Source organism: Pseudomonas sp. ML2-2023-3 (genome assembly GCF_037055275.1).
In the GTDB taxonomy this organism is placed as follows: Bacteria; Pseudomonadota; Gammaproteobacteria; order Pseudomonadales; family Pseudomonadaceae; genus Aquipseudomonas.
The window spans coordinates 4,571,843-4,628,178 of the sequence record NZ_CP146343.1 but is presented as its reverse complement, the minus strand read 5'-3'; the positions used below and the strand labels follow the sequence as shown (position 1 = coordinate 4,628,178).

At 59.4% G+C, this 56,336-nt stretch carries 53 protein-coding genes (2 of these 53 running past the window's edge); 24 read left to right on the top strand and 29 right to left on the bottom strand.

Annotation, left to right across the window (positions count from 1 at the left end; translation table 11 throughout):
- The 6 genes from V6P94_RS21350 to V6P94_RS21325 all read right to left on the bottom strand — a co-directional run.
- Nucleotides 1-790 carry the start of an IlvD/Edd family dehydratase gene (locus V6P94_RS21350; RefSeq protein WP_326397507.1) on the bottom strand. 995 nt of this gene lie to the left of the window's left edge, so only the first 790 of its 1,785 coding nucleotides appear in the window; the start codon lies at nucleotides 788-790; its stop codon lies off the left edge, out of view.
- Nucleotides 791-806: 16 nt separating this feature from the next.
- Nucleotides 807-1,691: an NAD(P)-dependent oxidoreductase gene (locus V6P94_RS21345; RefSeq protein ID WP_133077328.1), complete on the bottom strand. Its 885-nt coding sequence runs from the start codon at nucleotides 1,689-1,691 to the stop codon at nucleotides 807-809.
- Nucleotides 1,688-3,058, bottom strand: a complete 1,371-nt coding sequence (locus tag V6P94_RS21340) for an MFS transporter (protein ID WP_133077329.1) — start codon at nucleotides 3,056-3,058, stop codon at nucleotides 1,688-1,690. The genes V6P94_RS21345 and V6P94_RS21340 overlap by 4 nt, the downstream gene beginning before the upstream one ends.
- A 151-nt stretch (nucleotides 3,059-3,209) precedes the next feature.
- A complete protein-coding gene (denD, locus tag V6P94_RS21335; protein ID WP_133077330.1) occupies nucleotides 3,210-4,184 on the bottom strand; it encodes a D-erythronate dehydrogenase in 975 nt (324 codons plus the stop codon).
- A 38-nt stretch (nucleotides 4,185-4,222) separates the two neighbouring features.
- Nucleotides 4,223-5,071: an ureidoglycolate lyase gene (locus V6P94_RS21330; protein ID WP_133077331.1), complete on the bottom strand. Its 849-nt coding sequence runs from the start codon at nucleotides 5,069-5,071 to the stop codon at nucleotides 4,223-4,225.
- Between the two features lie 126 nt (nucleotides 5,072-5,197).
- The gene (locus V6P94_RS21325; protein ID WP_133077332.1) at nucleotides 5,198-5,938 is read right to left on the bottom strand and encodes an SDR family oxidoreductase; all 741 of its coding nucleotides are present in this window, start codon (nucleotides 5,936-5,938) and stop codon (nucleotides 5,198-5,200) included.
- Nucleotides 5,939-6,044: 106 nt separating this feature from the next.
- On the opposite strand from V6P94_RS21325, the gene V6P94_RS21320 reads away from it, so the two are divergent.
- Together V6P94_RS21320 and V6P94_RS21315 are read left to right on the top strand one after the other, a co-directional pair.
- Nucleotides 6,045-7,001, top strand: a complete 957-nt coding sequence (locus V6P94_RS21320; protein ID WP_133077333.1) for a LysR family transcriptional regulator — start codon at nucleotides 6,045-6,047, stop codon at nucleotides 6,999-7,001.
- Nucleotides 7,002-7,117: 116 nt separating this feature from the next.
- Nucleotides 7,118-8,386 (top strand): MFS transporter, encoded by a 1,269-nt coding sequence (locus tag V6P94_RS21315; RefSeq protein WP_326397509.1) that lies wholly within the window; start codon nucleotides 7,118-7,120, stop codon nucleotides 8,384-8,386.
- 121 nt (nucleotides 8,387-8,507) lie between these two features.
- On the opposite strand, the gene V6P94_RS21310 is transcribed toward V6P94_RS21315, so the two are convergent.
- From V6P94_RS21310 to V6P94_RS21270, 9 genes are all read right to left on the bottom strand, one after another.
- Entirely contained in the window at nucleotides 8,508-8,759 is a 252-nt protein-coding gene (locus V6P94_RS21310) for a hypothetical protein (RefSeq protein ID WP_133077335.1), read from the bottom strand.
- Between the two features lie 95 nt (nucleotides 8,760-8,854).
- Nucleotides 8,855-10,177, bottom strand: a complete 1,323-nt coding sequence (locus V6P94_RS21305; protein WP_219262045.1) for an MFS transporter — start codon at nucleotides 10,175-10,177, stop codon at nucleotides 8,855-8,857.
- Nucleotides 10,178-10,217: 40 nt separating this feature from the next.
- Nucleotides 10,218-11,453, bottom strand: a complete 1,236-nt coding sequence (gene fucP, locus V6P94_RS21300; protein ID WP_133077337.1) for an L-fucose:H+ symporter permease — start codon at nucleotides 11,451-11,453, stop codon at nucleotides 10,218-10,220.
- A gap of 56 nt (nucleotides 11,454-11,509) precedes the next feature.
- Nucleotides 11,510-11,851 (bottom strand): L-rhamnose mutarotase, encoded by a 342-nt coding sequence (locus V6P94_RS21295; protein ID WP_133077338.1) that lies wholly within the window; start codon nucleotides 11,849-11,851, stop codon nucleotides 11,510-11,512.
- The gene (locus tag V6P94_RS21290) at nucleotides 11,848-12,624 is read right to left on the bottom strand and encodes an SDR family oxidoreductase (RefSeq protein ID WP_338648665.1); all 777 of its coding nucleotides are present in this window, start codon (nucleotides 12,622-12,624) and stop codon (nucleotides 11,848-11,850) included. Before V6P94_RS21290 ends, V6P94_RS21295 begins: the two co-directional genes overlap by 4 nt.
- Nucleotides 12,621-13,466, bottom strand: a complete 846-nt coding sequence (locus tag V6P94_RS21285; protein WP_133077340.1) for an amidohydrolase — start codon at nucleotides 13,464-13,466, stop codon at nucleotides 12,621-12,623. The genes V6P94_RS21290 and V6P94_RS21285 overlap by 4 nt, the downstream gene beginning before the upstream one ends.
- A 24-nt stretch (nucleotides 13,467-13,490) precedes the next feature.
- The gene (locus V6P94_RS21280) at nucleotides 13,491-14,768 is read right to left on the bottom strand and encodes an L-fuconate dehydratase (protein WP_133077341.1); all 1,278 of its coding nucleotides are present in this window, start codon (nucleotides 14,766-14,768) and stop codon (nucleotides 13,491-13,493) included.
- 14 nt (nucleotides 14,769-14,782) lie between these two features.
- On the bottom strand, nucleotides 14,783-15,631 hold the full coding sequence (locus V6P94_RS21275; RefSeq protein ID WP_133077342.1) for a fumarylacetoacetate hydrolase family protein: 849 nt from the start codon (nucleotides 15,629-15,631) through the stop codon (nucleotides 14,783-14,785).
- Between the two features lie 82 nt (nucleotides 15,632-15,713).
- Nucleotides 15,714-16,454, bottom strand: a complete 741-nt coding sequence (locus V6P94_RS21270) for an SDR family oxidoreductase (RefSeq protein WP_133077343.1) — start codon at nucleotides 16,452-16,454, stop codon at nucleotides 15,714-15,716.
- Between the two features lie 241 nt (nucleotides 16,455-16,695).
- On the opposite strand from V6P94_RS21270, the gene V6P94_RS21265 reads away from it, so the two are divergent.
- Both V6P94_RS21265 and V6P94_RS21260 read left to right on the top strand, forming a co-directional pair.
- A complete protein-coding gene (locus tag V6P94_RS21265) occupies nucleotides 16,696-17,457 on the top strand; it encodes a FadR/GntR family transcriptional regulator (RefSeq protein WP_326427268.1) in 762 nt (253 codons plus the stop codon).
- A gap of 121 nt (nucleotides 17,458-17,578) precedes the next feature.
- Nucleotides 17,579-18,844: an EAL domain-containing response regulator gene (locus V6P94_RS21260; protein WP_338648664.1), complete on the top strand. Its 1,266-nt coding sequence runs from the start codon at nucleotides 17,579-17,581 to the stop codon at nucleotides 18,842-18,844.
- Here V6P94_RS21260 and V6P94_RS21255 read toward each other — a convergent pair.
- A complete protein-coding gene (locus V6P94_RS21255; protein WP_338648663.1) occupies nucleotides 18,799-20,097 on the bottom strand; it encodes a histidine-type phosphatase in 1,299 nt (432 codons plus the stop codon). The genes V6P94_RS21260 and V6P94_RS21255 overlap by 46 nt on opposite strands.
- Before the next feature lie 374 nt (nucleotides 20,098-20,471).
- Between V6P94_RS21255 and V6P94_RS21250 the strand changes: the two genes are divergently transcribed.
- Together V6P94_RS21250 and V6P94_RS21245 are read left to right on the top strand one after the other, a co-directional pair.
- Entirely contained in the window at nucleotides 20,472-21,713 is a 1,242-nt protein-coding gene (locus V6P94_RS21250; RefSeq protein WP_338649463.1) for a glutamine synthetase family protein, read from the top strand.
- A gap of 64 nt (nucleotides 21,714-21,777) precedes the next feature.
- Entirely contained in the window at nucleotides 21,778-23,094 is a 1,317-nt protein-coding gene (locus V6P94_RS21245) for an MFS transporter (protein WP_338648662.1), read from the top strand.
- Nucleotides 23,095-23,164: 70 nt separating this feature from the next.
- On the opposite strand, the gene V6P94_RS21240 is transcribed toward V6P94_RS21245, so the two are convergent.
- From V6P94_RS21240 to flgA, 4 genes are all read right to left on the bottom strand, one after another.
- Nucleotides 23,165-23,905 (bottom strand): flagellar regulator YcgR PilZN domain-containing protein, encoded by a 741-nt coding sequence (locus V6P94_RS21240; protein WP_338648661.1) that lies wholly within the window; start codon nucleotides 23,903-23,905, stop codon nucleotides 23,165-23,167.
- A gap of 96 nt (nucleotides 23,906-24,001) precedes the next feature.
- Nucleotides 24,002-24,469 (bottom strand): flagella synthesis protein FlgN, encoded by a 468-nt coding sequence (locus V6P94_RS21235; protein ID WP_133077350.1) that lies wholly within the window; start codon nucleotides 24,467-24,469, stop codon nucleotides 24,002-24,004.
- A gap of 51 nt (nucleotides 24,470-24,520) precedes the next feature.
- Nucleotides 24,521-24,847 carry a flagellar biosynthesis anti-sigma factor FlgM gene (flgM, locus tag V6P94_RS21230; RefSeq protein ID WP_326397514.1) on the bottom strand — a complete coding sequence of 109 codons (327 nt, stop codon included), beginning with the start codon at nucleotides 24,845-24,847 and terminating at the stop codon, nucleotides 24,521-24,523.
- 151 nt (nucleotides 24,848-24,998) lie between these two features.
- Nucleotides 24,999-25,769, bottom strand: coding sequence for a flagellar basal body P-ring formation chaperone FlgA (flgA, locus tag V6P94_RS21225; RefSeq protein ID WP_326427264.1), 771 nt, complete (start codon nucleotides 25,767-25,769; stop codon nucleotides 24,999-25,001).
- 78 nt (nucleotides 25,770-25,847) lie between these two features.
- Here flgA and V6P94_RS21220 point away from each other — a divergent pair, with 78 nt between their 5' ends.
- From V6P94_RS21220 to flgE, 6 genes are all read left to right on the top strand, one after another.
- Complete coding sequence (locus V6P94_RS21220) at nucleotides 25,848-26,810, top strand: chemotaxis protein CheV (protein ID WP_133077352.1); 963 nt, start codon at nucleotides 25,848-25,850, stop codon at nucleotides 26,808-26,810.
- A 12-nt stretch (nucleotides 26,811-26,822) separates the two neighbouring features.
- A complete protein-coding gene (gene cheR, locus V6P94_RS21215; RefSeq protein WP_219262053.1) occupies nucleotides 26,823-27,650 on the top strand; it encodes a protein-glutamate O-methyltransferase CheR in 828 nt (275 codons plus the stop codon).
- A 314-nt stretch (nucleotides 27,651-27,964) separates the two neighbouring features.
- Nucleotides 27,965-28,372 (top strand): flagellar basal body rod protein FlgB, encoded by a 408-nt coding sequence (flgB, locus tag V6P94_RS21210; protein ID WP_133077354.1) that lies wholly within the window; start codon nucleotides 27,965-27,967, stop codon nucleotides 28,370-28,372.
- A 3-nt stretch (nucleotides 28,373-28,375) separates the two neighbouring features.
- Nucleotides 28,376-28,819, top strand: a complete 444-nt coding sequence (gene flgC, locus V6P94_RS21205; protein WP_133077355.1) for a flagellar basal body rod protein FlgC — start codon at nucleotides 28,376-28,378, stop codon at nucleotides 28,817-28,819.
- Nucleotides 28,820-28,834: 15 nt separating this feature from the next.
- Nucleotides 28,835-29,560: a flagellar hook assembly protein FlgD gene (locus V6P94_RS21200; RefSeq protein WP_219262054.1), complete on the top strand. Its 726-nt coding sequence runs from the start codon at nucleotides 28,835-28,837 to the stop codon at nucleotides 29,558-29,560.
- A 29-nt stretch (nucleotides 29,561-29,589) separates the two neighbouring features.
- The gene (flgE, locus tag V6P94_RS21195; protein ID WP_133077357.1) at nucleotides 29,590-30,909 is read left to right on the top strand and encodes a flagellar hook protein FlgE; all 1,320 of its coding nucleotides are present in this window, start codon (nucleotides 29,590-29,592) and stop codon (nucleotides 30,907-30,909) included.
- A gap of 133 nt (nucleotides 30,910-31,042) precedes the next feature.
- On the opposite strand, the gene codA is transcribed toward flgE, so the two are convergent.
- From codA to bglX, 3 genes are all read right to left on the bottom strand, one after another.
- Nucleotides 31,043-32,278: a cytosine deaminase gene (gene codA / locus V6P94_RS21190; protein WP_338648660.1), complete on the bottom strand. Its 1,236-nt coding sequence runs from the start codon at nucleotides 32,276-32,278 to the stop codon at nucleotides 31,043-31,045.
- Nucleotides 32,279-32,448: 170 nt separating this feature from the next.
- Nucleotides 32,449-35,322 (bottom strand): ribonucleoside-diphosphate reductase subunit alpha, encoded by a 2,874-nt coding sequence (locus V6P94_RS21185; protein WP_133077359.1) that lies wholly within the window; start codon nucleotides 35,320-35,322, stop codon nucleotides 32,449-32,451.
- 693 nt (nucleotides 35,323-36,015) lie between these two features.
- Nucleotides 36,016-38,307, bottom strand: coding sequence for a beta-glucosidase BglX (bglX, locus tag V6P94_RS21180; RefSeq protein ID WP_338648659.1), 2,292 nt, complete (start codon nucleotides 38,305-38,307; stop codon nucleotides 36,016-36,018).
- A gap of 242 nt (nucleotides 38,308-38,549) precedes the next feature.
- Between bglX and V6P94_RS21175 the strand changes: the two genes are divergently transcribed.
- The 6 genes from V6P94_RS21175 (at nucleotide 38,550) to V6P94_RS21150 (ending at nucleotide 43,036) form a co-directional block, all read left to right on the top strand.
- Nucleotides 38,550-39,158: a LemA family protein gene (locus tag V6P94_RS21175; protein ID WP_133077361.1), complete on the top strand. Its 609-nt coding sequence runs from the start codon at nucleotides 38,550-38,552 to the stop codon at nucleotides 39,156-39,158.
- A gap of 137 nt (nucleotides 39,159-39,295) precedes the next feature.
- Nucleotides 39,296-40,036 carry a YgcG family protein gene (locus V6P94_RS21170; RefSeq protein WP_133077362.1) on the top strand — a complete coding sequence of 247 codons (741 nt, stop codon included), beginning with the start codon at nucleotides 39,296-39,298 and terminating at the stop codon, nucleotides 40,034-40,036.
- A 27-nt stretch (nucleotides 40,037-40,063) separates the two neighbouring features.
- Complete coding sequence (locus V6P94_RS21165; RefSeq protein ID WP_133077363.1) at nucleotides 40,064-40,678, top strand: TPM domain-containing protein; 615 nt, start codon at nucleotides 40,064-40,066, stop codon at nucleotides 40,676-40,678.
- Nucleotides 40,679-40,784: 106 nt separating this feature from the next.
- Nucleotides 40,785-42,002, top strand: coding sequence for an SAM-dependent methyltransferase (locus tag V6P94_RS21160; RefSeq protein WP_133077364.1), 1,218 nt, complete (start codon nucleotides 40,785-40,787; stop codon nucleotides 42,000-42,002).
- Nucleotides 42,003-42,118: 116 nt separating this feature from the next.
- Nucleotides 42,119-42,700 (top strand): DJ-1/PfpI family protein, encoded by a 582-nt coding sequence (locus V6P94_RS21155; RefSeq protein WP_133077365.1) that lies wholly within the window; start codon nucleotides 42,119-42,121, stop codon nucleotides 42,698-42,700.
- 15 nt (nucleotides 42,701-42,715) lie between these two features.
- Nucleotides 42,716-43,036, top strand: coding sequence for a ribbon-helix-helix domain-containing protein (locus tag V6P94_RS21150; RefSeq protein WP_133077366.1), 321 nt, complete (start codon nucleotides 42,716-42,718; stop codon nucleotides 43,034-43,036).
- 138 nt (nucleotides 43,037-43,174) lie between these two features.
- Here the strand turns inward: V6P94_RS21150 and V6P94_RS21145 are convergent, their stop codons facing one another.
- From V6P94_RS21145 to V6P94_RS21135, 3 genes are all read right to left on the bottom strand, one after another.
- A complete protein-coding gene (locus V6P94_RS21145) occupies nucleotides 43,175-45,721 on the bottom strand; it encodes a TonB-dependent hemoglobin/transferrin/lactoferrin family receptor (protein WP_338648658.1) in 2,547 nt (848 codons plus the stop codon).
- Nucleotides 45,722-45,841: 120 nt separating this feature from the next.
- Nucleotides 45,842-46,783: a FecR domain-containing protein gene (locus V6P94_RS21140; RefSeq protein WP_338648657.1), complete on the bottom strand. Its 942-nt coding sequence runs from the start codon at nucleotides 46,781-46,783 to the stop codon at nucleotides 45,842-45,844.
- A complete protein-coding gene (locus tag V6P94_RS21135; protein WP_133077369.1) occupies nucleotides 46,780-47,319 on the bottom strand; it encodes an RNA polymerase sigma factor in 540 nt (179 codons plus the stop codon). The genes V6P94_RS21140 and V6P94_RS21135 overlap by 4 nt, the downstream gene beginning before the upstream one ends.
- Before the next feature lie 172 nt (nucleotides 47,320-47,491).
- Here V6P94_RS21135 and V6P94_RS21130 point away from each other — a divergent pair, with 172 nt between their 5' ends.
- Nucleotides 47,492-47,824, top strand: coding sequence for a YegP family protein (locus V6P94_RS21130; RefSeq protein WP_133077370.1), 333 nt, complete (start codon nucleotides 47,492-47,494; stop codon nucleotides 47,822-47,824).
- Between the two features lie 15 nt (nucleotides 47,825-47,839).
- On the opposite strand, the gene V6P94_RS21125 is transcribed toward V6P94_RS21130, so the two are convergent.
- Entirely contained in the window at nucleotides 47,840-48,865 is a 1,026-nt protein-coding gene (locus V6P94_RS21125) for a DUF4917 family protein (protein ID WP_326427255.1), read from the bottom strand.
- Nucleotides 48,866-49,003: 138 nt separating this feature from the next.
- On the opposite strand from V6P94_RS21125, the gene yiaY reads away from it, so the two are divergent.
- Nucleotides 49,004-50,152, top strand: a complete 1,149-nt coding sequence (gene yiaY / locus V6P94_RS21120) for an L-threonine dehydrogenase (RefSeq protein WP_133077372.1) — start codon at nucleotides 49,004-49,006, stop codon at nucleotides 50,150-50,152.
- Nucleotides 50,153-50,227: 75 nt separating this feature from the next.
- Here yiaY and V6P94_RS21115 read toward each other — a convergent pair whose 3' ends face one another.
- On the bottom strand, nucleotides 50,228-51,751 hold the full coding sequence (locus tag V6P94_RS21115; RefSeq protein ID WP_133077373.1) for a fumarate hydratase: 1,524 nt from the start codon (nucleotides 51,749-51,751) through the stop codon (nucleotides 50,228-50,230).
- A gap of 333 nt (nucleotides 51,752-52,084) precedes the next feature.
- Between V6P94_RS21115 and V6P94_RS21110 the strand changes: the two genes are divergently transcribed.
- A complete protein-coding gene (locus V6P94_RS21110; RefSeq protein ID WP_133077374.1) occupies nucleotides 52,085-53,023 on the top strand; it encodes an iron-sulfur-binding ferredoxin reductase in 939 nt (312 codons plus the stop codon).
- A gap of 68 nt (nucleotides 53,024-53,091) precedes the next feature.
- Here V6P94_RS21110 and pyk read toward each other — a convergent pair whose 3' ends face one another.
- A complete protein-coding gene (pyk, locus tag V6P94_RS21105; protein WP_133077375.1) occupies nucleotides 53,092-54,543 on the bottom strand; it encodes a pyruvate kinase in 1,452 nt (483 codons plus the stop codon).
- A 161-nt stretch (nucleotides 54,544-54,704) separates the two neighbouring features.
- Between pyk and V6P94_RS21100 the strand changes: the two genes are divergently transcribed.
- The 3 genes from V6P94_RS21100 to sbcB all read left to right on the top strand — a co-directional run.
- Nucleotides 54,705-55,085 carry a tetratricopeptide repeat protein gene (locus tag V6P94_RS21100; protein WP_133077376.1) on the top strand — a complete coding sequence of 127 codons (381 nt, stop codon included), beginning with the start codon at nucleotides 54,705-54,707 and terminating at the stop codon, nucleotides 55,083-55,085.
- Between the two features lie 180 nt (nucleotides 55,086-55,265).
- A complete protein-coding gene (locus V6P94_RS21095; RefSeq protein ID WP_133077377.1) occupies nucleotides 55,266-55,625 on the top strand; it encodes a PilZ domain-containing protein in 360 nt (119 codons plus the stop codon).
- A gap of 67 nt (nucleotides 55,626-55,692) precedes the next feature.
- On the top strand, nucleotides 55,693-56,336 hold the start of the coding sequence (gene sbcB / locus V6P94_RS21090; protein ID WP_133077378.1) for an exodeoxyribonuclease I. 808 nt of this gene lie beyond the right edge of the window; only the first 644 of its 1,452 coding nucleotides appear in the window; it begins with the start codon at nucleotides 55,693-55,695; its stop codon lies off the right edge, out of view.

Here is a 56,336-nt window from a genome sequence, read left to right as displayed (position 1 = left end):
AGGCGGCGTGGGTCATGATGTGCGATGGGCGCACGTCTTCGCGCACCAGGTCGACGATGCGCATGCCGGTGGCATAGGCCATTTGACCGCGCTCGCGGTACGGTGCCGGAATGCTCGCGCAACCAGGCAGCGACATGCCCAGTGCCTCGGCCAGTGCGTTCATGGAAAGCGCGGTGCCCATCGTGTTGCAGTGGCCCACGGACGGCGATGAAGCCGTGGTCAGGGTCATGAACCCTTCGTAGTCGATCTCCCCTGCGCTGAGCAGGTTGCGCGCATGCCACAGGACGGTGCCGGAGCCGATGCGCTGGCCTTTGTGCCAGCCGTCGAGCATTGGCCCGCCGGACAACACGATAGAGGGCAAGTCAGTGGTGGCCGCCGCCATCAGGCAGGCCGGGGTGGTCTTGTCGCAGCCGGTGGTCAGCACGACGCCGTCCAGCGGGTAGCCGTGAAGCACTTCCACCAGGCCCAGATAGGCGAGGTTGCGATCCAGCGCCGCGGTTGGGCGACGTGACTGTTCGGCGATCGGGTGCACCGGGAATTCCATCGGAATGCCCCCCGCGTCGCGAATACCGTCCTTGACCCGCTTGGCCAGTTCGATGTGGTGGCGGTTGCAGGGCGTGAGGTCGCTGCCGGTCTGGGCAATACCGATGATGGGCCGTCCCGATTGCAGTTCGGCCCGGGTCAGGCCCTGGTTCATGTAGCGCTCAACGTACAGCGCAGTAAGGTCGGCGTGGCTTGGATCGTCGAACCACAGCTGGCTGCGCAGGCGGCGTGGGGTTGAATCGGTCATGGCAGGCTCCAGCAGATTATTCGGGCAAAGGGTTGTTGCGGCGCACTTGGCGGATCAGTCCGGCGTGGTCGAGTTCGCCGTCACCGGCCTCGACCATCGCTGCAAACAGACTGTCCACCAGGGTGCCCACGGGCAGGTTCAGGCCCAGCTTTTGCGCTTGGGCGAGGGCGGTCCGGGTGTCCTTGAGTTGCCACTTGGCCGGGCCGCCGGGGGTGAAGTCGTTGTTAAGCATGCGTTGGCCGTGTTGACGCCAGATCGGCGAATCGATGAAGCCCCCCATCAACGCTTCGTGGACTTTTGACGGGTCGGCGCCGCCGCGCTCGGCCAGCAGCAGGCCTTCGGCGACGGTGGCGATGGTGCTGGCGACAATCAACTGGTTGACCAGTTTGGACAGTTCGCCAGTGCCCGCCGGGCCGACGTGTACCGGGCGGCCCATGGCGGCCAGCACCTCGCGGCCTTGCTCGAAGGCCACGGTTTCACCACCGACCATGATCGCCAGGCTGGCTTCCCGCGCCCCACGCTCGCCCCCCGACACCGGGGCGTCGAGGTAGCGCAGGCCCCGTTCGGCACATAGCCGTGCCTGTGCGGCGGCGGTGTCGACCGGGATCGAACTCATCACAATCACCAGCGCACCCGGCGCCAAGGCCAGGGCAGCGCCGTTCTCGCCAAACAGCACCTCGTCGCAGGTCGGGCCATCGCTGAGCATGCAGATCAGCACCTGGGCGCCGTTTGCGGCATGCGCCGGGGCCTGAAAAGCCTCGGCACCTTGTGCCGCGAGTGCCTGCGCCCTGGCGGAAGAACGGTTCCATGCCCGCACCGGGAAGCCTGCGTGCAGCAGGTTGCGGGCCATGGGCTGGCCCATGATCCCGGTACCGATGAAGGCTACGGTTGGCAGGCTCATGCTTTGCCTCCAGCCGCCGGGACCATTTGCTCGCCAATCTGCGACACCTTGTTGCGTGGCATCAGCACCATGCCCAGGCCACCCAGGCCGACCAGTGCAGCAATCACCATGAAGCCTGGGGTGTAGCTGCCGGTGACGGTGAACAGATAGCCGGTCAGGTAAGGGCCGATAAAGCCGCTGAGGTTACCGATGGAGTTGATCAGGCCAATCCCCACGGCGGCCCCGACGCCCGTCAGTACTTGCCCCGGGACGGCCCAGAACACGTTGATCGCGCTGTAAACACCCATCGCCAGAAGGATGAAACCGACGACGATGATCCACGGCTGGTTGAGCCACAGCGCCACGGCAATGGACACGGCCGCGAGCATGGCGGCGCCGCCGGCATGCCAGTGACGTTCTTGCAGGCGATCAGAGCGACGGCTCCACCAGATCATCGCCACAGCGGCGACGGCGTACGGGATGGCGGTGATCAAGCCGTTCTGCATCAGGCCGATCTCCAGCCCGAACGAGCCACGGAACGAGGCCAGTACGGTGGGCATGAAGAAGTTCATCGCGTTGGAGCCCGACGTGATGCCGAAATACACCAGCGCCAGCAGCCATACCTGACGGTTGCACAGTGCCTTGCGGATCATCTGGCCTTTGGTCGGTTGAATGCCCACCACCAGCGGTTTGTTGCGCTCTTCCTGGGCCAGGGTGTTGATCAGCCAGTTGCGCTGTTTGTCGGTCAGCCAGTGAGCATCCGCCGGGTGGTCGGTGAGGTAGAAGTAGCACACCACACCGAGGATCACGGCCGGTACGGCCTCAACGATGTACATCAGGCGCCAGCCGACCAAGCCCCAGGCATCGCCCAGTTCCATCAGGCCTACCGACAGGGGCGCGCCGATGATTTGTGCAATGGGAACGCCCAGGTAAAAGGTAGCGATCATGCGGGCGCGGTAACGGCTCGGGAACCACAGCGACAGCAGGTAAATGACCCCCGGAAAGAACCCGGCCTCAGCGATACCCAGCAGTACGCGCAGGGAGACGAAGTGCACGGGCGTCTGCAAAAAGCCCATGGCCCCTGCGATGATGCCCCAGGTCACCATGATCCGTGCAATCCAGACACGGGCGCCGTAGCGGTGCAGCAGAATGTTGCTCGGCACTTCGAACATGAAGTAGCCGAGGAAGAAAATACCCGCGCCCAGGCCATAAATGGTCTGGCTGATGCCGATGTCTTCGTTCATCCGCAGTGCGGCGAACCCGACGTTGTTGCGGTCCAGGAAGGCGACCACAAACAGCAGGATAAGAAAGGGGATCATGCGTTTGGTAACGCGCTTGATCGTCTGTTGTTCGATGTCGGAGACATCGGGAAGTGGCGTTGTGGTCATATCGCACGGCCTCAGTTTTTATTGTTGTGTGTAACGCGAGCTTTTTTGCTTTTTGTGGGAGCGGGCTTGCTCGCGATAAAGGCGACGCGGTGTCACTGAACAACCGCATCGATCCCGTCGCGAGCAAGCCCGCACCCACAGAGGTGTGGGGTTATTTGGGGGCCGTATCCTCGATATGGGCGCGCACGATGGCGTCGAAGTCCGGGTCGGCGGTAAAGCCCAGTGCCCGGGCGCGAGGGGCCTGGACCTTGCTCGGCCAGCTTTCGACGATGCGCTGGATGGTGGCGTCCGGCTCCCAGCGAATCAGTTGGGTGACGTCCTCACCGGCGACCCGTTGCAGCGCCGAGACCATGTCCGCCACGGTGGTGGTCACACCCGGCAGCGGGATGATGCGTTCGTTGCCCAGGGTTTGCGGCGACAGGGTCATGCCCAGCAACATCGATTCGATAATGCGACGCGGCGAGGTCAGGTACACCTGGGTGTCCGGGCGCACCGGGCAGACGGCAGGCAGGCCTGCCAGCGGTTCGCGGATGATCGAGCTGAAGAAGGTCGATGCCGCTTTGTTCGGCTTGCCGGGGCGCACGGCCACCGTTGGCAGGCGCAGCACGCGGCCATCGACAAAGCCCTTGCGCGCATAGTCGGCCACCAGCAGTTCGCCCACGGCTTTTTGCATGCCGTAGGAGGACTGAGGGGTGAGTACGGTGTTGTCATCGACCACAGGCGGCAGCGTGCCGCCAAATACGGCGAAGCCGCTGGCATACACAAAGCGCGGTGCGTTGCCCTGTTTGCGCAGGGTTTCGAGCAGCAACATCAGGCCGTGAAGGTTGACCTGCATGCCGAGGTCGAAATCCGCCTCGGCAGCCGAGCTGACCACCGCTGCCAGGTGCCATACCAGATCCACGCCGTCAGTCACCCGGGCGATGACTTCAGGGTCAGCCACATCACCGGTCACCAGTTCGATGCGCGGATCACTGGGCAGGTCTTCGCCCGCAAAGGCATCAAACAGCACGATGCGTTCAATGGCACGAGGTGCCTGGCCTTCGAGGGTCAGGGTGTTCAGGTCAAGCAGACGCTGAGCCAGTTGCTTGCCGATAAAGCCGGTACCGCCGGTGATTAGAATTCTCATGTACAGCCCCTGTTTCTTATAGTTGTTTGAGCGGTGAATCAGTCGGCCTGCACGGTGCGCTGGCGCTGTTCGCCCAGGCCGCTGATGCCCAGGCGCATTTCCTGACCCGGGCGCAGATAGACCGGCGACGGCTTGACGCCCAGGCCCACACCCGGTGGCGTACCGGTGGAAATCACATCGCCTGGTTGCAGCGACATGCAGCGGCTCAGGTAGGCAATCAATGCCGGGATCTGGAACACCATCGTGCGGGTATTGCCGTTCTGGTAGCGCTGTCCATCTACCTCTAGCCACAGGTCGAGCTGGTGTGGATCGGTGATTTCATCACGGGTCACCAGCCACGGGCCGAGGGGGCCGAAGGTGTCGAACCCCTTGCCCTTGTCCCAGGTGCCGCCACGCTCCAGCTGCCATTCGCGTTCGGACACATCGTTGATCACGCAGTAACCGGCCACGTGTTCCAGTGCGTTGTGTTCGTTGATATTGCGGCCGCCCTTGCCGATCACCACGCCCAACTCGACTTCCCAGTCGGTCTTGGTCGAGTCGCGGGGAATTTCTACGTTATCGTTCGGGCCGCAGATGGCGCTGGTCCATTTACTGAACACCACCGGTTCCGACGGCACGGCCAGACCGGACTCTGCGGCGTGGTCCGCATAGTTGAGACCGATGCAGATGAACTTGCCGACCTGGCCGACACAGGCGCCGATACGGGGCGAACCACTGACCAGCGGCAGGGTGGCGGGGTCGATCTTGCTGAGTGCGGCCAGGCTTTCGGGGTTGAGCGCGGAGCCTGCGACATCGGCGATGTGCGCCGACACATCACGGATATTGCCTTGAGCATCCAGCAGACCGGGTTTTTCCTGACCTTTATCGCCGTAGCGCAGCAGTTTCATAAAAGCTCCTTTATCCAAATAAGAAGAGTGCAGCCATTTCCTGTAGCCGCTGCCGCAGGCCCTTCAAAAGCGGGGTAGCTGCGCTACCCATCGCAGCCTTCGGCAGCGACTACAGTGAGTCTGGTTTCAGTTGCTCATCCCGCCATCAATCACCTGGGTCGTGCCGGTGGTGTAACTGCTGGCATCGCTGGCCAGGTACAGCGCCAACCGGGCGATTTCTTCAGCGTTGCCAATGCGGCCCATGGGCTGGCGGTCGACGAAAGCCTGGTACACCTCGGCTTCGGAGCGCCCTTGCTCAAGTGCCTGCTGGGCGATGCGCTGGCGCAGCGACGGGGAGTCCACCGTGCCGGGGCAAATGGCGTTGCAGCGAATGCCCTGGCCTACGTAGTCGGCGGCCACCGATTTGGTCAGGCCGATCACGGCGGCTTTGCTGGCGGTGTAGGCAAAGCGGTTGGGCACACCTTTGACGCTGGAGGCCACCGAAGCCATGTTGATGATCGAGCCACCACCGTTGCTCAACATGCCTGGCAAGAAGGCACGGATCATCCGGTACATGGCCGTTACGTTGAGGTCGAAAGAGAATTGCCAGGCCTGTTCGTCGCACTCAAGGACGGCACCGCTGTGCACGTAACCGGCGCAGTTGAACAGCACGTCCACGTTGCCCACCTGTTGGCAGATCGCGTCAATGTCCGAGGCACGGGTCACGTCCAGAGACAGGGTTTGAATGCCGGGAATGTCGTGCAATGCTTCGATATGCAGGTCGGTGGCGATGACCTGAGCGCCGGCATCCCGAAAGGCCAGTACCGATGCGCGGCCTATGCCCTGCGCTGCAGCGGTGATCAGAACGCGTTTGTTGGCTAGGTTCATGACAAGAGTCCGTTGTTATTATTTGGCGCAACCCCTTCACACTAAAGTTGCTTTGCGATAATCGCCAATGAGATATTCTCAGGACTTAATAACCGGAGGTTATCGGATGGCGGATGTCGGGTTTAACCAACTGTGCAACTGGCTGCGGTTTCGCCATTTGGTGCTTATCGACACGCTGGCGCGCACGCAAAACATGCATGCCACCGCGCAGGAAATGAGCATCAGCCAGCCAGCAGTCAGCAAGATGCTGCGTGAGATCGAGCACCAATTGGGTTTCGACGTCTTTGCCCGTTTGCCGCGCAGCATGACGCTTACCGATCTGGGTACCCACGTGGCCCGGTTCGCCCAGATCGCGTTGAACGATACCGGCCAGTTCGTCAGCCAGATCAATCATCTGCGCCAGGGCGGGCATGGCCTGCTGAAGGTCGGCACTATCTATGCGGCAACGGCTCTGGCGGTGCCCGCGGCGATTGTGAGGGTCAAGCAGCAGTGGCCGTTGCTCACCGTGCAAGTGCTTGAAGGCACCAGTGCCAACATGCTGACCCTGCTTGAACACAAGGAACTGGACCTGGTGGTGGCCCGGTTTACCCTCGACCGTCACCGTGAACTGTTCGAGTTCCAGGCGCTGGCACCGGAGCCGTTGTGTCTGGTCACCGGCAGTCAGCATCCGTTGGCGGGGGCCAGCGAAGTCCCCCTGGCCGAACTCGGCAGTTGGCCCTGGGTGATTTACCCCACGGGCACACCGATGCGGGCGCGGGTAGAAAAAGCCTTTGTCGAGGCGGGTATGCAAACCCCTGAAAACACCGTGGAAACCGTGTCCCTGCAAACCACGATGCAACTGCTGCAAACAACGCCTGCGGTGGCCATGCTGGCGGAGTCGATGGTCGAGCCGGAAATCCAGGCCGGGCGCTTGACCCGTCTGGCGTTGCCGTTTCCCCTGGTACTGGCGGATTACGGCGTGATTACCCGGCGCAACGAAGTGCCTCAGTGGTCTGCCAAAGCCTTTATCGATGCCCTGTTAAGTGGTCCCGATGCCCTGCGCGGTGCTCGCCAGACATCTTGATAACCCTCAGTTATTAACTGATCCAATCATGTGATTGGGCACAGGCCAGATCGCCCTCTAAAGTGAGCGTCGCCCCACCTGCCGGGTAGGGGCGAAACCGCTCATGAGAGGCGCGAATGAGAACAATAAAAAGCTACAAGACGCTGACAATCTTCTTCCTGTTCCTGATTGGCGTGGTCAACTACCTGGACCGCAGTGCGCTGTCCATCGCCAACACCACTATCCAGAAAGACCTGGCCATCAGCCCGATGCAAATGGGCGTGATGCTCTCTGCATTTTCCATTGCCTACGCCTTCTCCCAACTCCCCCTCGGTGCCTTGATCGACAAGCTGGGCAGCAAGCTGGCACTGGGTGGCTCGCTGGTGGTGTGGTCGGTAGCGCAGGCGGCTTTCGGGCTATTCAGCAGCTACGGCCATCTGGTCGGGCTGAGGGTATTGCTGGGGATTGGCGAGGCACCGGTCTTTCCTTCGGCGGCCAAGGCCTTGTCGGAGTGGTTCGACACCCAGGAGCGGGGCACGGCAACCGGCTGGGTGTGGTCCTCGACCTGCATCGGGCCGTGCCTGGCGCCGCCTTTGTTGACCGTATTCATGGTGCATCTGGGCTGGCGCGGGATGTTCATCCTGACCGGTGTGATGGGCCTGTTACTGGCGGTGTGCTGGTTCAAGTTCTACAAAAGCAAAGCGCAATACATGGCCGAAACAGGCCGCGCAGAACCGGTACCGGTGCAGCAGGCCAAGGCGCCGAAAGTGCGCTGGACCTCGCTGTTCAAGGACCGCAATACATGGGGTGCATTCCTCGGGTTCATGGGCGTGATCTACATGATCTGGCTCAATCTCACCTGGCTGCCCGGCTACTTTGAGCGCGAGCATGGCCTGGACCTGTACCGCACGGCCTGGGTGATATCTCTGGCTTATCTGTTCGGCGCCTTGGGCACCATCGTCGCCGGCAAATGCTGCGACCGCCTGGTGGCGAGGGGCATGCGGGTACTGGCCAGCCGAAAACTGATGGTGATTCTGGGCCTGCTGGGCGGGGCGCTGTTTACCCTGATCGTGGCGTTTACCACCAACGTGGTGGCGTGCGTGATCCTGCTGTGCCTGACCATGTTCTTCATCAACATCTCCAGCGCCACGGCGTGGATGATCGTCAACACCATCGTGCCGTCGGAGCGTGTCGCTTCGTTTGGTTCGATCCAGAACTTTGGCGGTTATCTGGCGGGCTCCATAGCCCCGATCCTGACGGGGTTCAGCGTTCAGCAGAGCGGCTCGTTTTCTTCGGCATTCGTGATCAGTGCGGTGGTGGCTGCGTGTTCGGCTTTCGCCTACTTTGCGCTGCTCAAGGAGCCGAAAGCCCCGCAGGCACCGCAGGCTGCGTTTGTCCCCGCCTGACTGAGAGAGGGTTTGTTGGGAGCGGGCTTGCTCGCAATTCGGGCGACACGGTGTATCTGAACTACCGCGTCGATATCATCGCGAGCAAGCCCGCTCCCACGGGGGGGATAGGTGTTTACCGTTACAACCACGACTCGGTAATGCGTCGGTCCAGCTCTTCCCAGTCAGCCATGCCCAGCACCCGGGTGGTGTTCAGGCCGCGCAGGTAGCCCCGCAGTTGATGGGCGCTGGCGTGTCTATCGGCAGTGCGGGTGCTTTCGCTTTGGAGCGCCTCTTCATAAAGGCTCAGGTACTCGTTCACCCGGTCGCGGTACTCGGGCAGTACCGCTTCGCGAATCAGGTCGAAAGTTCTCAGTTTTTGATTGGTATTCACGGGTCACCCTTTGTGAGATTTCGGGCTGTTGTTTTGATTCCAACTGTTTCCCAATGTAGCTCACATGTGACCCGTGTTAATACCCGCCGCTGCGGTCAGCGTGTCGCAGGTGCTGTCACGGACGGTGAATCAACCTGGATGCCGGGTTCTTGTCCGGTTCTTGCACAGCGGATCAACATCAGCGCGCCCAGCAACGCCGTCCCGGCCAAAAAGTACATGCCTGCATGGGGGTTGTTGAAGTAGCCCTCGGCCCAGGTTTTGACCGTGGGTGCCAGGAAACCACCAAGGTTGCCCAGCGCACCAATCACCGCAATCCCGCTGGCCGCCGCCGCGCCGCCCAAAAAGCGGGTAGGCAGTGTCCAGAACAACGGTTGCACGGTAATAAAACCGGCGGCTGCCACGCAGAACGCCAAAATCACCAGTGGCAGGCTGCCACTCAATGTCGATCCCACCATGCCCACTGCCGCCAATGCCAGCATCAGCGCGGCGAAGCGGGTTTGCTGACCTGTGCGGTCGGCATGGCGAGTCACGATGTACAGCATGCACACGGTGGCAATCCACGGAATTGAAGTCAGTGCGCCGACTTTCAAGCCAATGCCGGTGCCCAGCAACTCGGCGATCCGCGTCGGCAGGTAGAACAGCACCCCATAGACGCTGACCTGTATCGTGAAATAGATCAGGGTGAAGTACAGCACCACCGGGTTGATCAGTGCCGCGCGCCACGACGAAGGGCCCTTGTTGGCCTTGAGCAGGTGTTCTTTTTCCAGTTCGTGTTCGATGACTGCCTTTTCTTCAGGGCTCAGCCACTTGGCGTCGCGGGGTTTGTCGGTCAGGTAGAAGAACGCAAACACGCCGATGATCGAAGCCGCGAGGCCTTCGGTCACAAACATCCATTGCCAGCCGGTGAGGCCGAATTGCGCGGTTTCCAGCAACCAGCCCGACACGGGCCCGCCCACCATCAGCGACACCGGTACGCCGAAATAGTAGATGCCGTAGGCCGAGCCGCGCTGGTTCTGCGGGAACCAGTAGGTCAGGTACAGCACCACCCCCGGCGACAGACCCGCTTCGGCCACGCCCAGCAAAAAACGCAGGATGTAAAAGCTGGTTTCGTCGTGGGCAAACATCATCGCCGCCGACACCAGCCCCCAGGTGACCATGATCCGGCTCAGCCAGATGCGGGCGCCGATCTTGTGCAGCATCAGGTTGCTGGGGACTTCGAACACCGCGTAGCCGATAAAGAAAATCCCCGCGCCTAACGCAAACGCTGCGTTGCTCAGGCCGGTGTCCGCCTGAAAGGCGTGTTTGGCAAAGCCGATGTTGGAACGGTCGATGATGGCCATCGCGAACATCAACGCGACAAAGGGCAGGATGCGCCAGCGAATTTTACTCAGCGCCTGTTGCAGGACGGGGTTGGACATGAGGTGCTCCGATTATTTTTTTTGTGGAGTACAACGGCATTTAAAGGGCTGGCTTGCCTCTGAGAGCACCACGGGCATAAGCCGCAACGATCACAAAGCAACCCATCGGCAGCAGGTAGGCCACGGCCGTGGAGGTGTGGTCGGCCACCAGGCCCATCACGTAGGGCAGCAGCGCGCCGCCGACAATGGCCATGATCATGAATGAGCTGCCGCGCTTGGTATGCGGCCCGAGGTTTTTCACGCCCATGGCAAACAGCGTCGGGAACATGATCGACATGAAGAAGAACGTCGCCACCAGCGCCACCACCGACAGGCCTTCAATCCCCGTTACCACCACCGCGCACAGCCCGACGTTGATCAATGCGTAGATCAGCAGCAGACGCTGGGCGTTGACGCGGCCCATCAGCCAGGTGCTGAAGAACCGGCCAAACATGAAGCTGAGCATCGCCACCGAGAGCAAATACGCGGCTTGCTGGCTGCTCATGTGTGCCCAGTGTTCGGTGACGTAGTTGATGAAAAAAGCACCCACGCCGACCTGGGCGCCCACATAGAAAAACTGGGTGATCACCCCTGTGACGAACTCGCGGTGCTGCCACAGGGTTTTGTGGTCGTGCTGCCCGGCTTGCACTTCCTGCTCGCGCAAGTCGGGCAACGGGGTGCGGGCGATCAGCACCGCCACCAGCAACACCAGCGCGGCAATCACCAGGTAGGTCATTTGCAGCGATTGGGTGGTGTCGGTGCTGTTGGCTCCACTGAAGAACAGTGCGCCGCCAATCAACGGTCCGAAGAACTGCCCCAGGCCGTTGAATGACTGTGCCAGGTTCAAGCGTCGCTCGGCACCGGCGGGCTCACCCAATACCGTGGCATACGGGTTGGCGGCGGTTTCCAGGCAACCCAGGCCGCAGGCGATTACAAACAGGGCGAACAGAAAGAACTGAAAGCTCTGTGCGGCAGCGGCTGGCATGAACAGCAGGGCGCCGGTGGCGTAGAGGCACAGGCCCAGCAAAATACCGGCCTTGTAGCCGTATCGGTCCATGATGAAGCCGGCAGGCAGGGCGATCAGAAAGTACGCCCCGAAGTACGCGCTTTGCAGCAGGCCCGACTGGGCCTTGCTGACGTGCAGGGTTTCCTGAAAGTGTTTGTTCAGTACATCGAGCAGGCCATAGGACAGCCCCCACAGGAAAAACAGGCAGGTCACCAGAATCAGTGCCCAGCGATAGGACGTAACCGCCCGGGTAAAGGACGGCTCTGCGACGTTCGAGTGCTTGAGTGACATGACGCATCTCCTTTTTATTGTTGTGTGCGACTTGCATGGTTCTGTGTGGAAGCGGGTCAGGATGAGTGTTTCAAACTGAATATCCGGCTCATTGGCGCCCATTTTTCATGGGGCAAGGTCCAGGGTGTGGGCTGTTGGAAGCGCCACATCAGTGCCTCCCATTCCTGCACCCTGGGGTCGCTGGCGCTGGCCCGTTCAAAAGCTTCAGTGCTGAAGCCGGGGGCGGTGTCCATGACCATGAACAACCGGGTGCCCAGGCGCCAGATCTGCATGTCCAGTACGCCGTGCTGGCGCAGGTGGGCGCTGATCTGCGGCCAGATGTGCCGGTGCAGGCGCTCGTACTCGGCGATCAATGCCGGGTCGTCCTTGAGGTCCAGCGCCAGGCACTGGCGAGTCATGTCAGCGCCCGGTCCAGGTGGGTGTAGCCACCGTCCACCACCAGCCATTGCCCGGTGGTGTGGGAGGCACGCGAGGACAGCAGAAACAGCACGCTGTCGGCGATCTCCGAGGCCGTGGTCATGCGTTGGCCGAAGGGGATTTTTTCGACGATGCTCGAAAGCTTGGCCTTCGGGTCGGCGAACGTGTCGATCCAGCGCTCATACAGTGGGGTCATGACTTCTGCCGGGATCACCGCATTGACCCGAATCCCGTCGGCCAGCAACGAAGTGGCCCATTCGCGGGTCAACGACAGTTGCGCGCCCTTGGCCGCGGTATAACCGCTGGTGCCGCCTTGCCCGGTGAGGGCCGTCTTGGAGCTGATGTTGACGATGGCCCCGCGAGTGGCCTTGAGCGCGTCGACACACAAGTGGGTCATCACGTAGTAATGGATGAGGTTCTTTTCCAGGGAATCGACAAAGGCCGAGCGCCCGGCCTCAAGGCCTACGCTGTCGTTGACCCCGGCGTTGTTGACCAGCCCGTCGATGCGTCCAAAGCGTTGCAGCACCGTCGCGACCGCTGCGCGGCAGGCGTCTTCGTCACGCAGTTCGACCTGGATGAACAGGCTCTGCGTACCGCGTAGATCCAGTTGCCGTGCCAGTTCATCGGACAGTGGGCTGTGACCGAAAATCACCGGTATCGCGCCTTCGTCGGCCAGCCCCAGGGAGATGGCCGCGCCAATCCCCGAACCGCCGCCAGTGACGATAAAAACCTTGTCTTGCAGATACAGATTCATGGAGTCGATCCCTCTATGTTGTAGACGCGGCACGCCGTGCCACCCCAAATGGCCGCGTCTTGCGACACGCTGGCGAGCACGTCGCAGGTGTGTGCGTATTCGCTGGCCAGCAGGCACACCGGCCAGTCGGAGCCGAACATCAAGCGGTCGGGGCCGAACAGTTCCAGTGCGGTGTGCAAATAAGGCGTCAGTTGCCCGCTGTGCCAGTCTTGCCAATGGGCTTCGGTGATCAGCCCCGACAGCTTGCAACTGACGTGGGGCAAGGCAGCCAGCGGCGCGAGCTGTTTGGCCCAGGCCTTTAAATGGTTGGCCTGCACATCGGGTTTGCCCAGGTGGTCGAGCACCAGATGATGCTGATCGTGTTGTCGGCACAGTGCCGTTGCCGCCCCCAGATCCTGGGCCTTGATCAGCACTTCATAGACCAGGCCCTGGCGCTGCAAGGTGCTCAGCCCCCGGTTGAACGCCGGGTTCTGCATGAACCCGGCCGGTGAGTCTTCGTCTTGCAGTTGATGCCGAAAACCACGCAATGCCGGTGCCTGCGCCCAGCGCTCCAGGGACTGTTCAAGATCCCCCGCGCACAGGTCGACCCAACCCACCACGGCGCGAATCCACGGGTAACGCTCAGCCAACAGCAACAATTGATCGGTTTCGCCGGTACAGGCCCGGGCCTGCACGGCAATGCAGCCGTCAAGCCCGGCCGCATCCAGCAGCGGGCGCAGGTCTTCAGGCTCAAAGTTGCGGCGCAAAGCGTCCATGCCGTGACCTATCCAGGGATAGCTGGCCGGGTCATAGCGCCAGAAGTGCTGGTGGGCATCGAGCCGTAGTGAGTGTAAGGACGACATTATTATTGTGCTCCGCCCGTGGGTTCAGCCCCGGTACCGATACTGCTCGCGGGACGCTGCTTTCATCTGGATCGAGAAGCCCGGCGCCTGGGGTGGCATATAGGCCGCGTTGCGAATCACGCACGGGTCTTCAAAGTGCTCATGCAGATGGTCGACAAACTCCACCACCCGGCCTTCGTGAGTCCCGGCGATGCACAGGTAATCGATCATCGACAGGTGCTGCACGTATTCGCACAAACCTACGCCACCCGCATGGGGGCACACGGGCAGGTTGTATTTGGCGGCCATCAGCATCACGGCCAGCACTTCATTGACCCCGCCGAGACGGCAGGCGTCGATCTGCACCACATCAATGGCTTCGCGCATGATCAGTTGCTTGAACACGATACGGTTCTGGCACATCTCACCGGTTGCGACCTTGACCGGGGTAACGCCCAGGCGGATCTTGCGATGACCTTCCACGTCGTCCGGGCTGGTGGGTTCTTCGATAAACCACGGGTTGGCAAATGACAGCTCGCGCACCCAGTCAATGGCCTCGTCCACTTCCCATACCTGATTGGCGTCGATCATCAACTGGCGATCCGGCCCCAACACCTCGCGTGCGATACGCACGCGGCGGATGTCGTCCTGCAGGTCATGGCCGACCTTCAGTTTGACGTGGCTGAAGCCTGCATCCACCGCCTCCTGGCACAGCCTGCGCAGTTTGTCATCGGCATAACCGAGCCACCCGGCCGAGGTGGTGTAGCAGGGGTAGCCGTCAGCTTCGAGCGAAGCCAGGCGCTCGGCCTTGCCCTGGGCGCGTTCGCGCAACAACGTGAGGGCTTGTGCCGGGGTTATGCAGTCGGTGATGTAGCGAAAATCAATGCAGCGCACCAGTTCTTCGGGGCTCATGTCGGCCACCAGGCGCCACACGGGTTTGCCTTCTGCCTTGGCCCACAGGTCCCAGGCGGCATTGACCACCGCGCCAGTGGCCAGGTGAATGGCGCCCTTGTCCGGGCCGATCCAGCGCAGTTGGCTATCGCTGGTGACGTGGCGCCAGAAGCGGCCCATGTCTTCGGCGATCCATTCCAGCTTCAACCCCACCAGCAGGCTGGACAGGGCCTTGATCGAGGCGCAGCAGATTTCATTGCCACGGCCGATGGTGAAGGTCAGGCCATGGCCTTCAAGGCCCGGGGTGTCGGTTTCGAGGATGACATAGGCCGCCGAGTAGTCCGGGTCCGGGTTCATCGCGTCAGAACCGTCGAGCGATTGCGAGGTGGGGAAGCGGATGTCTTCAACCCGTACGGCAGTAATCGTGGTCATGGTGCAGCTCCCTGTCAGTCGGCATTCACGGTGCGTTGCTGTTGTTCGCCCAGCCCGCTGATACCCAGGCGCATGGTCTGGCCTGCGCGCAGGTACACGGGTTCGGGCTTGATGCCCAGGCCGACACCTGGCGGGGTGCCGGTGGAAATCACGTCGCCCGGTTGCAGGCTCATGAACTGGCTGAGGTAGCTGATGATTTTCGGGATCTGGAAAATCATCGTCCGCGTGTTGCCGTTCTGGTAGCGCTTGCCGTCCACTTCCAGCCACAGGTCGAGCTGGTGCGGGTCGGCGATTTCATCACGGGTCACCAGCCACGGCCCAAGCGGGCCGAAGGTGTCGCAGCCCTTGCCTTTGTCCCAGGTGCCGCCCAGCTCCAGCTGGAACTCACGCTCGGACACGTCGTTGATCACGCAATATCCAGCCACATGCTCAAGGGCATCGCTTTCGCTGATGTAGCGACCGCCTTTGCCGATGACCACGCCCAGTTCGACTTCCCAGTCGGTTTTGCGCGAGTTGCGCGGGATTTCAACGTTGTCGTTGGGGCCGACAATGGCGCTGGTCCATTTGCTGAACACCACAGGCTCGGCGGGGATGGCGGCGCCGGTTTCGGCAGCATGGTCGGCGTAGTTGAGGCCGATGCAGATAAATTTGCCGACCTGACCAACGCAGGCGCCGATACGTGGGGAGCCCTCAACCAGTGGCAGGGTCGAGGGGTCGATATCTTGCAGGCGGGCAATGCTTTCGGGGCTCAGGGTTTGGCCTGCGATGTCTGCGACCACTGCGGACAAGTCGCGCAGTTGACCGTTGTTGTCGAGCAGGGCAGGGCGTTCCTGACCTTTGTCACCGTAGCGCAGCAGTTTCATAAACAATCCTTTTTGGAAGGGGTAGGGCCCTGTGGAAGCGAGCAAGCCCGCTCCCACGAGAGCAAAGTCAAAAGCGATGGCGTCAGTTGCTCCAGCCGCCATCAATGATTTGTGCCGTGCCGGTGGTGAAGCCGCTGGCACTCGATCCCAGGTACAGCGCCAACTGGGCGATTTCTTCGGCGGTGCCGATGCGGCCCATGGGCTGGCGCGCAGCAAAGGCGGCGTACACCTCGTCGACACTGCGGCCTTCGCGCAGAGCCTGTTCGCTGATGCGCTGGCGCAGGGAAGGGGAGTCGACGGTGCCGGGGCAGATGGCGTTGCAACGGATGTTCTGGCTCACAAAATCAGCCGCCACTGAACGGGTCAGGCCAATGACCGCGCCTTTGCTGGCGCAGTAGGCAAAGCGGTTGGGCACGCCTTTGACGCTGGAGGCCACCGAGGCCATGTTGATGATCGAACCGCCGCCGTTGCCCAGCATGCCCGGCAAGAAAGCGCGGATCATGCGGTACATGGCGGTCACGTTGAGGTCCAGGGCGAAGCTCCAGTCCTTTTCGCTGCATTCCAGAATATTGCCGCTGTGAACCACGCCCGCGCAGTTGAACAGCACATCCAGCGGGCCAAGTGTTTTGGCCAGGCGCTCGATGGCAGCGGCGTCGGTGACGTCCAGAAGATGAGTGTGCGCGCCTTCAAGGGCGTCGAGGGCGGCGGCATTGATGTCGGCGGCGAAGACTTCGGCGCCAGCGGCGAGATACGCCTGGACACTGGCCTGGCCAATACCCTGAGCGGCCGCAGTGATCAGCACGCGTTTGCCGGAAAGATCCATGGGGGCTCCATTGCGATGTTGTTGTTTTTGTCGTTATAGGCCTAATGGTCAGGCCATTGCGGGCGTAACAAATGGCAAAACGACGCAAGTGTGTGGATAAGGTTTGCTATGATCGCTTTACGTTATCCGTCCAATGGTCAGGCCATTGGTCCTTTTGTAGCATGCACCTCAAGCTTCAACAAGCGCCTTTTTTTGCCAAACGAGCTTGTCGAAGGCTGTCCTTACCAGAGCTTATTTCCTGATGCCATTTCAAGTTATTGATAATCAAAGGCTTTATCGGCAAATCGCTGATCAGCTACGGGCCTTGATCGACAGCGGTGAATTTCCGCCGGGCAGCCGCTTGCCGGCTGAGCGGGAGTTGGCCAAGTTGCTGGGCGTGAGTCGCGCTTCGGTGCGCGAGGCGATGATTGCGCTGGAAGTCATCGGCCTGGTGGATGTGCGCGTGGGTAACGGAGTGCTGGTCTGTGAGCCTCCGGTGCAGGCGGTGTCCGATGAGCCGGTGATGGCCCAGGCCACCCGCAATCAGTGGAAAGAACTGGACCCCGAACTGGGCATCGAAGTTGATTTCAGCGCTGAAATCCCGCCGTTCGCCTTGCTTCAGGCCCGGCGCCTGATCGAGCCCGAGGCCGCTGCACTGGCGGCGGTGAATGCCAGTGACGAAGAATTGGCGGGCATCCGCGAGGCGTTCGAACGCAACGTGCAGGACAATCGCGAAGACTCCCATACCCACCCGGGCGACCGCCTGTTCCATATCCGCATCGCCCAGGCCTCGGACAACCCGGCCTATGCGCTGATGATCCAGCATTTGCTGGGGCACCGTTACGGCAGCATGTTCCAGCGTTTGCAAAGCCATTACACCCCGGACGACATGATTCATCGTTCGGAAAATGAACACCGGCGCGTGCTGCAAGCGCTGGAGCAGCACGACCCGGACGCTGCGCGTCAGGCCATGGCCGAGCACCTGGATGAGGTGATCCGCATCTTCACCCGCAGTGCTCGCTGACGCTCAATCGACAGCCGGGTCGGCTTGGGATAATTCCTACGTTTAAGGGGAAATTTCCTAGGTAACTATCCTGTTGTCTCCGGGACAATTGACCTACACCGTTTTTCGATGGGTCAACCTGATGTCTGGTCATTCACTGCGTATCCTGATTTTGGAAGATGACGACTTCCAGCGCGCCGTAGCGGTGAGCCTGTTTCGCTCGCTGGGCTGTCATGAAGTGTTTGAGGCCAGTGATGGCAGTGAGGCGCTGGCGGTTCTTGAGCAGGCAGGTGCGGTGGATATCGCCGTGTGCGATTTGCAGATGGAAGGCATGGACGGTCTGGCCTTTTTGCGCCGGGTGGGCAAGTCGGGGCAAGCCAAAGCCATCATCATCAGCAGTGCCCTGTCGGCTGACTTGCGCCGCACGGCGCGTCAGATCGTTACCCTTTTGGGGTTGGAGTTGCTGGGTGATGTCGGCAAGCCGCTGCACGCCGAAGTGCTTGGGCCTCTGCTGGCAAAGTATCAGGGCGCCTGCACCACCGAGAAAACGCCCGGCAGTAAGGTGCAACTGGCCTGTGAAGACGAGGTGCGCCAGGCCCTGGCCCTGCAGCAACTGCAGGCCTGGTACCAACCCAAGTTCAACCTGCAGACCGGCGAGGTGTGTGGTGTTGAGGTGCTGTGTCGCTGGCAGCACCCGAGTAAAGGGGTGCTGCCCCCGGCCATGTTTATCCCGGTGCTGGAGCGCTGCGGGTTGATGGACGACATGTTGTTTGCCCAACTGGATCAGGCGTTGAGACTGCAAGAGCAAGCCAGGATTCAGGGCTTTCCCTTGAACATGGCGTTCAACCTGCAAACCGTGCAATTGGCCAATAACCAGCTGACTTACACCCTCAAGGGCATCCTGACCCGGCATGCGACGCCAGGCTCCAGGCTGACCTTCGAACTGACCGAGAACGGACTGCTGCAAGCGCCGGCCGCCAGCCTGGAGAACCTGGTACGCCTGCGAATGATGGGCTGCCGGTTATCGATCGACGACTTTGGAACCGGGTTTTCCTCGCTGCAACGGCTGTGTCAGTTGCCATTTAATGAAATCAAGCTCGACGCCGGGTTTGTTCGCCACCTGGAGCATGAACCGCGCTGCGAAGCGGTGATCGCCAACACCCTGGCCCTGGGTAAAACCCTGGGCCTGTCGGTGGTCATTGAAGGGATCGAAACCGAGGCCCAGTTTCAGCGCTTGCTGACAATGGGGTGCGTTGAAGGGCAGGGCTACTGGTTTGCACGACCCATGAGCGGACAGGACTTGCTGCACTGGTTGCAACAACGTGAAGCCAGTCCTGGCGCTGAGGTTTCAACGGCGCCGGATCACTCGAATGAGTACGGCGTCAGTGCAGTCGGGTCGATGTTCTGATCCACGGTGGCCATCGCATCCTTGAGCGGGCAAAGCAGGCCGACGCTGGTTTTACGGCAGTCCCCGGCGCTGTTGAAATCACGCTTGAGCGGTTTTTGGGCGCCGGTCAGCTGCGTCAGGTTGCGGATCTGATCCATTGACTGCGCCTCAAAGGCAATGCGCAGAAAGTACTCGCCGGTTTTGACTTCCTTGTAGCGTTCAAACTGCAGCGTACCGACGGGCGGGATATTGTTCTCGATGTAGTCCCCCAGCTTCCAGCCGAAGCCGAGCATGGTGCGCAGGTAGGCGATATTGGTGTCGTGGGCCACGAGCAGCATCAGCGGCACATCAGGCGGGATGCTTTGCCCGTCTTTTTGGGCCAGCGGGGTGCCTTGCTTGAGTTCCAGCGAAATCTGGTTCATCAGCTCTGACGCACCGCGACTGGCGATATAGGGGATGTCATTGAGGTAGTCGTACTTGGCTTTGGTCAGCACCATCAGGCTGGACACTTGGGCTGCGGTACGACCGTTGCCGAACGCGACTTTATCCAGTGGCAAGCCCTGGCTGTATTCCAGGCGGAACACTTCGCCCATGTTGGCGCCCGCGCTCAGGCCCTTGATCGAGAAGCGGCCCTTGGCGTTTTGTTCAAGGGTCCAGGCTTGTTTGCCATAGGGGCAGTCAGCCCCGGGCAGGCAGGCGACTTCCCTGAGTTTTTCTTCAAAGGGTTGGTAGCGCGCCTGTGCCGCTTCGACGCTGCCCCCCAGGGCTTTGAGGATTTCGGCTTTGGCTTTCACCGGGTCAAGGGCGGCAAAGGGCATTTCATTGGCCTGGAACAAGGCGTCCTGATTGCCGCTGACATAGGTCGGTTGCAGCCCGCAGCCGGGGAACATGCCATCGAGCAGGGCCTGTGCGGTGGCCTTGGTGCGCTGCAGGGGGCTGGCGTGTACCAGCAACTGGCTGGCATCCGGGCAACCCTTGGGGATCAGTCCGGCGGTGCGCAGTACCTCCCCGCGGTAGCGGCCCATTTCGACAGCACCGGTATAGCCGTGGCCGGTCAAGTTGCCCAAGGGTACAAGCCAGGTTGGCCATTGACGCTGAGTGACGGAGGTCAGCAGTTTTTCATTGGATTGGGTGGGAGGTCGCACGCCATGACGGCTGATTTGCACGACTTTATCCAGCACATAGCCATCGCTTGTGGGGGTTTGGGCGAAGGCTGCAGGGCTGAGCAGGCTGGCCAGCAGCAGGCTGGTAAAAAGAGGGGGCAACGGCTTCATCGTTTTTCCTTTTGGTCTTCCTGACACGGTGGGCAAAGAGCTTAGACAGTTATCGGGTAAAAACCGCACAACCTGGCGTATTGGCTCTGTGGGAGCGGGCTTGCTCGCGATAGTATCGACGCGGTGTACCTGGTGGACCGCGCCGCCTGAATCGCGAGCAAGCCCGCTCCCACAATGCCGATACGGTCCATCATCAGCGACTACACAAATCTGGAGCAGGTGCGTATTTTGTACCCATTGCCCTCAGTGGCCTGCACAACAAGGAACGTGTCATGACGAGCGATGGCCAGGGCTCACTCGCACAGCGATTGGCGGGTATTGATGAGGTTGAGTGCGTCACGCCCGATCTCAATGGCGTACCCCGTGGCAAGGTGATGACCGCTGCGGGATTTCTCGAAGGTCGGCGCTTGCAGATGGCCCGTGGCGTGCTGTTGCAATGCATCATGGGCGGCTACCCCGAGTCGCGTTTCTATGGCAGCGACGATGGCGACCTGGCCCTGGTGCCAGACCTTGCCCAACTCCATCGCTTGCCCTGGAGTCAGCAACCCCGTGCCCTGGCCATTTGTGACGCCGATGAGTTCAGCGGTGAAAGCTCGGCGTTGTCGACGCGAGGTCAGTTGAAGGCCGTTATCGCCCGTTATGCGGCCCGCGGTCTGGAGCCGGTGGTGGCGACTGAGCTCGAGTTCTTTGTGTTTGCGCCCAACACCGATCCGACCCAGCCATTCCGTCCGCCTGTGGGGCTCGATGGTCGTCCTGAAGAAGGTTTTTCTGCGTTCAGCATCAGCTCCAATAACGGCTTGCGGCCTTTTTTCAGCGAGGTCTACGCATGCATGGCGGCACTGGGCTTGCCGCGCGACACCTTTATGCACGAGATGGGCGTCAGTCAGTTTGAAATAAACCTGCTGCACGGTGATCCGCTGCTGCTCGCCGACCAGACGTTTTTGTTTAAGCATTTACTCAAGGAAGTCGCCCTCAAGCATGGACTGACCGTTGTGTGCATGGCCAAGCCACTGGCCCACACCGCCGGCAGCTCGATGCACATTCACCAGAGCGTGGTGGAGCTGGGCAGCGGTCGTAATGTGTTCAGCGACGAGGCGGGGCAGCCGACGGCCGCCTTTCGCCACTTTATCGGTGGGCAGCAGGCAGGCATGGCTGACTTCACGGCGCTGTTTGCGCCCAACGTCAATTCCTATCAGCGTCTGTTCCACCCCTATGCCTCGCCGAACAATGCGTGCTGGTCCCACGATAACCGTGCTGCAGGCCTTCGGATCCCGGCCAGCTCACCCGTGGCGCGGCGGGTTGAAAACCGTTTGCCGGGCGCTGACGCCAATCCGTATCTGGCCATTGCCGCCAGCCTTGCGGCAGGGTTATATGGCATTGAGCATGAGCTGGAACCGAGCGCTGCGATTCAGGGCGAATTCGAAGTGCCCCCGGCGCTGTCATTGCCCTGTACCTTGCATGCAGCCCTTGATCGCCTCAAGCGCAGTCAGTTGGCGATTGAACTGTTCGGGGTGGAGTTCATCGAAGGTTACGTTGCGTCCAAGACGCTGGAACTTACCAGCTTCCATGACGAAATAACTCCCTGGGAGCGTCGCGTTCTGGCGGCTCAGGCTTAACTGTTTAAATCTGTGGCACCGGGCCTTGCCCGGCTGCAGATACAAGGAGCCGCACGGAAAGCCAATGCACCAAATCTGGAAGTCTTTTCGAGCGTTGTACTTTGCCTCGCTGATGATGTTGATCGGCTCTGGCCTCTTGAGTACCTATCTGGCGCTGCGCCTGGCGGCCGACAACGTTGACGGCCTGTGGGTCGGCGCGTTGATGGCGGCCAACTATTTTGGCCTGGTCCTGGGCGGCAAGATCGGCCACCGGCTGATTGCCCGGGTCGGGCATATCCGTGCCTACGCCACCTGCGCCGGTATTGTCGGTGCGGCGGTGCTGTGTCACGGGCTGACGGACTGGTTGCCGGTATGGTTGCTGCTGCGGGTGATCGTCGGTCTGGGCATGATGTGCCAGTACATGGTCATCGAAAGCTGGCTCAATGAGCAGGCCGATGCCAAGCAGCGAGGCGTGGTGTTCAGCCTGTACATGATCGCTTCCTATCTGGGCCTGGTGCTCGGCCAATTGATCCTGGTGATCCATCCGGCCCTGGGGCTCGAATTGCTGATGGTTGTGGCGTTGTGCTTTGCCCTGTGCCTGGTGCCCGTGGCCATGACCCGACGTATTCACCCGGCGCCCCTGCACCCCGCACCGATGGACCCCAAGTTTTTTATCAAGCGTGTACCCCAGTCGTTGATCGCGGTGATGGGCGCGGGCCTGCTGGTGGGTTCGTTCTACGGTCTGGCGCCGCTTTATGCCTCGCAGCAGGGGCTGTCGACCGAGCTGGTCGGTCTGTACATGGGTAGCTGTATTTTTGCCGGGTTGCTGGTGCAGTGGCCATTGGGCTGGTTGTCCGACCGCTATGACCGGCCGTTGCTGATCCGCATCTTCGCCTTCTTGCTGGCGCTGGCCGCATTGCCGCTGGCGATCCTGCCGTCGGTACCGCTGGAGGTGCTGTTTGTGGCCGGTGGCATGGCGGCGTTGATGCAGTTTTGCATCTATCCGCTGGCCGTGGCATTTGCCAATGACCACATTGAGCCGGAGCGTCGCGTGTCGCTGACCGCCATGTTACTGGTGACCTACGGCATTGGGGCGAGTGTGGGCCCGCTGGTGGCGGGGGTTCTGATGAAGGTGCTTGGCAGCCACATGCTCTACGCCTTTTTCAGCGTGGCGGGTTTGATCCTGGTGTGGCGAATTCGCCCGAATGCAGTGACCAACCTGCACCAGGTCGATGATGCGCCGCTGCATCACGTGGCAATGCCTGACAGCATGTCCAGTTCACCGCTGGTAGCGGCGCTTGACCCGCGGGTGGATGAGCAGGTGGTGCAGGAGCAGATGGTGGATAACGTGGAGCCGGAACCGGAACCGGAGCCAGAACCCAAGCCAGAACCCAAGCCCTAGACACTTTCCCTGTGGGAGCGGGCTTGCTCGCGAAGGCAGCTCCCACAGGATGTGCAGGGTTCACTCACGTTCAGTAATCGTCGTCTTTATCAAACTGGCGCGCTTCGCGTTGCAGTTGATACACAAAACGTTCGACCTGACGCTGTACGGCGCCGCTGATGTTGTGAAAGCGCATGCCGGCAAAGGTAATGCTCAGCCGCTCTTCAAAGTGCAGGTAACGCAACTCGACCGGGGTGGACATCAGGCCAAACGGCAGGTCGGCGCTGAAGCGCTCATACACCTGACCCAGTTGCATGCCCTGGCCGATATCACCCTCAAAACGCAATTTGCAGCCCGTTGCAGAAACGTCCAGCAACTTGCCTTTGATCGGGGTTTTGAGTTTTTCACCCGCGACCTCCACGCTGACCAGATTGGCCAGCCGCAGGGCCGCACGAAATGCGTTGCGCCGCTGGTGGTAAACCACTTCGCGGGGTAGCGCACCGCGATAGCAGCGGTGATCCTTGCTGTCATCAAGGGTCAGCGGCGTGGTGCACTCCCAGGCAATGCGCACGCCATCGTGGAAACCCTCAACCCGAAACGGTATGCCAGCCTCAAGAAAGCGCTCGCCGTCACGGGGGATCATTTCGTCCAGCGCCATGGTGTTGCGCTCACGGTCTATATCCACCACATAGCTTTGGAAGCGCTGGGTGCGATCCTGGAAAGTGATGATCAGCGGGTCATGGCTCTCTTGCAGCATCCGCAGGTTGGAGGCAATTTCCAAAGGGGTGGTCAGCACCTTTGGCGGTTGCGGAGCATCTTGGGCGTCGAACACGGTTGATCAATCTCCAGACAAAATACAGCGACATGCAAAAAAGAGGCATTCTGCCATTATGGTGCGTGTCTCGCTACAGGCTGCGGATGCGCAGGCTCAAGCCTGGCTGTAGGCGCGATGCTTGTTGAGCATCGAAGTGGTGCCGCGGGCGTCATACAACGAGGGGGCTTCGCCGCCATGAAGAATGCGCAGCTGGTTGGCGGTGATTGCCTGCTGGGTCTGGATCGACTGTCCATTGAGCAGGTTCGCAGCCTGGCATTGGGCCAGTAACTGGTTCAGCACATCGCTTTGGCTGAGCAGTTGCGCGCCTACGCTTGAGTGGCTGGCAAGGCTTTCGAGGCCGCTGCGGTTGGTGGCCAGGCCAAGGGCCGCGAGAATCTCGCTGCGCTTGCGGCCATGTTGCTCCAGCAAAATGATCAACGACTGTTTGCGCGCCAGAATGTTTTCCAGCACCTGCATGTCGCGGCCTTTCAGGGCAATGGACTCGTCTTGCAGCAGGCCGAGCAGTTGTTCGGCGGGGGCCAGGTCATCATTGATCAGTTGCAGTAAATTTTCGTCGTGCATAACGGGCTCTGGGAGTTAAGCGTCCAAAAGCCTGGCACAGGCCATGTGGGCCTAGCGCTGGGCTTCCATGTTGAGCAGTTTGCTGGCGACCCGGTTGCTGTCGACTTTGTAGCTGCCCTCGGCGATGGCCTGTTTAAGCTCGGCCACCCGATTTTTGTCGACAACAGGTTGGTCACGCAACGAGTCGCTGATCTTCTGCAACTGCTGAGCCTCTTGGCTGAGGTGTACAGATTCCCCGCTAGGGGCGCTGGCGCTGGTTTGCTCAGGGCCTTTAGCCGGGGCCGCTTGCGTGGCGCTGCCTGCTTCCTGATTTGCATTGCTGCGCGTACTGCCGGTTAAGGGCGGCGCGCTGCCAAGACGACTGAAGTCGATGACCATAACGATAAACCTCTGGGTATTTGGACGCTTGCCATGTTTTCGGCCATACCCGGAAAAACTTTAGGCTCGATTAATCATAGCTTCACACAGAACTGTACTGATCTGCGTCAAACCACAGTGTAGGAAAGTCCGGAGACTGATGCCAACTTTCCTACAATGCCACCTCAACTTGACCGGGTGCTGTCACTCGGGCCCGGATCACACGCTTGGAGTTCAGGTTCTTGACTCGTATCTGCTCGCTGAGGCCTCCGTCTGACAGGGCTTCGCCGGGCATTTTGACACTTAACGTACCGCTACGGGCGCTGATGACCACATGGTCGCCCTTGCGCACGGTGGCAACCTGTTCCAGGTGCGTGAGGGTCAGTACCTGATCGGTGATCATGGGCCGCAGCAGCTTTTGACCCACTGCCAGTTCAGTCGCCGTCAGGTAGCCCTGATTGATCAGGCTGATATCCCGCTCGCGCAAGGTGACATCGGCATAGTCGATCACCATGCCGCGCTTGAGCGGGTGATTGACGATGACCACGTCACGGAACAGTTTGACCTGGGCTGGAACGAAGATAGTCCAGGGCGAGCCCCCTTCGCAGCGCACGCGCACGATCACCCGGCCCATGGGTTGTGCCGGGCTTTCGAGGGTTGCTGTCAATTCCTTGTCGCAATGAGCCAGTCGCAGACGGGGGTCAAGGTTGTTGACCTGGATCTGATATCGCCCCTCGGTCTGGCTGGTTGCCAGGTAGTCTTCAACGGTGAATTCAAGAAAGCCCTGGGTCACGCCGATAAGCTGATCAGGCGATGTAAACGCATCAGCCTGGGTATGAGTGCCCAGGCCAAGCAGGGTGCCAGCCGCCAGGACGCTCAGACAGCTGCGGCGCAGGGTCTGGAGGAAGGGCCGGTGGCAGGAAATTGTCGTTTTTGCGTTCATGGCCGATAAAAAAGCAAGCCCCGTGCCGTTTACCGGGAAGTGCGTGATGAAACTTGAAGTTTTTAAGAGGAGCTGAGAATGGCCGGGATGATGGATGCGGTTAACCAGCGCACTCAGCTGGTCGGGCAAAATCGCCTGGAGCTGTTGTTGTTTCGTCTGGATGGACCACAGCTTTACGGGATCAATGTGTTCAAGGTCAGGGAGGTGCTGCAATGCCCGAAACTGACCTTGATTCCCAAGTCTCATCCCGTGGTATGTGGTGTGGCGAGCATTCGAGGCGCGACCATCCCGATTCTCGATCTGGCCATGGCCACCGGGGCGGGGGCCCTGAAAGATCAAAGCAGCCCGTTTGTGATCATCACCGAGTACAACACCAAGACTCAGGGCTTTCTGGTTCGCTCGGTTGAACGCATCGTGAACATGAACTGGGAAGAGATCCATCCGCCGCCCAAGGGCACGGGTAACGACCATTACTTGACGGCCGTCACCCGGCTGGACGATCAACTGGTCGAAATCATCGATGTCGAGAAGGTACTGGCAGAAGTCTCGCCATCACCTGAAACCATCACCCACGGTGTAGTGGATGTCGAAACCCGGAGCAAGGCACTGTCATTGCGGGTGCTGACCGTCGACGATTCGTCGGTGGCACGCAAGCAGGTAGCCCGTTGCCTGCAAACGGTAGGCGTTGAAGTGGTGTCGTTGAATGATGGCCGTCAGGCGCTGGACTACCTGCGCAAGCTGGTGGAGGAGGGCAAGGACCCGTCTGAAGAATTTCTGATGATGATCTCGGATATCGAGATGCCGGAAATGGACGGCTACACCCTGACTGCTGAAATCCGTAACGATCCGCGGATGCAAAAGCTGCACATCATTCTGCATACTTCGTTATCCGGGGTATTCAATCAGGCTATGGTGAAAAAGGTCGGTGCCGATGACTTTTTGGCCAAGTTCCGACCTGATGACCTGGCATCCCGGGTAGTTGACCGGATAAAAGCAGCAGACCATAGCCAGGGCTCACCCCTGGCGGTCAAATCGATTTAAGAGGCAGGACATTTGTCGACGGCTAATTTGGATTTTGAACAGTTCCGGGTCTTCCTGGAAAAAGCCTGTGGCATTTTGCTGGGTGAAAACAAGCAGTACCTCGTCTCCAGCCGGCTTAACAAGCTGATGGAGCAGCAAGGTATCAAGTCCCTGGGCGAGCTGATTCAGCGTATCCAGAGCCAGCCGCGCAGCGGGCTGCGCGAACTGGTGGTCGATGCGATGACCACCAACGAAACCTTGTGGTTTCGCGACACCTACCCCTTCGAAGTATTGAAGAACAAGGTGCTGCCCGAGCAAATCAAGGCCAGTCCTGGCCAGCGTTTGCGAATCTGGTCGGCGGCCTGTTCTTCGGGGCAGGAGCCGTACTCGTTGTCGATGGCCATTGACGAGTTTGAGCGCAGCAACCTTGGGCAGTTGAAAGCGGGGGTGCAGATTTTTGCCACCGACCTGTCGGCCCAGATGCTCAATACCTGTAAAACCGGCGAATACGACAACCTTGCGATTGGCCGGGGCCTGTCGCCAGAACGCTTGCAGCGCTATTTCGATCCCAAGGGGCCGGGGCGCTGGGTGCTCAAGACGCCGATCAAGAATCGGGTCGAGTTCCGCTCCTTCAACCTGCTGGACAGTTACGCAGGGTTTGGCAAATTCGACATCGTGTTTTGCCGCAACGTGTTGATCTACTTCTCGGCAGAAGTGAAAAAAGACATTCTGCTGCGTATCCACAGCACCTTGAAACCGGGTGGCTATTTGTTTTTGGGCGCCTCTGAAGCCCTCAACGGCTTGCCGGATCACTACCAGATGGTCCAATGCAGCCCGGGAATCATCTACCAGGCCAAATAGACCTCTATCCGTAGTCGCTGCCGCAGGCTGCGAAGGGTTGCGCAGCAACCCGTTTCCCGAGATCAGTGCAAAACCTTTTCAAGGGCCTGCGGCCCTTATCGCAGCCTTCGGCAGCGACTACAAAAAACCTGCTCCAAGCGGCAGAAAAGCGGCAGTCAGCGGTCAACCGTTGCCGCTTTTCTGGCATTGCCGCTGTCCGCAACCCGGCAAACCCTTGAAATACGGGGCTGTAAAAACTGGCACGGGGTTTGCTCTATCCCTGTCATGTAAAACCTGAATCACATTCTCAGGTCAGCCCACAAAGGTTTTCCGACATGAGCATCAGCTTCGATAAAGCGCTCGGTATCCATGAGCAAGCCCTGGGCTTTCGCGCTCAGCGTGCCGAGGTACTGGCCAACAACATCGCCAACGCCGACACCCCGAACTACAAGGCTCGGGATCTGGACTTTGCCTCTGTGCTCGCGGCACAGAGCGACAAAAACCAGAACGGCGCCTTTGCGTTGAACAAGACCAACACTCGCCATATCGAAGCCCAGGGCCTGAGCAGTGGCGACGAGTCGCTGCTGTACCGCACCCCGATGCAGCCCTCGATCGACCAGAACACCGTGGATGCTCAGTTGGAGCAATCGAACTACGCAGAGAATGCGGTCAACTTCCAGGCCAGCTTCACCCTGCTCAACAGCAAATTCAAAGGGCTGATGTCGGCCCTGCGTGGGGAGTAATCCATGTCTCTATCCAGTGTTTTCAATATTGCCGGTAGTGGCATGAGCGCCCAGACCACGCGCCTGAACACCGTGGCCAGCAACATCGCCAACGCCGACACCGTGTCTTCGAGCATCGACCAGACCTACCGTGCTCGTCACCCGGTATTTGCCACTATGTTTCAGGGCGCGCAAAGCACCACCGGCGACTCGCTGTTCCAGAATCAGGACGGTGCAGGCCAAGGTGTGCAGGTGCTGGGCGTGGTTGAGGACCAAAGCGAGCTTCAGGCCCGTTACGAACCTAACCATCCTTCTGCAGACGCCAAGGGCTATGTGTACTACCCCAACGTCAATGTGGTTGAAGAAATGGCTGACATGATTTCTGCCAGCCGTTCGTTCCAGACCAACGCCGAGCTGATGAATACCGCCAAAACCATGATGCAGAAGGTCCTGACCCTCGGTCAGTGATAAGGGGCGACGCAAATGAGTGTGACCGATTCCACCAGCGGCATGACCCTTAACCAGGTGCTTGCCAACTCCGCCCAGGCCAAGACCACCGATACCAGTCTGGCGGCGGCCTCGAAGGCTGCGTCCGGGAACACGGCGCTGGGCAAGGATGCGTTCCTGCAACTGCTGGTTACCCAACTGAAAAACCAGAACCCGCTGGACCCGCAGGACAACACTGCGTTCGTCGCGCAACTGGCCCAGTTCAGCAGCCTGGAAGGCATCACCACGCTCAACGATACGGTCACTTCGCTCTCGGGCAACTTCCAGTCTTCGCAAGCCTTGCAGGCCTCGTCGCTGGTGGGGCGCTCGGTGATTGTGCAAACCGGTGAGGCCTATGTGGACCCCGCCAGCGAAAAGCCATTCAACGGCACCGTGGTGGTCCAGGACGCCAACTCCAATCCCGTGATCAGCATTACCAATGCGGACGGTGAAGTGGTCCGCACGATCGACATGGGCACCCAGAAGGCCGGTAACGCGGGCTTTACCTGGGATGGCAAGGACGACGAAGGCGTGCTGCTGGACAAGGGCTCGTACACCTTCACCGCATCAAGCAAAACCGACACCGGCACGACGGCGCTCACCACCTACCTGCCAGCCACGGTTAACAGCGTGACCCTGAGCAAGACCGGTGGCGAAATCATGCTCAACCTCGCAGGCCTGGGCAGCATTGGCATATCCAAAGTCCAGACCATTGGCCTCTAAGCCGACTCATACGCCTCAAGGAGAGAAACATGTCATTCAATATCGGCCTTAGCGGCCTCTATGCGGCGAACAAGCAGCTCGACGTGACCGGCAACAACATCGCCAACGCTGCGACCACCGGCTTCAAATCTTCGCGGGCAGAGTTTGCCGACATCTACTCGGCCAACAAGCTGGGGATCGGCAGCAAGACCATCGGCAGTGGCGTGAACCTGGCAGCGGTTTCGCAAAACTTTGGTCAAGGTGCAGTCAACAACACCGGCAACCTTCTGGACATGGGGATTCAGGGCAGCGGCTTCTTCGTGCTGAGCGACAACGGCTCCTTGAGCTACACCCGTGCCGGTACGTTCAAGTCCGATAAAGACGGTTATGTGACCAGCTCTGATGGCACTGCGCGCTTGCAGGGTTATGGCGTGGATGCCAACGGCAATATCGTCAATGGCGTGCTGACCGACCTGCGTATCGACACCTCGAACCTGGCGCCCAAGCCTACAGGTTCGGTCACGTCCGAGATCAACTTGAACTCCAGCGCCGATGCGATCGATCAGGCCAAGGTCCCGTTCGATCCGACCGTCTCCACCAGCTACACCAAAAAATTCAGCACCACGGTCTATGACACCCAGGGCAACGCGCACCCGATGGACCAGTACATGGTCAAGACCGGTGGCAACAACTGGAGCGTCTATACCCTGATCGATGGCCGCAACCCGGATGGCACCTTGCCAACAGGCGAGAATGCCACGGCACCAGTGCCTTCAACCATGGCGTTTGATTCGGCCGGTGCGTTGACCAAGGTGACGCAGCCAGGCGCGGCTGATGACCAGGCTGAAAACACCCTGGTTGTCAGTGGCTGGAAGCCGGGCGCCATGATCAATGGCGAATGGAAAGACAACGGTGCGGCGTCCAAAGCGGGTGGCATCGTGATCAACATGGCCAAAACCACCCAGTACAACACCGATACTTCCCGTAACCCGCCCACCCAGGACGGCTATGCCACCGGCCAGATCAACAACCTGACCATCGATGGTTCGGGCGTGATGTTCGCCAACTTCAGCAACAACCAGAGCCGCGCCATCGGCCAGATTTCCCTGGCCAGCTTTACCAACGAGCAAGGCTTGCAGCCGGTGGGTGGCACCGCCTGGAAAGAAACCTATTCCTCGGGTGTGGCCGGTTACGACGCGCCGAAAATTGGCAGCCTGGGCGCCATCCAGTCCAACTCCCTGGAAGACTCCAACGTCAACCTGACCAGCGAACTGGTGGACCTGATCAAGGCGCAGAGCAACTACCAGGCCAACGCCAAAACCATCTCGACCCAAAGCACCATCATGCAGACCATTATTCAGATGACGTAATGGCGGGTCGCGGGAGGGTATGCCCGTCACCATTGTGGGAGCGGGCTTGCTCGCGATAGCAGCAGCGCGGTCTGGCAAGTGACCGCGTTGTCAGCATCGCAGGAAAGCCAGCTCCTACCCAAAGCGCGCAGGTTCAGGTGAACTCAACCCGCTCCGGCACTCGGGTCATCAGTACCTTGCCTCCACGAATCGAGACCCGCGCCTTGGCCTGGCGGCGCACCGCTTCGTAGTCGTTCTCGGCATCCAGCACCAGCAGATTTGCCGGACGGCCCACCGCAATGCCGTACCGCTCGCCCAGGTCGAGGGTGCGTGCGCTGTTGTCAGTGACCAGATCCAGGCAGCGCGCCAGGTCTTCAAAGCCCATCATGTGGCAGATATGCAAGCCGGCATCCAGCACCCGCAGGATGTTGCCGTTGCCCAATGGATACCAAGGGTCCTTGATCGAGTCCTGGCCGAAGCACACGTTCATCCCGGCCCGATCCAGTTCGCCAACCCGTGTCACGCCGCGACGTTTAGGGAAGCTGTCGAAGCGGCCCTGCAAGTGGATGCTTTCGGTCGGGCACGAGACGAAGTTGATGCCCGAAGCCTTGAGCAGGCGGAACAGTTTCGAGCAGTAGGCGTTGTCGTAAGAGCCCATGGCCGTGGTGTGGCTGGCGGTTACCCGGCTGCCCATACCGCGTACGCGGGCCTCTTCGGCCAGCACTTCAAGAAAGCGCGAATGGGGATCGTCGGTTTCGTCGCAGTGCACATCCACCAGGCAGCCGGTGCGCTCGGCCAGGTCCATCAAGAATTTGATTGAACTGACCCCTTGCTCCCGGGTGTTTTCAAAGTGCGGAATGCCGCCGACCACATCAGCGCCCAACTCCACGGCCAGGGTCATCAGCGCGCGCCCTGCGGCGTACGACTCGATACCTTCCTGCGGAAACGCAACGATTTGCAGGTCAACCAGATGCCGGGCCTCTTCGCGCACTTCAATCATCGCCCGCAGTGCGGCCAGGGTTGGATCGGTCACATCGACATGGGTGCGCACGTGCTGAATGCCATGCTCGGCCAGCATGCGCAGAGTGGTGTGGGCACGCTGCTTGGTATCTTCGTGGGTGATGGTTTCCTTGCGCTGTGCCCAGCGCTCGATGCCTTCGAACAGGGTGCCGCTCACATTCCACTCGGGCTGGCCCGCGGTCAGGGCTGCATCCAGATGGATATGGGGTTCAACCAGAGGGGCGATTAACAGTTGGTCGCGGGCATCGATATCACCGTTTTGCACGGGCACAGTGCCTTGCTGCAACGTGATGGCGCCGATGCGCTCGCCTTCGCAACTGACCGTGAACAGGCCGGGTGTTTTACGCAACGTGGCATTGATGATGTTCATGGGGCGTCCTGTTGTTGAATTCTGCAACCTGCAATGTAGTCGCTGACGAGGCAGGCAGGGGATTCCCGTCGTTTAATCGCGCAAAAAACAAAACCCCCGTTAAACCCAACTGTTACCAGGGTTTAACGGGGGTTTTTGGTCAGGCGGTTTGACCCGCCTGCCCGCTCAGCTTATTGGCAAGCTTCGCAATCCGGCTCGTCAATCGCGCAAGCCTTTGGTACCGGTGCTGGACCGGCAGGGGCTGCAGCGACGTCTTCGCTGTTGTTGCCGTTCGACACGGCGTTGAGCTTGCCCGTGTTGACGGTGGACTTCTCGGTGCTGGTCGCGGCCAGGGCACGGAGGTAGTAAGTGGTTTTCAGACCACGGTACCAGGCCATGCGGTAGGTCACGTCCAGCTTCTTGCCCGAAGCGCCAGCGATGTACAGGTTCAGCGACTGAGCCTGGTCGATCCACTTCTGACGGCGGCTGGCGGCGTCAACGATCCACTTGGTATCGACTTCAAACGCGGTGGCATACAGCTCTTTGAGCTCTTGCGGGATGCGTTCGATCTGCTGCACGGAACCGTCGTAGTACTTCAGGTCGTTGATCATGACCGAGTCCCACAGATCGCGCGCCTTGAGGTCGCGAACCAGGTACGGGTTGATCACGGTGAATTCGCCCGAGAGGTTCGATTTCACGTAGAGGTTCTGGTAGGTCGGTTCGATCGACTGCGATACGCCAGTGATGTTGGCGATGGTGGCGGTCGGTGCGATGGCCATGATGTTGGAGTTACGAATGCCTTTTTGTACACGGGCACGAACCGGTGCCCAGTCCAGGGATTCGTTCAGGTCAACGTCGATGTACTTCTGGCCACGCTGCTCGATCAGGATCTGTTGCGAGTCCAGGGGCAGGATGCCTTTGGACCACAGCGAACCCTGGAACGTCTCGTAAGCGCCGCGCTCGTCTGCCAGGTCGCAAGAAGCCTGGATTGCGTAGTAGCTGACCGCTTCCATCGACTTGTCTGCAAATTCCACGGCTGCTTGCGAAGCGTACGGAATGTGCTGCAGGTACAGAGCGTCCTGGAAGCCCATGATCCCCAGACCCACTGGACGGTGCTTGAGGTTCGAGTTGCGTGCTTGCGGCACCGAGTAGTAGTTGATGTCGATCACGTTATCGAGCATGCGAACGGCTACGTCGATGGTGCGCTTGAGCTTGTCGGTGTCCAGCTTGCCGTTGACGATGTGGTTCGGCAGGTTGATCGAGCCCAGGTTGCAAACGGCGATTTCGTCCTTGTTGGTGTTCAAGGTGATCTCGGTGCACAGGTTCGAGCTGTGGACCACGCCCACGTGCTGCTGCGGGCTGCGCAGGTTGCACGGGTCTTTGAACGTCAGCCACGGGTGGCCGGTTTCAAACAGCATGGACAGCATTTTGCGCCACAGGTCTTTGGCCTGGATGGTCTTGAACAGCTTGATCTTGCCCGGGTACTGGGACAGCGCTTCGTAGTACTCGTAACGCTCTTCGAAGGCCTTGCCGGTCAGGTCGTGCAGGTCCGGTACTTCGGATGGCGAGAACAGGGTCCACGGGCCGTCATCGAAGACACGCTTCATGAACAGGTCAGGGATCCAGTTGGCGGTGTTCATGTCGTGGGTACGACGACGATCATCACCGGTGTTCTTGCGCAGCTCGATGAACTCTTCGATGTCCATGTGCCAGGTTTCCAGGTAGGCACACACAGCGCCTTTGCGCTTGCCACCCTGGTTAACGGCCACAGCGGTGTCGTTCACGACCTTGAGGAACGGAACCACGCCCTGGGATTTGCCGTTGGTGCCCTTGATCCACGAACCCAGTGCACGTACTGGCGTCCAGTCGTTGCCCAGGCCACCGGCGAATTTGGACAACATGGCGTTGTCGTGAATCGCGTGGTAAATGCCCGACAGGTCATCCGGCACGGTGGTCAGGTAGCAGCTGGACAGCTGCGGACGCTGGGTACCGGCGTTGAACAGGGTCGGAGTCGACGACATGTAGTCGAAGGACGACAGCAAGTTGTAGAACTCGATGGCGCGGTCTTCTTTTTGCTTCTCTTCGATTGCCAGGCCCATGGCCACGCGCATGAAGAAGATCTGCGGCAGTTCGAAACGCACGCCATCGTGGTGGATGAAGTAACGGTCGTACAGGGTTTGCAGGCCCAGGTAGGTGAACTGCTGATCGCGCTCGTGGTTGATCGCCTTGCCCAGTTTTTCCAGGTCGAAGGTGGCCAGCACAGGGTTCAGCAGGTCGAACTCGATACCCTTGGCGATGTAGGCAGGCAGGGCCTTGGCGTACAGGTCAGCCATCTCGTGGTGGGTGGCGCTGTCAGCTACTTTCAGGAAGCTCAGGCCTTCGGCACGCAGGGTGTCCATCAGCAGGCGAGCGGTCACGAACGAGTAGTTGGGCTCGCGCTCTACCAGGGTGCGGGCGGTCATCACCAGGGCGGTGTTGACGTCGCTCAGCGCTACGCCGTCGTAGAGGTTTTTCAGGGTTTCGCGCTGGATCAGGTCGCCGTCAACTTCTTCCAGACCTTCGCAGGCCTCGGTGACGATGGTGTTCAGGCGGCCCATGTCCAGGGGTGCAAAAGTACCGTCGGCAAGGGTGATGCGGATCGACGGGTGAGCATTCACGGCGTCTTGGGCCGGAGCGCGGATGGCGCGTTCCTTGGAGCGGGCGTCACGGTAGATCACATAGTCGCGAGCCACTTTTTGCTCGCCGGCGCGCATCAGGGCCAGTTCAACCTGGTCCTGGATTTCTTCGATGTGGATGGTGCCACCCGATGGCATGCGACGCTTGAAGGTCGCGGTGACTTGTTCGGTCAGGCGCGCAACAGTGTCGTGAATGCGGGACGAGGCAGCAGCGTTGCCGCCCTCAACTGCGAGAAACGCCTTGGTGATGGCAACGGTGATCTTGTCATCGGTGTAAGGAACCACAGCCCCGTTACGTTTGATCACGCGCAGTTGGCCTGGCGCGGTCGCAGACAGATCCAGATTTGAATCGGAACCCTGCGAGTTCTCGCGAGTTGTATCGGTTTGCATGGGGGGTGTCTCCACATTCTCTATGTTTGTTTGGGCGCCTTTTGGGTGCCCACCGTTACGTCCTGAAGCACTACAACCGGTGATGAGCCGGGCATAACAACTTCGGGACGTACAGAAGGGGGGTTGAGCCGCTTCCGTGCCGAAGTCTTGATTCACGCAGACCGCGTGAAACCGTATTCCTGTTGGATGACAGTATTTTTACTGCAACACCCGGGCCGCTTTCCGACATTTACGTTGGAAAGCGGTTGCCATCCGCATGAGCGGTTTGGTCTTTAAAATCGTGTTTGGTTCACCAGGCAGGCGCGAGAAAAGGGCTTGAAATTCTCGTCTGAGTTGTGCTTGGTCTTTTTGCTTAAAACCCTACATATGGGGTTTTTTGGCTGGATAGATACAAGATATGCGTTTTGCCGAGTCTCTGCAACGTAGGATCTTGGCTTGAATCCATGCTCGATTTGTGTATGAAAGTATAAAAAACGGCGTAGGCCCCACAGGCTCTGCATCAGACCGTTTGTCACCAATTTTTACCGGATTAAACTGTGCGTGCTGAATTTTGAGGGCGCGAACCCTACCATAAAAAACAGCGCTGTCCGAACGCATTTTCAGGCGGGTGCAAAGATAGGAAAGGTCAAGGGGATATTGCTACGAAGAAGCACCGGGAAGGTCAGGGCAGACCTTCCCGGTCATTGAGCGAAATTACAGCAATTGGAAGCTGTTTTGCTGGACGTTTTGCGAATCGAGGCCGATCTGCACGTTGAATTCACCCGGTTCTGCGGCGTACTTCAATTGTGCGTTATAGAACTTCAAGTCGTTCTCGTCGATGTTGAACTGCACCACCTTTTCCTCGTCAGGCTGGAGCATGATCTTCTGGAAGTTTTTCAGTTCCTTGAGCGGACGGCTCATGGACGCGGTGACGTCCTGGATATACAGCTGAACCACTGTTTCGCCAGCACGCTTGCCGGTGTTTTTGACGGTCACGCTGGCCGTCAGGGTGGCACCCGGCTTCAAGGTCTTGGCCGACAGGCTGACATCCGACAGGCTGAAGTCGGTGTAGCTCAGGCCATAGCCAAACGGGTACAGCGGGCTGTTGGGCTCATCGAAATACTGCGAGGTGTAGTTGCCCGGCTTGCCCGGCGTGAACGGTCGGCCAATGCTCAGGTGGCTGTAATAAGTCGGAATCTGACCAACCGAGCGCGGGAAGGTAATCGGCAATTTGCCGGACGGGTTGTAGTCACCGAACAGCACGTCAGCGATTGCATTACCGCCTTCGGTGCCGCTGAACCAGGTTTCCAGCACTGCGTCGGCCTGTTGCTGTTGTACATCAATCGACAGCGGCCGGCCGTTCATCAATACCAGCACCAACGGCTTGCCCGTAGCCTTGAGCGCTGTAATCAGGGCGCGCTGGCTGGCAGGAATGTCGAGGTTGGTGCGGCTTGATGATTCGTGGGACATGCCCCGCGACTCGCCCACCACGGCAACCACCACATCTGCCTGCTGTGCTGCCTTGACCGCTTCGTCAATCATCACCTGCGCCGGGCGCGGATCATTGACCACTTCGGGTGCATCGAAGTTGAGGAAGTTGAGGTAGTCGACGATTTTCTGGTCGTCAGTGATGTTGGCGCCACGGGCATAGATCAAGTTGCCCTGTTCGCCGAGTGCGTTGCGCATGCCGTCGTATACGGTGACAGATTGTGCTGGCTGACCGGCCGCCGCCCAACTGCCCATGATGTCAATCGGGGCCTTGGCCAGCGGGCCAACCAGCGCGATGCGCGCCTCTTTTTTCAGCGGCAGGGTTTCAGACTGGTTTTTCAGCAGCACCAGGCTCTTGCGCGCCACTTCACGGGCTTCGCTGCGATGCAGGCGACTGTCGGCCTTGGTATCGACCGGATCATCTTCAGCCTTGCCGATCCGCAGGTACGGGTCGCCAAACAGGCCCATGTCGTATTTGGCGCCAAGCACCTCACGCACCGCGTTATCCAGATCGCTTTGCGGCACTTCGCCGGACTTGAGCAGGCCGGGCAACTCCTCACCGTAGGCCTTGTCGTTCATGCTCATGTCGATACCGGCCTTGATCGCCAGCTTGGCGGCCTCCCGGCTGTCCTTGGCCACACCATGCTTGATCAACTCGATGATTGCGCCGTGGTCGCTGACAGCAACGCCTTTAAAGCCCCAGTCCTTGCGCAGCAAATCCTGCATCAGCCACATGTTCGAGGTGGCCGGTATGCCATTGATCGAGTTCAGGGCCACCATCACGCTGCCGGCGCCGGCTTCAATCGCTGCATGGTAGGGCGGCAGATAGTCCTGGAACATGCGTGTCGGGCTCATGTCCACCGTGTTGTAGTCCCGGCCGCCTTCCACTGCGCCATACAGGGCGAAGTGTTTGACGCTGGCCATGATGTTGCCGGGCAGGGCCGGTGACGCGCCCTGATAGGCCTGCACCATGACCCTGGCGATGCGCGAGACCAGGTAAGTGTCTTCACCAAAGCCCTCGGAGGTACGGCCCCAGCGCGGGTCGCGGGCGATATCCACCATGGGTGCGAAGGTCAGGTCGATACTGTCGGCGCTGGCTTCCTTGGCGGCCACGCGACCGCTCAGGCCGATGGCATCCATGTCCCAGCTGGAGGCCAGGGCCAGGCTGATCGGGAAAATAGTGCGATGGCCATGGATCACGTCGTACGCAAAAAACATCGGGATCTTCAGACGGCTGCGCATGGCAGCGTCTTGCATCGGGCGGTTTTCGTCACGGCTGATGGAGTTGAAGGTGCCACCGATACGGCCTGCGGCGATTTCCTTGCGGATCATCTCGCGGGGCATTTCCGGGCCGATGCTGATCAGGCGTAATTGGCCGATCTTTTCATCGACGGTCATTTTCTTCAGCAGGTCAGCGACGAACACGTCTTTATGCGGGAGCGGGGCCGCAGGGGTTTGAGCCCACACGGTGTGACTGGCCAGGCTGATGACAATGCCCAGCAAACACATTTTTCTCATTGGATTCTTCTGCGCAGCCGCTCACTTGAAGCGAGGGAAGCCCACGCTTGTGCAGCGATATTGTTCTGGGGAGGTATCAGGAGTACTCGAATTAAAGAATTGACCTACCTTTAGAACGGAGTATTCCTGAATGGTAGGCAGTCTTTTAGCTGATTCGCCGCGTGCAATCCAGTATTGCCGGGAGTTTTTAGGCGTGGTGTGTGGTCAATAACCAAATGTCGTTATTTCGGAGCGTCACAAGCATGGGAATACAAAACGTTAGAGTTGTGGGCTGGAAAGTGATCGCCCTGCTGGCCTTGAGCAGCCTGCTGGCGGGGTGCGGGATCAACACCATTCCGACCCTGGACGAGCAGGTCAAGGCGGCCTGGTCGCAAGTGCAGAACCAGTATCAGCGTCGCTCGGACCTGATCCCCAACCTGGTCGAAACGGTCAAGGGCGCGGCCAAGCAGGAGCAAGCCACCTTGACGGCGGTGATTGAGGCGCGGGCCAAGGCGACCTCGATCCAGGTCGATGCCAGCACCCTGAACAATCCCGAAAAACTCAAGCAGTTCCAGGAAGCGCAGAACCAGCTGACGGGAGCCTTGAGCCGATTGATGGTGGTGTCCGAGCGTTACCCGGACCTCAAGTCGAACCAGAACTTCCTCTCGCTGCAGTCACAACTTGAAGGCACGGAAAACCGCATCAGCGTGGCCCGTCGCGACTTTATCCTTGCGGTAGAGCGCTACAACACTGAAATCCGCACCTTTCCGGGGCGTTTGTGGCATGCGGTGATGTACAGCGACCTGCCAGTACGCTCGACCTTTGAAGCCACCACCCCGGACGCCGACAAAGCGCCTGAAGTGAAGTTCTAATTGCTTGTGTGATGTTGTAGTCGCTGCCGCAGGCTGCGAAGGTTTGCGGAGCAAACCGTTTCCTCAAAGACCCTGCGAACCCCTTCGCAGCCTGCGGCAGCGACTACAAGAGTCCGGGCTTTAATATCGAGGTAGCGATGCGCTTATCAAGACCGGGGCTTGGCCTGTTGCTGTGGCTCTTTATAGCCACGGCCCAGGCACTGACCTTTCCCGCGCTCAGCGGGCGGGTGGTGGATGACGGGCAAATGCTTGATCCCGCCACTCGCCAGCAATTGACGCAAACCCTGCAAGCCCACGAAAAAGCCACCGGCGAGCAAGTGGTGGTGGTCACGGTGCCCGACCTGCAAGGCACCCCGATTGAAGACTTCGGCTACCAGTTGGGTCGCGCCTGGGGCATCGGCCAAAAGGACAAAAACAACGGCGCCTTGCTGATCGTGGCCCGTGACGACCGCAAGTTGCGCATCGAGGTCGGCTATGGCCTGGAAGATCGGCTCACTGACGCCCAGTCCTCTGTGATCATCAATCAGGTCATCACTCCGGCCTTCAAGGCAGGGAACTACAACCAGGGGATCAGCGACGGTGTCGGCGCCATCCTGCAGGTATTGGGCGGTGCTCCCTTGGCCGAACCGGCCTACGCCACCGGGCAGGGCGGCGGCAATGATTTCATGGCTGAGCACCCGGGCGTGGTTGTGCTGCTATTTATACTGTTTGTGCTGATTGTCGCTGCCTGCCAGTTCCTGGGCATCTGCCACTCGGGCGGTGGCGGTGGTTCGCGCTCGGGCGGTTTTGGGGGTGGCGGGTTCGGAGGAGGCGGTGGCGGAGGTTTTCGCGGCGGCGGTGGCAGCTTTGGCGGCGGCGGGGCCTCAGGCGGCTGGTAATTCATTTTTCAACGAGTATCGAGACTTATGGCTTTATTAACTCCAGAGCAACAGCGGCAGGTCGAAGAAGCCGTCACCCGTGCCGAATTGCACACCGACGCCGAAATCGTCACCGTGCTGGCTCCCCGTGCCGACGACTACAGCTACATCCCCTTGCTGTGGGCCAGCCTCATCGCCCTGGTGGTGCCCGCTGTGGTGCACTTTTTAAACAGCGGGCTGACGACTTACACGCTGCTGATGCTGCAGTGGGCCAGCTTTGTCTTCCTTAGTCTGATCTTTCGCCTCCCGGCCATCACCACCCGGCTCATTCCGCCCCGTGTGCGGCACTGGCGCGCGAGTAATCTGGCCCGACGCCAGTTTCTCGAACAGAAACTGCATCACACGGCGGGGCGCACCGGCGTGCTGATTTTTGTCAGTGAGGCTGAGCGTTATGTCGAAATCCTGGTAGACGAAGGCATCTCGCGTCATCTGGACAACAGCGACTGGGGTACCATCGTTAACGACTTCGTGCGGCGCGTGGCGCTGGGGCATACGGCAGAGGGCTTTATTACCTGCATCGATGCCTGTGCCGAAGTGCTCAAACAGCATGTGCCCAAGACGCAGACACGTAATCAATTACCGAATCGGTTGGTGATGTTGTAATTGCCGCTGTCTGAAATAACTCCGTGCCCCCGGCGGCCAACACGCCTAAAATGGCCGCCATTCGTTTTTTGATTTCCCCTCCTGCACCCCCGAGGCACCTTTTTCAATGTCAGTGACTGCTACCACCGCCGCGTCTGTGCCGGATCATCGTGCGCAATTTTTGAGCCTGCTGGAAACCGGCCTGGCCCAGAACTCCTTTATCAAGCTGGTCCTGGCCAAGTACGTGGGTGCTGAAGCCGAGCTGCAGCGGATCATCATCAAGCAGGTCACGGTCAAGGATCAGGCCTGCCTGTCGTTTGTGTATCGCTACAAAACCCGTGACATCACCAAGAACTTCCCGCTGCAAGAGGGCGTGGCCAACATTGCCGAGCTGCTGCCGGAAGCGTTCAAGAACGCACATTTGTTGACCCTGACCGACGAAGTGCAGCTGGAATACAGCAAAAAAGGCAAAAGCTCGCTGTTCAAAGGCAAAAGCCAGCAAGAGCGGGAAGTGCCGTCGGCCGAGCACAACCGTGAAAAGAACCGCTTTGTGGATCTGACTCGGCCGTTTCTGGCTGATCTGGGCGTGACCAACAAGCAGCAAGAACTGATCCCGGCGATGTCGCGCAAGTGGAAGCAGATCAACAAGTTTATCGAGGTGTTTTCCCACGCCCTAAGTAACTCGCCCCTCAAGCTGGATCAACCGGTCAAGGTGGTGGATTTTGGTTCGGGCAAGGGTTATCTGACGTTTGCCATCCACGATTACCTGCGCCACAGCCTGCAAGCCGAAGGCCTGGTGACCGGGGTTGAGTTGCGCGAAGACATGGTCACGCTGTGCAACAACGCCGCTCAGCGCCTCGAACATCCGGGCCTGACGTTCCAGCATGGTGATGTGCGCAGTTTTGCGCCGACCCCGATCGACGTAATGATCGCGCTGCATGCCTGCGACATTGCCACCGACTACGCCATCCATATGGGGATTCGCTCCGGGGCTGCGATCATCATGTGTTCGCCGTGCTGCCATAAGCAGATCCGCCTGCAAATCCAGAGCCCGGCATTGCTCAAGCCGATGCTGCAATACGGCCTGCACCTGGGCCAGCAGGCCGAAATGGTCACTGACAGCTTGCGCGCACTGTTCCTGGAAGCCTGCGGTTATGAAACCAAGGTGTTTGAGTTCATCTCCCTGGAGCACACCAACAAAAACAAGATGATCCTCGCGGTCAAGCGCGCCGAGCCGCTTGATCCGGCTCAGCTGTTGGTGAAAATCCAGGAGCTCAAGGCGTTCTACAACATCCAGGAACACTGTCTTGAAACGCTGCTGCAGGCCGATGGCTTGCTGAAATAAGCCTGTAAGTTGCGTCTGGCGGGTACGTAGTACTTGGCTATTACCCGCTTGGGCGCTGAGGGGTTACTTTGGCTACTCTTACTGGCCCAAGGTCTTACCCCACAGGAGCACGCACCATGGCAGCGAAAAAAATTCTGATGCTGGTCGGCGATTACGTCGAAGACTACGAAGTGATGGTGCCGTTTCAGGCGCTGTTGATGGTCGGTCATCACGTGCACGCCGTGTGCCCGGGTAAGACCTCTGGCCAAACCGTGCGTACCGCCATCCACGACTTCGAGGGCGACCAGACCTACAGCGAAAAACCCGGCCATCTGTTTGCCCTGAATTTCGATTTCGACAAGGTTAAAGCCAGCGATTACGACGCTCTGCTCGTGCCGGGTGGTCGTGCACCGGAATACCTGCGCTTGAACGAAAAGGTTCTTGAACTGGTTCGTGATTTCGACACGGCGGGCAAGCCGATTGCGGCGGTGTGCCATGGTGCGCAACTGCTGGCGGCGGCGGGCACGCTTGAAGGACGTGAATGCAGTGCTTATCCGGCGTGTGCACCGGAAGTGCGTCTGGCGGGCGGTACGTATATCGACATCGACGTGACCAAGGCCCATGTACAGGGCAACCTGGCTACCGCTCCTGCCTGGCCGGCACATCCTGCATGGCTTGCGGCGTTTCTGGGCTTGTTGGGCACCAAGATCACTTTGTAGGAAGGAGGCGTGACCATGTGTGAACTGTATGTAAAAGCCGATCCGATTCTTTACGAGTCACGTTCGCGCTCATTGCGTATTTGCGGCGTGGTCACGACGTTGCGCCTGGAAAACCAGTTCTGGGACATTCTCAGTGAAATCGCCGAAGCAGACGGCATGACCACCAACCAATTGGTGGCCAAGCTGTATGAAGAGGTCATGGATTATCGCGGCGAAGTGGTCAACTTTGCCTCGTTCCTGCGCGTGAGTTGCACCCGCTACTTGAGCCAGCGCCGGGTGCAGGCGCCGGAGTTGAGTGTGGTAGCACGTCACAGTAACCGCTCTCTCCCGCAATAGCGCTTGCGGGTGTGAGCGGCACACACCTGTGGGAGCCGGGCTTGCCCGCGATGGCGTCGACGCGGTGGGCCAGATACACCGTGCAGGCCGAATCGCGAGCAAGCCCGCTCCCACAGAGGGTTTGCCGGATCAGCCAACTCAGAAGAACCGCGTTACGCTGACCTTGGCATTGCGGCCCTGGCTGTAGGCGTTATCGCCGCTGAGCATCGGGCGAAAGCTGTTATTGAACATATTGTCCAGGGTGAAGTTGACCTCGGTGCCCTTGAGGTACGGCTGTTGCGGCTTCCAGTTGGCAAACAGGCCCTGCACGTTGTAGCCGTCGTTGTTGTAGTGATCCCAGTAACGGTCACCCAGAACGCTGATCGGGCTGCTGTAGTAATCGTCGCTCGGTCTGCGGTCTGTTTTACGCACCCATTCTCCCTTCCAGCCAACGCGAGCATCCAGGCTCGGTATTTTGGTGCCCAGTACGGCAATCCATTTTGGTGCAGGCACGTCTCGGGCCCAGACGTTGGGGCCCCACGGGTTGGTGTAGGCGCCTTCGTGTTTACCCGTCATCCATGCGTACGACAGTGAGCCGAACACGTAGGTGGACTCGTAAAAGCTCTCAACCTCAAACCCTTTGATCGTCACACTGCCAATATTGCGGTAGTTGGGCATATTGGGGCCGCAGGCTGTGCTCATGCTGACATCGACTGTTTGTGCGGCACAGCCCACACCTGTGGCTTTGAAAATCTCGTCGTCGACGGTGTTGTGGAACAGGGTGGTGCGCACCAGGGCGTGGTCGCTGTCGCCGAAAATCTGATCAAACGTGGTGATGTTTCCCCCGCGCCAGCCGGTGATGCGCTCGGGATCCAGGCTCCGGCTGCTGGAGGTGCGGCTGCCAGTGCCCTGGACTTCGTATTGCTCGTCGATCACCGGGGCGCGCCAGGTCTTGCTGTAGTTAACGAACAAGGCTGTTTTCGGGGTAATTGTCCAGAAGGCCGACAGGCGAGGCGACCAGCCAGTGTAGGTTTTGTCGCTGTAGTCGTGACCCAGTTCCGGATGGTTGTAAAAGGGCGCGTCGTTTTCCTGACCGCGATTGCGCACATGGTCGTAACGCATGGACGGGGTCAAGGTGAAGTCGCCCCAAGTGATGGCGTCCTGAAGGTAGACGCTGTTGGTATTGACCTTGCCCCGTGGCATGAAGTTGGGTTGGTAGTGGCCGTAATTGTACTTCTCTGTTTCGTAATTCCCGCCTGGCATCCACATGTCCACATCACGCTGATGTCTGCGAAATTGCACGCCGGTGGTCACGGCATGGTCCAGCGGGCCGGTGGCAAACAGGCTGATGTTTTCGATCTGCAGCATGTCATCGGTGTAGCCGGTTTCCATCTTGCGCCCGCCGGTGGTGGGCTGGGTGTGGGCCTGTTCGCTGCGCTTGTCGGTTTGTTCGGTGTTGGAGTGGGAGTACTTGACCTCAAGGTCTACCAGGGGGTTGTCCAGAGGCTCGTATTTGTATTGGGTCGACCAGGTGGTGTCGATGGTTGAGCGGTTGGACAGGTATCGTCGGGAGGCAATGTCATAGCCATATTTGGCAATGTTGGCCTTGCTGGGTGGCTCCGGATAGCTGACAGCCGAGAAGGGCACCCACAGGTCATTGTTCGCCCGTGAGTAAGACATGCCGACGCGGTGTTCGTCATTGAGTCTCAGGTTGAGCTTGAGCAGTTGCGCGTCCAGATCCTGGGCGGTGTTGGGCAGGCGCTTGGGATTGACCGGGTACAGGTTTTTCGGATCGGGCATCGTGTCGGCCAGCTTCATGTTGTCGCCGTCGCGTTTGGTGTAGTACACCAGTGCATCGGCGCGGCCATCTTCGGTGCGGCCGTACGCGGCACCGCTGTAAACCTGTTGATGATCATTGCTGCTGTAGCCGTACTTGAGCATGGCGCCAACGTCTTTGCCGTCTTCGAGCAAGTCCGGGGCATCTTTGGTTTCCATGTGTACGACGCCGGCAAAACCACCATTGCCGGTGTGTATGTCATGGGGGCCTTTTTCTACTTCAAGGCGCTTGATCAGCTCGGGCTCGATAAAAATCGTGCCCTGTTTGTAGCGCTCAAAGCCGCTTTTGGTCGCGCCATCCACCGTCATTTGAACGTCTTCGGCTTCGCCCATGCCCCAGATATTGATGGTCTGACCGCCAGGCTTGAGCGATCCGCCGAGGTTGATGCCCGGCAGTGTGGCCAGCAGGCTGGGGATGTTGTTGGCCTGATACTGATTGATCTGGGTTTGGGTCATGGTCGATTTGCCGACGCTGCTGGAGTCGACCTCGTTGCCATTACCCACGACGCTGACTGCGCCGAGTTCAAGGCTGTTGCTGGTGGTGGTGCCGTCTTCCCGAGGCCGGACAACGTAGGTGCGGTCGACCTGGATCAAGCTGAAGTCGGTGCCCTTGAGCAGTAGCTGGATGGCCTGTTGTGGTGTGAAGTCGCCTTTGAGCGCGGGGGCTTTTATGTTGCGTAGCAGGGCTTCGTCAAACAGCAGCTGGATTTTCGCTTGCTGTGCCACCTCACTCAGTGAGCTGGCCAGCGATTGTGCCGGCAGCTGCAACTGGAACGACTGGGCATGGGCTTGCAGGCTGATCGCCAGGCAAGCCGCCGCCAGTGTCGGGCGCGCGTAAACGTGCGAGAAGTGATGTGGTGTGCGAAACATGAAATCCCCCGGTGTGGCAACAAAGGCCAAAAAGACATGCGTTAGCAACGCAGACCGGAGGAAGACGCGACAGCCTGAAAAAACCACATATGCGAATGCAAAATATTCGCATATGTTTTTTTAGCGAGGTTCGATGCGGATGATTCCGTTGTCCAGCAGCACGTTTTTTACCGGGATCAACGCGGGAAGGGCCTTGACCAGTGCCAGTGGATCGCGGGTGTCCAGGTTGCCGGAGACCTTGTAGCGAGCGAGGGGGCCATCGGCAAGCTGGATGACGCCGGGGCGGTACAGGTCCAGCTCGTCCACCAGGCTGGCCAGTTCGCGATTGCGAAAGGACAGGTGCCCGCTGCGCCAGTCCGCCACTTCATCAGGGCCCAGGTTTTGCTCTTGCAGTGAGTGCCTGGCGTAGTCGTAGGTGGCGCGTTGCTGAGCGCCAAGCAGGGTTGAAGAGGTGGCATCGGGGGTAAACGCAACCTGGCCATGGGCGACACTGACCACCAATTGGCGTGAGCTGCGCCGGACATCGAATCCGGTGCCGACTACCCGGATGCGCGCATCGCCAGCATGCACCACCAGTGGTTGCTCTTTATTGGCCGCTACGTCGATATAGAACTGGCCCTGATCCAGATATATATCGCGTTGTTGTGCGCTGAATTCGAGGCGTACCCGGGTGTTGGCATTGACATTCAAGGTGCTGCCGTCAGGCAGTGATACCGTGCGCCCGCCTTGGGCCGAGGTGCTCACGTGCTGCTGGTGCAGGGCCACTGGGGCTCCCAGGTTCAGCGCAAAGACGGCGCACAGGACGGCGGCCGCGGTGGCCAGCGCTGCGTTGAATCGCCGGGGGCGCACGGGAAGCGTTACGGGACGGTTTACCCGTTCAAGTTCGCCCAGATCAGCCCACAGGGATTGGAATTCGGCATAGGCCTGTGCATGGGCCGGGTTGGCATGCCACCTGTTGAATTGCTCTCGGCTGGATGGGTCGCGCTCGTTACGATTGCGCGAAAACCAATGGGCCGCCTGTTCATCGATGCTCTCGTGCCCGGCTTCTTGAAAAGGACTCATTTTGGCTGCTCCTTGCCGCTGTCCCGTTGTAGATGTTGCTTGCAGTGCAGTAAGGCCAGGGCAATGTGCTTTTCGACCATGCTCACGGAAATCCCCATGCGTGCGGCAATCTGTGCCTGACTCAAGCCTTCAAAACGGTGCAGCATAAGGGCTTCGCGGCGCCTGGGCGAGAGTTCTGCAAGCACGCTTTTGAGCTGCTCAAGGCGCTGCTGACGCTGGGCCGCGGCCATCGGGTCATCCCTCTCATCACTTAAGGGTTCGGCTTCACTCTCGGCGTGCTCGCCGTGCACGGCTTGTCGTACTTGCTGGCGCCGCCAGTGGTCGCGCAACAGATTGCGCGCCATCTGAAATAAAAAAGCCCGTGGCTGCTCGACCTTGGCCCGGTCCTGATAACCCAGCCATTGGGTGAAAACATCCTGGGTCATGTCGGCTGCATCGCTGGTGTTGTCGGTGCGCTTGCGCAGAAAGTGCAGAATTTGCGTATAGAACTCGCGAAAGTGATCGGCCGCGGGCGGGTCGGGTTTAAGGCCTGACATGAAGATCCTTGTGAACACAGCGATGCAAATAAGTCGCGAATGGTATCGATAACCATTGCTATTTGTCTCGTTGAAAATGCGTGTCCCGTTCATTCCTGTCGATAAATGGATAAATAGCCTGTGGGGTCTTTACTGAATAAGCGCAGGCACCCTTATTTTCAGGAGAAAGGCTATGTCGGGTTGGTACGAATTGAGCAAGACCAGCAGCGGGCAGTTTCGTTTTGTATTGAAAGCGGCGAATGCCGAAACGATATTGGTCAGTGAGCAGTACACCACGCTCGCGGCGGCCAAGGCCGGGATTGCCTCGGTTCAGGCCAACAGCCCGCTGGATGAGCGCTACGAGAAAAAAGCGGCCAAGGATGGCAAGCCCTACTTCAATCTGAAGGCGGCCAATCACCAGGTCATTGGTACCAGTGAGTTGTACAGCTCAGAGGCCGCGCGGGACAAAGGCATTGCCAGTGTCAAACACAACGGCCCGACGACGGTGATCAAAGAGAAGCTCTGAGGGACGTGGTGTGGGTCAAGCCTCTACCGGCACGGAGTGTCGGCTGAGGCCCAGCGGGTGAGTCTTTGAATTGAAGAAGCGAAGTGCCAGTTTCTTTTCGGCAAACAGCGCGGTGTAATGGTTTTTCTGGAAACGGATAAACGCCTCGCTGCGCGGGTAGATGGCGATGCACAGGGTTTTGAGCGGCGCCAGGCGCAAGGCGTCGATCAGGTGTTGGTCCTGCTCGCTCAAGCTATGGCCAAAAATGCACAGCGCGTCTTTATGAGCCATTAGCTGCTCATGGCAAAAAGACAGGTAATCGGACTGGCGAATGGATTTGCGCTTGTCGTCACTGCTGGTTTCGCTGACAAATAACGGTACATCGTCCAGTGCGCTGATCGAGTGGTTAATGGCGAAGTTGCTCAACAAGGTGGGCTCGCTGGCCGTGATTTTCCGGGCCTTGCCTTCCTGATTCCTGACCAGGTGCAACGCTCCGTGCAGGTAGAGCATGCGGGTGGTTTTGCCCTTGGCGGCGCTCGCACTCAATTCAAAGGTCGAACCGGATGCATTGAACAGGTCATTGAACTGCTTGGGTGCCTGCATGACAGCCCAGGGCGCCAGCAGGTCGTAGTTGGAACAATACACGGTGGCATAGCGCGCCAGTTCCTCGTGCCAGCAAGCCAGGGTGTCGGGCTGCATCAGGCGCCAGGGGATGTGGATGTCCTGAGTGCAGTTGATCAGGGCTTCCTTGATGGCGTAATAGCGTTTGCGCGGTGAGGCCGAGTTGATGGCCAGTGCCTTGTTGACCTTGCTCGCGGTCTTGAGGGCGCTCAGTACATGTTCGAAATTGCGGGTGCCAAGGGCTTCGAACACGCTGAGTTCGGTCTGGCTCAGCGGTTTTTCGGCTACGCTCTTGGCTTTATCAAACAGTGAGTCGTAATAGAAGTCATGCCACACGGCCATGCTCGCGCCGTTACCGATCAGCAGACCGCTGCACGGCGTGCTGGTGCGTAACTGGTTCCAGTCTTCTAGTTCGGCATCAAATTCCTGGAAGGGTGTCATCGCAAATATCGTCTCAAGGCGTGGGCGGTAGCGGACTTTATCACGCTCAAGTGTTGAGCCAGATCAACATTGCTGCATTGTGATTGGGCGAAGCTGTAAAGAACCGATTTAGCCAATGACCCGTCAAGAGGACTCGACATGACCAGTACTTTCTTTATTCCCGCCGTCAACATCATGGGTAATGGTTGTCTGGACGAGGCCATGACTGCGATCCGCAACTATGGCTTTCGCAAGGCATTGATTGTGACCGACGCGGGGCTGGCCAAGGCGGGGGTTGCGACCTTGATCGCTGAAAAGCTCGCGCTGCAAGACATTGATTCGGTGATTTTTGACGGTGCCAAACCTAACCCGAGCATTGCCAACGTAGAGGCGGGACTGCTGGTGCTCAAGGCGCAGCACTGCGACTTTATCGTGTCGCTGGGCGGCGGTTCGCCCCATGACTGCGCCAAGGGCATTGCGCTGTGCGCGACCAATGGCGGGCATATCCGTGATTACGAAGGTGTCGATCGCTCGGCCAAGCCGCAAATGCCGCTGGTTTCGATCAACACCACGGCTGGTACGGCCAGTGAAATGACGCGTTTTTGCATCATCACAGACGAAGAGCGCCACGTAAAAATGGCCATTGTCGACCGCAACGTCACGCCGCTGCTGTCGGTCAACGACCCTGAGTTGATGGTCGCGATGCCTAAAGGCCTGACGGCAGCCACGGGCATGGATGCGCTGACCCATGCCATTGAGGCTTATGTGTCGACCGCAGCCAACCCGATTACCGATGCCTGCGCGATCAAGGCAATGGAGCTGATCAGTCAGAACCTGCGCCAGGCGGTGAATGACGGCAAGGACCTGACGGCGCGCGAAAACATGGCTTACGCGCAGTTCATGGCCGGTATGGCCTTTAACAACGCATCCCTGGGCTTTGTGCATGCGATGGCCCACCAGTTGGGCGGGTTCTATGACTTGCCCCATGGTGTGTGCAACGCAGTATTGCTGCCCCATGTGCAAACCTTTAACGCCAGTGTGTGCGCGGCTCGTTTGACCGACGTGGCCCATGCGCTGGGTGCCGATGTGCGCGGCCTGAGCCCGGAAGAGGGCGCCCAGGCGGCCATTGCGGCGATTCGTACGCTGGCCAGGGACGTCGAGATTCCGGCGGGGCTGCGTGATCTGGGGGCCAAGCTGGATGACATCCCGATCCTGGCCACCAATGCCCTGAAAGATGCGTGTGGTTTGACCAATCCGCGCAAGGCAGATCAGGGGCAGATTGAGGAAATCTTCCGTAACGCGTTTTAAGCGGGCTGGTTTGAGGGCATAAAAAAACGGCCGGGTTATTAACCCGGCCGTTTTTATGTCTGGCTTTAAAAGCGCTTATTGCACTTCTACGGCCAGGCTGTCGCTGATTTTTTTCTGCCAGATCGCCGGGCCGGTGATGTGGACCGACTCGCCGTTGCTGTCGACTGCCACGGTGACGGGCATGTCTTTGACGTCGAACTCGTAGATCGCTTCCATACCCAGTTCGGCAAATGCCACCACGCGCGATTTCTTGATCGCCTGGGCTACCAGGTACGCAGCACCGCCGACGGCCATCAGGTACACGGCTTTGTGTTCCTTGATGGCTTCGATGGCGGTAGGGCCGCGCTCGGATTTGCCGATCATGCCCAGCAGGCCGGTTTGATCGAGGATCTGACGGGTGAACTTGTCCATCCGCGTGGCGGTGGTCGGACCGGCAGGGCCAACCACTTCGTCGCGCACCGGATCAACCGGGCCCACGTAGTAGATGAAGCGACCCTTGAGGTCTACCGGCAAGGTTTCACCCTTGTTCAGCATTTCAACCATGCGCTTGTGCGCAGCGTCACGACCGGTCAGCATTTTGCCGTTCAGCAGGACGGTTTCGCCCGGCTTCCAGCTCTGCACGTCTTCCGGGGTCAGGGTGTCGAGGTTGACACGGCGGGCCGACGGGCCTGCTTCCCAAACGATTTCCGGGTAGGCGTCCAGCGGTGGCGCTTCGAGTGCTGCAGGGCCGGAGCCGTCCAGTACGAAGTGGGCGTGACGGGTGGCCGCGCAGTTCGGGATCATGCACACCGGCAGGGACGCTGCGTGGGTCGGGTAGTCCATGATTTTCACGTCAAGAACAGTGGTCAGGCCGCCCAGGCCCTGGGCGCCGATACCCAGTTGGTTGACCTTCTCGAACAGCTCGATGCGCATCTCTTCGATACGGCTGGACGGGCCACGCTTGATCAGGTCGTGAATGTCGATGGACTCCATCAACACTTCCTTGGCCATCACGGCCGCTTTTTCAGCGGTGCCGCCGATGCCGATGCCGAGCATGCCCGGTGGGCACCAGCCCGCGCCCATGGTCGGAACAGTCTTGAGCACCCAGTCAACGATCGAGTCGGACGGGTTGAGCATGGCCATTTTCGACTTGTTCTCGGAACCGCCGCCCTTGGCCGCTACGTCCACTTCCACGGTGTTACCCGGAACGATGGAGTAGTGGATGACCGCAGGGGTGTTGTCCTTGGTGTTGCGACGGGCGCCTGCCGGGTCGGCCAGGATCGAAGCGCGCAGGACGTTTTCCGGCAAGTTATAAGCGCGACGCACGCCTTCGTTGATCATGTCGTCCAGGCCCATGGTGGCGCCGGTCCAGCGTACATCCATGCCTACGCGCACGAAAACGGTGACGATGCCGGTGTCCTGGCAAATCGGGCGGTGGCCAGTGGCACACATGCGCGAGTTGATCAGGATTTGCGCCATCGAGTCACGGGCCGCTGGCGATTCTTCGCGCAGGTAGGCCTCGTGCATCGCCTGGATGAAGTCCACGGGGTGGTAGTAGGAAATGAATTGCAGGGCGTCAGCAACGCTCTGAATCAGGTCGTCTTGCTTGATCACGGTCATGGGTCGCGCTCCTCTATAAGACGGGAACATTCAATTAAGGTGTTTGCGACCTTGGTGTATCGGTCTGTCGAAAACATCTTTGCTAGGCATACCGGGCACGCATGACCGGTACAAAAACGGCGCGGCAGTATAACCCGGTACACTCCTTGATACACCCGCACGGGCAAAACTTGTAGCCGCTGGCGAAGGCTGCGATAAAGATCTATCAATCAACCCATACCCCATGTGGGAGCGGGCTTGCTCGCGATGCAGGCTGCACGGTGAACCTGGTACACCGCGGTGATGCAATCGCGAGCAAGCCCGCTCCCACAGAATTATCCTGCGGAGGCCTGAGTGCCCGAATTACACGTTGCCGACCGGCATTGGTCGGTTGCCGATGGCACCAATCTGCTCGACGCCTTGAATCAGGCCGGTGTGGCTGTGCCCTACAGCTGCCGGGCGGGCAGTTGCCATGCGTGTCTGGTGCGTTGCGTGAGGGGTGAGCCTGTGGATCTCAAGCCCGACGCTTTGGTCCGGGCGCAACGTGAGCAGGGCTGGCGCCTGGCGTGTCAGTGCCAGGTGGTCGAAGATCTGGAGGTTGAAGCGTTTGATCCCGTGCGCGACGGCTTGCCTGCCGAGGTGGCGGCGCTCGACTGGCTGAGCCCGACGGTATTGCGTCTGCGTCTTTTGCCGCAGCGCCCTTTGCGTTATCGCGCAGGCCAGCATGTGGTGCTGTGGACCGCCAGTGGTATCGCTCGTCCTTACTCGCTGGCCAGTCTGCCCGAAGAAGACCGCTTTCTGGAGTTTCACCTCGATTGCGCTCACCCCGGTGAGTTCGCCAGCGCTGCCCGTCATTTCAAGGTCGGGGAGGGTGTGCGGCTGGGTGAGTTGCGCGGTGGCGCGCTGCGTTACGACCCGGACTGGCAGGAGCAGCCGCTCTGGCTACTGGCGTCGGGTACCGGTTTGGGGCCGCTGTATGGCGTGTTGCGCGAGGCGTTGCGTCAGGACCATCAAGGGCCGATTTTGCTGGTGCATGTGGCGCGTGATGAAAGCGAGTATTACCTCAAGGACTCATTGTCCGCCTTGGCGGGCACTTGCCCCAACCTTGTAGTCGAGCACCTGGAGCGTCATCAGTTGCCGGAGTACTTGCTTGAGATGCGCATTGTCTCGCGCCAGACCCACGCGCTGGTCTGTGGGCATCCCGACAGTGTCGATGGGTTTGCCAAGCGTCTGTTTCTGGCCGGACTGCCTCGTAATCAACTGCTGGCGGATGCTTTCTTGACGCGCAGCTAAGTCTGGCAGCCATAAAAAAGCCCCGCCTGATCACTCAGGCGGGGCTTTGGGCTAGAGCCTTGTAGGGCTTAAACCATTTTGTCGCCGACATGCAGAATCTTCATGCCGTTGGTGCCACCGATGGTGTGGTAGCTGTCGCCCTTGGTCAGGATGACCCAGTCGCCATTTTTAACAGCGCCCAGCTTGAGCAGCTCGTCGATGGCAGCCTGGCTGACCTGTTCTGGCGGCAGCGAAGCCGGGTCGAACGGTACGGTGTACACACCACGGAACATCGCGGCGCGGGCCTGGGTTTCACGGTGCGGGGAGAACGCGTAGATCGGCACCGAAGAACGGATGCGCGACATGATCAACGGCGTGTACCCGCTTTCGGTCAGGGCGATGATCGCTTTGACACCCGGGAAGTGGTTGGCGGTGTACATGGCCGCCAGTGCAATGCTTTGATCGCAGCTTTCGAAGGTTTTACCGATGCGGTGGCTGGAGGTCTTGCTGGTCGGATGCTTTTCAGCGCCGACGCAAATACGTGCCATAGCTTGTACGGCTTCCAGTGGATAGGCACCGGCAGCACTTTCGGCCGAGAGCATTACGGCGTCGGTGTAGTCGAGAACAGCGTTGGCAACGTCGGACACTTCGGCGCGAGTTGGCATCGGGTTCTGGATCATCGACTCCATCATCTGGGTCGCTACGATCACCGCTTTATTGTGGCGACGTGCGTGCAGAATGATTTTCTTCTGGATGCCCACCAGCTCTGCATCACCGATTTCAACGCCCAGGTCGCCACGGGCAACCATTACCGCGTCGCTGGCCTTGATCAGGCCGTCGAGGGTTTCGTCGTCAGCCACGGCTTCAGCGCGTTCAATCTTCGCGACCAGCCAGGCAGTACCGCCAGCCTCGTCACGCAGTTGACGGGCGTATTCCATGTCCGCAGCGTCCCGAGGGAAGGATACGGCCAGGTAGTCGACTTCCATTTCGGCAGCCAGCTTGATGTCAGCCTTGTCTTTTTCAGTCAGGGCTGGAGCGGTCAGACCGCCGCCGCGACGGTTGATGCCTTTATGGTCGGACAGCGGGCCGCCGATCAGCACGGAGCAGTGCAGGGCGTCGTCGGTGGCAGTGTCTACACGCATGACGACACGGCCGTCGTCGAGCAGCAGCTCGTCGCCCACGCCGCAGTCTTTAACCAGGTCGGGGTAGTCGATACCGACCACTTGCTGGTTGCCTTCGGTCAACGGATGGCTGGTGGAGAAGGTGAACTTGTCACCGATCTTCAGCTCGATCTTTTTGTTGGCGAATTTGGCGATACGGATTTTCGGGCCTTGCAGGTCACCCAGCAGGGCGACGAAACGACCATGCTTGGCCGCGATCTCACGGACCAGCTTGGCGCGAGCCTTGTGCTCATCGGGAGTGCCGTGGGAGAAGTTCAGACGGGCAACGTCCAGGCCAGCGAGGATCAGCTGCTCCAGCATTTCTGGTGAATTGCTGGCAGGGCCAAGTGTGGCAACAATTTTGGTTCGACGAACAGACATGCAAAGACTCCTGAGTTCAAGCGCTGCCAAAGGCTACTATGGTCTTTAGCTGTAGTCATTGTTCCTCTGCACTACTTTCTGCTTAAGTTGTGGTGCATCGGATCTGTTGCCTGAAGAATTTGACCGTGGGGTCGATACACTGTGGTGAACAGGAGATCCCCATGCGAATTGTGCTCATTTTAGTGTTGGTTGCCAGTGTGGCCGGCTGTACCCGTTGGTCGATGAATCACCATTTGAACAATGCCTACCGTGCTTATGACCGCGGCAACTGCGAAGCGGTGATGCTTGAGTTGTCCGAGGTTGACCGCGACAGTCGCAGTCGTCCGTATATCTGGCCACAAACAGCTATGCTCCGTGGGTTGTGTCTGGAACGTACGAAGTTTTACCTGGATGCGGCCCAGACCTATCAGTACATCATCAATGAATTTCCCAAGAGCGAGTACGCCTATCGGGCCAAGGCGCGGATTGAGACCCTGCGCATTCTCAAATTCATCCCGGGGCCCGGGACAACGGCTCAGGCGCTACCTGCAGTCATTCCATGATGTACGAAATTTAAACTGGTCATTTGGAGTCGGTTGACTAATATTCAACTCGTTTGAGCTTGTCATGTATTTGTGCGTATCCAATAAGGTGTAGTGCCTGGGGGCTGTGCCTCAGGCGGGCAGGGTGTTTCGAGGCGCTAGCGCGGCCATGCTGAATGGCCTTTTAAAGTGATAGTGATCATGGTTATCGAGCGGCTTATCCAGCGGCATCAACTGACGTTTTTCCTAAAAGTGTTCAATAGGTTCACGGACAAGCCCATTGGTTTTTTGGGTAATGTGTCCGAGGGTGGCCTGATGCTGATCAGTCAGCTACCGATGCTGGTGGACGCCAACTTCGAGTTTCGGCTCAAGCTTCCCGATACCGAAGGATACCCGCAGTTTATTGATCTGACGGCGCGTTGCATGTGGTGTCATGAGGATGTAACGCCTCATTATTACGACTCCGGCTTTGTCCTGTATCAGCCGCCTGCCGAATACGCGGCATTGATTACATCCCTGCAGCGCTACTTCAGTTTTCAGCCCTTGCAGGCCTCTGCCTAGCTCCAAGGCTGGTCTTGCCCGGGTTTGAGCGCCTAGACTGTTGAGGTCTACTGCTCAGGAACACCCCGTGACCTCTATTTTTTGGTACGACTACGAAACGACCGGCATTAATCCGCGCTGCGATCGAGCCGTGCAAGTGGCCGGTATCCGCACCGACCTGGAACTCAACGAGATTGATCAGCCGGTCAATCTCTACTGCCAGCCCAGCGACGACATTCTTCCTCATCCGATGGCCTGCCTGATCACGGGCATCACCCCTAGCCGCCTTGAAGACAAAGGCTTGGGCGAGGCGGAGTTCATGACCCGCACGCATGCCCAGCTGGCGCAACCCGGTACCTGTGGCGCGGGCTACAACTCGCTGCGCTTTGATGACGAGGTAACGCGCTACAGTCTGTATCGAAACTTTTTCGATCCTTATGCCCGTGAATGGCAGGGCGGCAACAGTCGCTGGGACTTGATCGATGTCGTGCGTACAGCCTACGCCCTGCGCCCTGAAGGGATCGTCTGGCCTCAGGAAGACGGGCGGGTGACGCTCAAGCTGGAGCGTTTGACGGCCGCCAACGGGATTGATCATGGTCAGGCCCACGATGCGTTGTCCGATGTGAGGGCAACCATCGCACTGGCCCGGCTGATCCGTGACAAACAACCCAAGTTATATGACTGGTTATTCCAGTTGCGCAGTAAGCAGCGCGTGCTTGATCAAGTTCGTCT

Bases quoted from the DNA above. Each gene is read 5' to 3' on its own strand.
- V6P94_RS21345 (WP_133077328.1), bottom strand. From the start codon at position 1,691: ATGAGCCTGCCAACCGTAGCCTTCATCGGTACCGGGATCATGGGCCAG.
- V6P94_RS21340 (WP_133077329.1), bottom strand. From the start codon at position 3,058: ATGACCACAACGCCACTTCCCGATGTCTCCGACATCGAACAACAGACG.
- denD (WP_133077330.1), bottom strand. From the start codon at position 4,184: ATGAGAATTCTAATCACCGGCGGTACCGGCTTTATCGGCAAGCAACTG.
- V6P94_RS21330 (WP_133077331.1), bottom strand. From the start codon at position 5,071: ATGAAACTGCTGCGCTACGGCGATAAAGGTCAGGAAAAACCCGGTCTG.
- V6P94_RS21325 (WP_133077332.1), bottom strand. From the start codon at position 5,938: ATGAACCTAGCCAACAAACGCGTTCTGATCACCGCTGCAGCGCAGGGC.
- V6P94_RS21320 (WP_133077333.1), top strand. From the start codon at position 6,045: ATGGCGGATGTCGGGTTTAACCAACTGTGCAACTGGCTGCGGTTTCGC.
- V6P94_RS21315 (WP_326397509.1), top strand. From the start codon at position 7,118: ATGAGAACAATAAAAAGCTACAAGACGCTGACAATCTTCTTCCTGTTC.
- V6P94_RS21305 (WP_219262045.1), bottom strand. From the start codon at position 10,177: ATGTCCAACCCCGTCCTGCAACAGGCGCTGAGTAAAATTCGCTGGCGC.
- fucP (WP_133077337.1), bottom strand. From the start codon at position 11,453: ATGTCACTCAAGCACTCGAACGTCGCAGAGCCGTCCTTTACCCGGGCG.
- V6P94_RS21295 (WP_133077338.1), bottom strand. From the start codon at position 11,851: ATGACTCGCCAGTGCCTGGCGCTGGACCTCAAGGACGACCCGGCATTG.
- V6P94_RS21290 (WP_338648665.1), bottom strand. From the start codon at position 12,624: ATGAATCTGTATCTGCAAGACAAGGTTTTTATCGTCACTGGCGGCGGT.
- V6P94_RS21285 (WP_133077340.1), bottom strand. From the start codon at position 13,466: ATGTCGTCCTTACACTCACTACGGCTCGATGCCCACCAGCACTTCTGG.
- V6P94_RS21280 (WP_133077341.1), bottom strand. From the start codon at position 14,768: ATGACCACGATTACTGCCGTACGGGTTGAAGACATCCGCTTCCCCACC.
- V6P94_RS21275 (WP_133077342.1), bottom strand. From the start codon at position 15,631: ATGAAACTGCTGCGCTACGGTGACAAAGGTCAGGAACGCCCTGCCCTG.
- V6P94_RS21270 (WP_133077343.1), bottom strand. From the start codon at position 16,454: ATGGATCTTTCCGGCAAACGCGTGCTGATCACTGCGGCCGCTCAGGGT.
- V6P94_RS21265 (WP_326427268.1), top strand. From the start codon at position 16,696: ATGCCATTTCAAGTTATTGATAATCAAAGGCTTTATCGGCAAATCGCT.
- V6P94_RS21260 (WP_338648664.1), top strand. From the start codon at position 17,579: ATGTCTGGTCATTCACTGCGTATCCTGATTTTGGAAGATGACGACTTC.
- V6P94_RS21255 (WP_338648663.1), bottom strand. From the start codon at position 20,097: ATGAAGCCGTTGCCCCCTCTTTTTACCAGCCTGCTGCTGGCCAGCCTG.
- V6P94_RS21250 (WP_338649463.1), top strand. From the start codon at position 20,472: ATGACCGCTGCGGGATTTCTCGAAGGTCGGCGCTTGCAGATGGCCCGT.
- V6P94_RS21245 (WP_338648662.1), top strand. From the start codon at position 21,778: ATGCACCAAATCTGGAAGTCTTTTCGAGCGTTGTACTTTGCCTCGCTG.
- V6P94_RS21235 (WP_133077350.1), bottom strand. From the start codon at position 24,469: ATGCACGACGAAAATTTACTGCAACTGATCAATGATGACCTGGCCCCC.
- flgM (WP_326397514.1), bottom strand. From the start codon at position 24,847: ATGGTCATCGACTTCAGTCGTCTTGGCAGCGCGCCGCCCTTAACCGGC.
- flgA (WP_326427264.1), bottom strand. From the start codon at position 25,769: ATGAACGCAAAAACGACAATTTCCTGCCACCGGCCCTTCCTCCAGACC.
- V6P94_RS21220 (WP_133077352.1), top strand. From the start codon at position 25,848: ATGGCCGGGATGATGGATGCGGTTAACCAGCGCACTCAGCTGGTCGGG.
- flgB (WP_133077354.1), top strand. From the start codon at position 27,965: ATGAGCATCAGCTTCGATAAAGCGCTCGGTATCCATGAGCAAGCCCTG.
- flgC (WP_133077355.1), top strand. From the start codon at position 28,376: ATGTCTCTATCCAGTGTTTTCAATATTGCCGGTAGTGGCATGAGCGCC.
- V6P94_RS21200 (WP_219262054.1), top strand. From the start codon at position 28,835: ATGAGTGTGACCGATTCCACCAGCGGCATGACCCTTAACCAGGTGCTT.
- flgE (WP_133077357.1), top strand. From the start codon at position 29,590: ATGTCATTCAATATCGGCCTTAGCGGCCTCTATGCGGCGAACAAGCAG.
- codA (WP_338648660.1), bottom strand. From the start codon at position 32,278: ATGAACATCATCAATGCCACGTTGCGTAAAACACCCGGCCTGTTCACG.
- V6P94_RS21185 (WP_133077359.1), bottom strand. From the start codon at position 35,322: ATGCAAACCGATACAACTCGCGAGAACTCGCAGGGTTCCGATTCAAAT.
- bglX (WP_338648659.1), bottom strand. From the start codon at position 38,307: ATGAGAAAAATGTGTTTGCTGGGCATTGTCATCAGCCTGGCCAGTCAC.
- V6P94_RS21175 (WP_133077361.1), top strand. From the start codon at position 38,550: ATGGGAATACAAAACGTTAGAGTTGTGGGCTGGAAAGTGATCGCCCTG.
- V6P94_RS21170 (WP_133077362.1), top strand. From the start codon at position 39,296: ATGCGCTTATCAAGACCGGGGCTTGGCCTGTTGCTGTGGCTCTTTATA.
- V6P94_RS21165 (WP_133077363.1), top strand. From the start codon at position 40,064: ATGGCTTTATTAACTCCAGAGCAACAGCGGCAGGTCGAAGAAGCCGTC.
- V6P94_RS21160 (WP_133077364.1), top strand. From the start codon at position 40,785: ATGTCAGTGACTGCTACCACCGCCGCGTCTGTGCCGGATCATCGTGCG.
- V6P94_RS21155 (WP_133077365.1), top strand. From the start codon at position 42,119: ATGGCAGCGAAAAAAATTCTGATGCTGGTCGGCGATTACGTCGAAGAC.
- V6P94_RS21150 (WP_133077366.1), top strand. From the start codon at position 42,716: ATGTGTGAACTGTATGTAAAAGCCGATCCGATTCTTTACGAGTCACGT.
- V6P94_RS21145 (WP_338648658.1), bottom strand. From the start codon at position 45,721: ATGTTTCGCACACCACATCACTTCTCGCACGTTTACGCGCGCCCGACA.
- V6P94_RS21140 (WP_338648657.1), bottom strand. From the start codon at position 46,783: ATGAGTCCTTTTCAAGAAGCCGGGCACGAGAGCATCGATGAACAGGCG.
- V6P94_RS21135 (WP_133077369.1), bottom strand. From the start codon at position 47,319: ATGTCAGGCCTTAAACCCGACCCGCCCGCGGCCGATCACTTTCGCGAG.
- V6P94_RS21130 (WP_133077370.1), top strand. From the start codon at position 47,492: ATGTCGGGTTGGTACGAATTGAGCAAGACCAGCAGCGGGCAGTTTCGT.
- V6P94_RS21125 (WP_326427255.1), bottom strand. From the start codon at position 48,865: ATGACACCCTTCCAGGAATTTGATGCCGAACTAGAAGACTGGAACCAG.
- yiaY (WP_133077372.1), top strand. From the start codon at position 49,004: ATGACCAGTACTTTCTTTATTCCCGCCGTCAACATCATGGGTAATGGT.
- V6P94_RS21115 (WP_133077373.1), bottom strand. From the start codon at position 51,751: ATGACCGTGATCAAGCAAGACGACCTGATTCAGAGCGTTGCTGACGCC.
- pyk (WP_133077375.1), bottom strand. From the start codon at position 54,543: ATGTCTGTTCGTCGAACCAAAATTGTTGCCACACTTGGCCCTGCCAGC.
- V6P94_RS21100 (WP_133077376.1), top strand. From the start codon at position 54,705: ATGCGAATTGTGCTCATTTTAGTGTTGGTTGCCAGTGTGGCCGGCTGT.
- V6P94_RS21095 (WP_133077377.1), top strand. From the start codon at position 55,266: ATGGTTATCGAGCGGCTTATCCAGCGGCATCAACTGACGTTTTTCCTA.